32 protein-coding genes and 5 tRNA genes are annotated in these 42,130 nt (G+C 59.1%); 7 read left to right on the top strand and 30 right to left on the bottom strand.

What is annotated here, in order from left to right; genetic code table 11:
* The 16 genes from CRI94_RS13315 to CRI94_RS13240 all read right to left on the bottom strand — a co-directional run.
* The coding region (locus CRI94_RS13315; RefSeq protein WP_179862217.1) for a GTP-binding protein at positions 1–379 on the bottom strand (379 nt) is incomplete at its 3' end.
* Between the two features lie 207 nt (positions 380–586).
* A tRNA-Thr gene (locus tag CRI94_RS13310) sits at positions 587–658 on the bottom strand.
* Positions 659–709: 51 nt separating this feature from the next.
* A tRNA-Gly gene (locus tag CRI94_RS13305) sits at positions 710–782 on the bottom strand.
* Between the two features lie 131 nt (positions 783–913).
* Positions 914–995 (bottom strand) — tRNA-Tyr (locus CRI94_RS13300).
* Between the two features lie 387 nt (positions 996–1,382).
* A complete protein-coding gene (locus tag CRI94_RS13295; protein ID WP_098076572.1) occupies positions 1,383–2,177 on the bottom strand; it encodes a hypothetical protein in 795 nt (264 codons plus the stop codon).
* A gap of 161 nt (positions 2,178–2,338) precedes the next feature.
* Positions 2,339–2,411, bottom strand: a tRNA-Thr gene (locus CRI94_RS13290).
* 122 nt (positions 2,412–2,533) lie between these two features.
* The gene (locus tag CRI94_RS13285; protein WP_098076569.1) at positions 2,534–3,220 is read right to left on the bottom strand and encodes a DedA family protein; all 687 of its coding nucleotides are present in this window, start codon (positions 3,218–3,220) and stop codon (positions 2,534–2,536) included.
* A gap of 43 nt (positions 3,221–3,263) precedes the next feature.
* Positions 3,264–3,740 carry a 2-C-methyl-D-erythritol 2,4-cyclodiphosphate synthase gene (ispF, locus tag CRI94_RS13280; RefSeq protein ID WP_098076566.1) on the bottom strand — a complete coding sequence of 159 codons (477 nt, stop codon included), beginning with the start codon at positions 3,738–3,740 and terminating at the stop codon, positions 3,264–3,266.
* Positions 3,741–3,782: 42 nt separating this feature from the next.
* The gene (gene ispD, locus CRI94_RS13275) at positions 3,783–4,667 is read right to left on the bottom strand and encodes a 2-C-methyl-D-erythritol 4-phosphate cytidylyltransferase (protein ID WP_245846193.1); all 885 of its coding nucleotides are present in this window, start codon (positions 4,665–4,667) and stop codon (positions 3,783–3,785) included.
* A gap of 132 nt (positions 4,668–4,799) precedes the next feature.
* A complete protein-coding gene (gene queA, locus CRI94_RS13270) occupies positions 4,800–5,846 on the bottom strand; it encodes a tRNA preQ1(34) S-adenosylmethionine ribosyltransferase-isomerase QueA (protein WP_098076668.1) in 1,047 nt (348 codons plus the stop codon).
* A gap of 300 nt (positions 5,847–6,146) precedes the next feature.
* Positions 6,147–7,106 carry a cobalamin-binding protein gene (locus CRI94_RS13265; protein ID WP_098076563.1) on the bottom strand — a complete coding sequence of 320 codons (960 nt, stop codon included), beginning with the start codon at positions 7,104–7,106 and terminating at the stop codon, positions 6,147–6,149.
* Between the two features lie 70 nt (positions 7,107–7,176).
* Complete coding sequence (locus CRI94_RS13260; protein WP_245846192.1) at positions 7,177–8,946, bottom strand: amidase; 1,770 nt, start codon at positions 8,944–8,946, stop codon at positions 7,177–7,179.
* 113 nt (positions 8,947–9,059) lie between these two features.
* Positions 9,060–10,430, bottom strand: a complete 1,371-nt coding sequence (locus CRI94_RS13255; RefSeq protein WP_098076560.1) for a M28 family peptidase — start codon at positions 10,428–10,430, stop codon at positions 9,060–9,062.
* A 123-nt stretch (positions 10,431–10,553) separates the two neighbouring features.
* Entirely contained in the window at positions 10,554–15,566 is a 5,013-nt protein-coding gene (locus CRI94_RS13250; RefSeq protein WP_098076557.1) for a T9SS type A sorting domain-containing protein, read from the bottom strand.
* A gap of 1,287 nt (positions 15,567–16,853) precedes the next feature.
* Positions 16,854–18,458 (bottom strand): peptide chain release factor 3, encoded by a 1,605-nt coding sequence (locus tag CRI94_RS13245; protein ID WP_218919399.1) that lies wholly within the window; start codon positions 18,456–18,458, stop codon positions 16,854–16,856.
* 293 nt (positions 18,459–18,751) lie between these two features.
* Complete coding sequence (locus CRI94_RS13240; RefSeq protein ID WP_098076554.1) at positions 18,752–19,234, bottom strand: hypothetical protein; 483 nt, start codon at positions 19,232–19,234, stop codon at positions 18,752–18,754.
* 324 nt (positions 19,235–19,558) lie between these two features.
* Between CRI94_RS13240 and CRI94_RS13235 the strand changes: the two genes are divergently transcribed.
* Both CRI94_RS13235 and CRI94_RS13230 read left to right on the top strand, forming a co-directional pair.
* Positions 19,559–20,422 (top strand): esterase/lipase family protein, encoded by an 864-nt coding sequence (locus tag CRI94_RS13235; RefSeq protein ID WP_098076551.1) that lies wholly within the window; start codon positions 19,559–19,561, stop codon positions 20,420–20,422.
* Between the two features lie 102 nt (positions 20,423–20,524).
* Positions 20,525–21,838 carry an HD domain-containing protein gene (locus tag CRI94_RS13230; protein ID WP_098076548.1) on the top strand — a complete coding sequence of 438 codons (1,314 nt, stop codon included), beginning with the start codon at positions 20,525–20,527 and terminating at the stop codon, positions 21,836–21,838.
* A gap of 73 nt (positions 21,839–21,911) precedes the next feature.
* Here the strand turns inward: CRI94_RS13230 and CRI94_RS13225 are convergent, their stop codons facing one another.
* Both CRI94_RS13225 and CRI94_RS13220 read right to left on the bottom strand, forming a co-directional pair.
* Positions 21,912–24,371 carry a GumC family protein gene (locus CRI94_RS13225; protein WP_179862305.1) on the bottom strand — a complete coding sequence of 820 codons (2,460 nt, stop codon included), beginning with the start codon at positions 24,369–24,371 and terminating at the stop codon, positions 21,912–21,914.
* A 122-nt stretch (positions 24,372–24,493) separates the two neighbouring features.
* Complete coding sequence (locus CRI94_RS13220) at positions 24,494–25,438, bottom strand: nucleoside-diphosphate sugar epimerase/dehydratase (protein ID WP_098076542.1); 945 nt, start codon at positions 25,436–25,438, stop codon at positions 24,494–24,496.
* A 1,006-nt stretch (positions 25,439–26,444) separates the two neighbouring features.
* Here CRI94_RS13220 and CRI94_RS13215 point away from each other — a divergent pair.
* The 4 genes from CRI94_RS13215 to CRI94_RS13200 all read left to right on the top strand — a co-directional run bounded on the left by CRI94_RS13215 (position 26,445) and on the right by CRI94_RS13200 (position 30,123).
* Positions 26,445–26,960 (top strand): RNA polymerase sigma factor, encoded by a 516-nt coding sequence (locus CRI94_RS13215; RefSeq protein WP_098076539.1) that lies wholly within the window; start codon positions 26,445–26,447, stop codon positions 26,958–26,960.
* Positions 26,947–27,687, top strand: a complete 741-nt coding sequence (locus CRI94_RS13210) for an anti-sigma factor (protein ID WP_143815403.1) — start codon at positions 26,947–26,949, stop codon at positions 27,685–27,687. Before CRI94_RS13215 ends, CRI94_RS13210 begins: the two co-directional genes overlap by 14 nt.
* Before the next feature lie 46 nt (positions 27,688–27,733).
* Positions 27,734–28,327 (top strand): DUF4252 domain-containing protein, encoded by a 594-nt coding sequence (locus CRI94_RS13205; protein WP_098076534.1) that lies wholly within the window; start codon positions 27,734–27,736, stop codon positions 28,325–28,327.
* A 428-nt stretch (positions 28,328–28,755) separates the two neighbouring features.
* A complete protein-coding gene (locus CRI94_RS13200) occupies positions 28,756–30,123 on the top strand; it encodes a tryptophanase (RefSeq protein ID WP_098076531.1) in 1,368 nt (455 codons plus the stop codon).
* A gap of 83 nt (positions 30,124–30,206) precedes the next feature.
* Here the strand turns inward: CRI94_RS13200 and ansA are convergent, their stop codons facing one another.
* The 10 genes from ansA to CRI94_RS13150 form a co-directional block, all read right to left on the bottom strand.
* A complete protein-coding gene (gene ansA, locus CRI94_RS13195) occupies positions 30,207–31,295 on the bottom strand; it encodes an asparaginase (RefSeq protein ID WP_098076528.1) in 1,089 nt (362 codons plus the stop codon).
* Positions 31,296–31,348: 53 nt separating this feature from the next.
* A complete protein-coding gene (locus CRI94_RS13190) occupies positions 31,349–31,876 on the bottom strand; it encodes an NUDIX hydrolase (protein ID WP_098076525.1) in 528 nt (175 codons plus the stop codon).
* 130 nt (positions 31,877–32,006) lie between these two features.
* A complete protein-coding gene (locus tag CRI94_RS13185; protein WP_098076522.1) occupies positions 32,007–32,657 on the bottom strand; it encodes a hypothetical protein in 651 nt (216 codons plus the stop codon).
* A 206-nt stretch (positions 32,658–32,863) separates the two neighbouring features.
* Positions 32,864–33,451 carry a hypoxanthine phosphoribosyltransferase gene (hpt, locus tag CRI94_RS13180; RefSeq protein ID WP_098076519.1) on the bottom strand — a complete coding sequence of 196 codons (588 nt, stop codon included), beginning with the start codon at positions 33,449–33,451 and terminating at the stop codon, positions 32,864–32,866.
* A gap of 177 nt (positions 33,452–33,628) precedes the next feature.
* Positions 33,629–35,038 carry a tRNA lysidine(34) synthetase TilS gene (gene tilS / locus CRI94_RS13175; protein ID WP_098076516.1) on the bottom strand — a complete coding sequence of 470 codons (1,410 nt, stop codon included), beginning with the start codon at positions 35,036–35,038 and terminating at the stop codon, positions 33,629–33,631.
* Between the two features lie 19 nt (positions 35,039–35,057).
* Positions 35,058–37,115 (bottom strand): DNA mismatch repair endonuclease MutL, encoded by a 2,058-nt coding sequence (mutL, locus tag CRI94_RS13170; protein WP_245846190.1) that lies wholly within the window; start codon positions 37,113–37,115, stop codon positions 35,058–35,060.
* Between the two features lie 104 nt (positions 37,116–37,219).
* On the bottom strand, positions 37,220–37,465 hold the full coding sequence (locus CRI94_RS13165; RefSeq protein WP_245846189.1) for a hypothetical protein: 246 nt from the start codon (positions 37,463–37,465) through the stop codon (positions 37,220–37,222).
* Positions 37,466–37,567: 102 nt separating this feature from the next.
* The gene (locus CRI94_RS13160) at positions 37,568–38,392 is read right to left on the bottom strand and encodes a phosphatidate cytidylyltransferase (RefSeq protein WP_098076513.1); all 825 of its coding nucleotides are present in this window, start codon (positions 38,390–38,392) and stop codon (positions 37,568–37,570) included.
* 64 nt (positions 38,393–38,456) lie between these two features.
* Positions 38,457–38,810 carry a putative signal transducing protein gene (locus tag CRI94_RS13155; RefSeq protein WP_098076654.1) on the bottom strand — a complete coding sequence of 118 codons (354 nt, stop codon included), beginning with the start codon at positions 38,808–38,810 and terminating at the stop codon, positions 38,457–38,459.
* Positions 38,811–38,947: 137 nt separating this feature from the next.
* On the bottom strand, positions 38,948–39,961 hold the full coding sequence (locus CRI94_RS13150; RefSeq protein WP_179862304.1) for a type II CAAX endopeptidase family protein: 1,014 nt from the start codon (positions 39,959–39,961) through the stop codon (positions 38,948–38,950).
* A 245-nt stretch (positions 39,962–40,206) separates the two neighbouring features.
* Between CRI94_RS13150 and CRI94_RS13145 the strand changes: the two genes are divergently transcribed.
* Positions 40,207–40,280, top strand: a tRNA-Arg gene (locus tag CRI94_RS13145).
* A 288-nt stretch (positions 40,281–40,568) separates the two neighbouring features.
* On the opposite strand, the gene CRI94_RS13140 is transcribed toward CRI94_RS13145, so the two are convergent.
* Positions 40,569–41,249 carry a porin family protein gene (locus tag CRI94_RS13140; RefSeq protein WP_179862303.1) on the bottom strand — a complete coding sequence of 227 codons (681 nt, stop codon included), beginning with the start codon at positions 41,247–41,249 and terminating at the stop codon, positions 40,569–40,571.
* Between the two features lie 200 nt (positions 41,250–41,449).
* Positions 41,450–42,064, bottom strand: coding sequence for a hypothetical protein (locus CRI94_RS13135; RefSeq protein WP_098076504.1), 615 nt, complete (start codon positions 42,062–42,064; stop codon positions 41,450–41,452).
* Positions 42,065–42,130: the final 66 nt, after the last annotated feature.

The raw sequence follows: 42,130 nt of genomic DNA, 5'->3' as shown, positions 1-42,130 counted from the left end.
CCTGACGGGCAAGCAGGATGTGCTCGCGCGTCTGCGGCATCGGGCCGTCGGTGGAGGCGACCACGAGAATGGCGCCGTCCATCTGCGCCGCGCCCGTCACCATGTTCTTGACGTAGTCGGCGTGGCCGGGGCAGTCCACGTGAGCGTAGTGACGGTTAGCCGTCTCGTACTCGACGTGCGAGGTCGCGATCGTAATGCCGCGCTCCTTCTCTTCCGGGGCCTTGTCAATCTGGTCGAAGGCCGTCTCCTTTTCGGTGAAGCCGCGTCGGGCTAGCGTAATCGTGATCGCCGCCGTGAGCGTCGTCTTCCCGTGGTCGACGTGCCCAATCGTTCCAATGTTGACGTGCGGCTTGCTTCGGTCAAATGCCTGCTTCGCCATAACTACCTCTAAGCTCGGTCGTGTCTACAGTGCGAGTGGAGGCCCGGGGGCACGCCGAGCCCGGCCAAAGCCGATCGGTGTGGTGCCATCCGGAGCGTGCTACGTGGTGATGCGCTTGCCCTACGTGCCGCAGATCGCGGCCCTGCATGGCAGACGGCGAATCGGCACGTGGCCGGTCCGCCTGTTGCTAGCAGCAAAGGACAACGGAGCCGCTTCCGGGAGTCGAACCCGGGACCCCTTCCTTACCATGGAAGTGCTCTACCTCTGAGCTAAAGCGGCAACGAATGAATGCAGACCGCGACGAATCAACGCACGACCTGCATTCGAATGAGCGGGAGACGGGATTCGAACCCGCGACCCTCAGCTTGGAAGGCTGATGCTCTACCAGTTGAGCTACTCCCGCTTGTGAACCACCAGACAGCCTGATAACAATGCATCGCCCGTCGTTAACGAACAATTCCGAGCACAGAATGCAATGCTCTGCCATTCAGCGCTCGGAAGGGAAATACCGCTGATGCTATCAGCACTACTGAGTGGGCCGGGGAGGATTCGAACCTCCGAAGTCTAAGACGCCAGATTTACAGTCTGGTGCGTTTGGCCGCTTCGCTACCGACCCAGTATGTCGTCGTCAACCCGAGAAGCCGACGGCGTTGTTTTCAGTTTACGTTATAGTACGCAACTAAAAAAAGGTGCCGCGCCGGGGTCGAAATTCAAATGAAGAGAACGCTCGTTGGCGCGATTTTTTGCGCCGCGCTTCCTGCTCCCTTCGAAGCCCTTTGATTGTATCAAAGCGCCCCCGTGATAGCAAGCAAAGTGTTTGCGCTGTGCATGAAGAAAACAAACACTCCGAATGAACGCTGCGCGGGATTCTCACAACCCGCACTGAGCGGTCGATCCATCAACGGGATACCGATGGTACGGAGCGGCAAGCGCTTTCGCAAGGGCAATGCGAGACCGCACCGACGAACCTACTATGAAGTCGTTCGCACGTTGACTGCAACGGTCACCTGGACGCCCCCATGTATCGCTCGAGCACCTCCTGAGCTGTCCGAACATCAATCTGCCCCACCGATCCATCCGGGTTGCGTCCAAAGGGTTGATACTTCATCGCGGCGGCGCGTACGTCCTCCATCGTTTTATTCCTCCGACTGCGCAACTCTCGCTTCGCCTGCTCCATGGCTGCACTCCACGCCACGGTAAGCCGAGCGTGCGCCCAGACAGCAAGTGCGGCAATCTGATCTTTATGCGAAGGGTCATCCAGCGAGTCAAACGCGCGACTCAACACATACGTATCCATCCCCCGACTCTTGACGTGCATGTCAGCAAAATGCAGGACGGTAGAGTCTGCAATCGTGGAAGCAGCCTCAGGCGATGGAGACAGATATACGAAGTCGAGCATTCGGGCACTGATCCACGTGCGCACCACATCCTCCTCGGGCCGCCCCTCTACCCGCGCCAACAATCTTCCCACAAGGATCTCCATGTCTCGAATGCCTTCTGCGGACACCTTACTGTCACGTGTCGGCCGATGCTCTTTCAACCGGTCGATGAAGATGTCGTACACCTCTCGCTCGATTGACTCACTTGCCCCACGAAAATAACGACCGACCTGCTCCTCCTCAACCCGTTCGATTTGTTGAACGAGAAGGACGTAGTCCCGCGGATACGTATCGAACGAAGCATCCTGCGAATACACGAATTCGGGCGTGGCGGTCCATATCGCGATGAGTACGATCAAGATCGACGCACAGGCACCGATTTCCGATTGACTGGCAAACCCTAAAGGGCGATGGGTCATGACTCGACGGTTTAAATACGACACGTGGATATTTGCCCACCATACCAAAAACCGAACACGGGGGCATAAAGTAGTCAGCGCCAGCTAAAAACATACAAATAGAAAAGACCCCGCTTCCATCGTGGAAACGGGGTCGCTTGTACGGAAGGTCGCTACGCTTGAGCTGACGAGCGGACTTGAACCGCTAACCTGCTCATTACAAGTGAGCTGCTCTACCAGTTGAGCTACGTCAGCATGTCAAAAGGCGCTGTTTCGCCTCTGGAAGATTGCCATACCCGAGCGGCCCGACCTTGATCCGTGGAGAACGTGTTCAGAACGCCCGTTTGCAGATACTTTAACTGCGCGCACGCCCGGATTCAAGAGGTTGATGAGGCGTCCGATGAATGATCGCTCTGCGTCGAGCCTGGCCCCTCCTCCGAGGCATCCCGGTTCCGAGTGAGGTACCAGCGAATCAAGAGAATGACAGCTATGGTCGTGAGCAAGATCAGCATCCCGCGCCCATAGGCCCGCACGTATTCCACGACCATTCGCCAGTTGTCGCCTACGAAGTATCCGCCCGTCGAAATGAGTCCACACCAGACGGCCGCACTGAATGTGGACCAGCCGAGCGTAGGCATCGGGCGCATTTGCGCCGCGCCCACGGTGAGAGAAATCACTGAACGGGCTCCGCTCAGAAAGCGGTTCGCGGCCACGACGCCGTACCCGTATTCGTGAAGCCACCGCTGAGCCTTCTCGATTCCTGTCCGGGGGAGCCACCGGTACTTATCCGACGTCAGGGCTCGCTGCCCGACGTAGTACCCGATCCCGTACATTGACATGAAGCCGGCCGCCCCTCCGATCGTCGAGAGCAAGATCACGAGCCAGAGATCCAGCAGGCCGACGCCGGCCATGTATCCCGCAAATACGACAACCATGTCGCCGGGAATCGGAGGCAGCACGTTTTCACCGTACGCGATGATGAATAGCGTGGCGTAGGCCCAGATCGCGGGCAACGCCTCCATCCAGTCAAAGAAGTTGGAAAACAACTCCGCAAAAATCTCCATGTCGTACGGCAGCAGGAACGAACGGCAGAATCAAAAACAACGATTACTCCGACGGCACGAGCAAGGCAACCGCATACGCCGCCGCTCCCTCTTCGACCCCGACGAAGCCCATCCCTTCGTTGGTCGTTGCTTTCACGGACACTACGTCGATTCCGCATCCGACCGCATCTGCGATCGCCTCGCGCATGTCATCAATGTGCGGGCGCAGTTTCGGCCGCTCGAGCACGACCGTTGCGTCGATATTTCCGATCCGGAAGCCCGCCTGGCGCACGGCGTCCATCGCCATCGCCAACAACTTTGTGCTGTCGGCGTCCTTCCATTCGGCATCGGTATCGGGAAAATGGGAACCGATATCGCCAAGTCCGGCTGCGCCAAGAATTGCGTCTGTAATCGCATGCAGGAGCGCATCGGCATCGGAGTGCCCCTCAAGGCCGCGGTCATGGGGAATGGTCACGCCGCCCAAAATGAGCGGCCGTCCCTCAACCAGACGGTGAACGTCATACCCAAAACCAACGCGCATGATACCAGAGAAGGATTTGCATGAATCGATACGAGGATGCTTCTACTGTGACGAGGAGGCCGCCTCTCCCTCCATTCCGCCCTCACACCAGCGCGGCCAGATTGCCGTCGCCAGTGACCAATCGGTTGGTGTCGTGATTTTGACGTTGTAGGCGCTGCCTTCGACGCTTCGGACGCTGTGTCCGAGCCGCTGTACGAGCTCGACGTCGTCCGTTGCCGGTACATCTTTCGTGCGCGCCTCGCGGTGGGCGGTTTCCAGCCAGTCGCGCCGGAACCCCTGGGGCGTCTGCATGCGATAGAGGCCGTCCCGGTCGACCGTGGCACCAAAGTTCTTCCCTTCCTGGCGCCGCAACGTGTCCACGACCGGAACCGCGAGCGAAGCCGCTCCATGCTCGCGCACCGCGTCGACAACGCCAGACACGTGATGCGCACGAATAAACGGACGAACCGCATCGTGAACCAGCACGACGTTGACCGACGATGGAACGGCACGGAGGGCATTCCGCACGCTTCCCTGCCTCGACGCTCCACCTTCCACAACGGCTGTAAGCTTTCGGAGACCCGCCTCCTGCAGACGATCACTCACGCGGCGCACATCTTCGGCCGGAGCCGCCACGATGATGTGTCCGACGGCATCGCATTGATCGAACACCCGGAGCGTGCAGACCAGCAGGGGATCGCCCCCGAGCTCACGATACTGCTTCCGCGTCCCTTCTCCCATTCGCGTGCCGGATCCTGCGGCCGGGACCAGCACGGCGACGTCTGGCTCGCCCTCCGCAGCCCCCGCGACGGCTGTCTGGCGAGAGCGGCGCTCCTGCATCGCACGGTCCATGGTCGATGGTTCAGGGGCGGGAGTCGAGGCGTCGGCGGCTGCATCCTGTGACGCGTCATTGTCGGAATGGGGGTCGTGGGAGACGGATTCAGACATGGCCCGGGATCAGGGGTGAATGGAATCGAAGATATTGGTGAACGACCGGCGCGAAGATCACTGTCATAGCGAGAGGACGCAACCCGAAGGTCACGCCCTCTCCAAGCAAGGCTCTGAACATGCCCGACGAACTTACACGATGAGCATCGCGTCGCCGAAGGAGAAGAGCTGGTAGCCCTCCTCAAACGCCTCTTCGTACGCCTCAAAGAGGAAGTCGTAGCCAGCAAATGCCGATGTCATCATCAGCAGCGTGCTTTCGGGACGATGGAAGTTCGTGATCAGCCGCTCCGTGATTTTGAATTCGAACGGCGGGTAGACGAACAGATCCGTCCATGAGTGATCCGCCTTCAGCAATTGACTGGCGGAGAGGCTGGACTCCAGCGTCCGGACGACGGTGGTACCGACGGCCGTGACGGAGTTCTCCTCGCTCTGGAGCGCCTTGTTGACCTTATCCGCGGTGTCTTTGGGAATGGTGAACTCCTCGGAGTCCATCCGGTGCTTCGTGAGGTCCTCGACACCGACCGGGCGGAACGTCCCACGGCCGACGTGCAGCGTGATATTGCAAATGTGGACGCCCTTCTCTTTGAGGCGCTCGATAAGCTCCGGCGTAAAGTGCAGCCCGGCCGTCGGTGCGGCAACGGCTCCACGCTCTTCGGCGAAAATCGTCTGGTAGCGATCCTCGTCCTCCGACTCCACGTCGCGCTTGATGTAGGGCGGGAGCGGCGTCTCGCCCAGCTCTCGGATTTTCTCGTACAGATCGTCGTTGCGCCCGTCGAAATTCAGGCGAATGGTGCGACCCCGAGATGTCGTATTGTCGATGACCTCGGCCGAGAGTTCGTCATCGAACCAGAGCTTATTACCGATCCGGATCTTACGCGCGGGATCGACCATCACGTCCCACAGACGGCTCTCCGGGTTCAGTTCCCGAAGCAAAAAGACCTCGATCTTTGCTCCGGTCTTTTTCTTCTTCCCGTAAATCCGCGCCGGATACACCTTCGTGTTGTTTACGACAATAACGTCTCCCGGATTGTAGAAGTCCGGAAGCTCGTGGAAATGATGGTGTTCGACACGCTCTTTCTCACGGTTCAGAACCATGAGCCGGCAGCTGTCGCGAGGTTCGGCGGGATACTCCGCGGTGAGCTCTTCCGGGAACTCGTAGGTGAACTCCGATCGCTTCATAAAATGTCGTGCAGTCGGTCGGCTGGATGAATTGCGGGGGCGGCGCTGCAGATCCGGGTCGACGGCCTCAAACAGAGGCATAAACCCGGGGCGCCACGACGATGCTCCGGCCTGAACGTTCAGGGTCGACGCGAAGGTCGAGACGGTGGGGCCGGCGGGCAGACGCGGGTGTGCGACGCCGGAATCGGGGCCGGTCGGAACGGCAACCGTGCGGATCGGGCACGCCTACCTTGGACCGGATCGGACGGCGCAAACGACATGTCTAAACAAGATGATCCCACCGTAATCAGGATTGTGGGCTCAGGACGCACCGTCAGGCATTTCTTCAAGCCAAATCCGCTCCCCATCACGAATCGGACGCCTCAACACGTCGTCGCGACGATGCACAACGCTCGCCAGCAACTCTGCGCTCCGCACGAGACGGGGGCCAGGACGGTTGAAGTACGCGTTACCATCCAAAATCGCCACGTTGCCGCTTCGGACGGCACGGAGATCCCTCCACGCGGAGCGCGAGGTCAGTCGCTCCATATCACCAACCGTCTGATCGACGGAGAAGCCGCAGGGCATGATCGCGATGGCGGCGGGATCCGCTTCGACGAGCGCGTCAAACTCGATGGTCGGAGAAGCGTCTCCCTTCTCGGCCAGGATGCTACGGGCGCCCGCGTGCTCAGCCAGGTCGGGCATCCAGTGCCCGGCGACCATCAGTGGATCAAGCCACTCGATGCAGGCTACCGTCTGCAGGGTCTCGGGCTCAACGCGGCGATCTACTCCAAGGGCCGATCGCAACTGCTGGAGGCGCATCTCCCCCCCGGCAATCACGCGCATTGCCTTTGAGGTTCGCCCGATCGCTCGACCAAGTCGAAGGGCGCCATCGAGAACGTCTTTGAACGTGTTCGGCTTGAGGGAGAAGATGTCGGGACCGTCTCCGCTCCCCCAGGTCGCCAGTTCTTCCCTGAGCTGCGACAGCGAGACCGCACAGACATCGCACTGATCTTGTGTAACAATGAGGTCAGGGTCCAGCGCCTTCAGGCGCTCCATGTCCACATCGTAGAGGCTTAGGCCCTGCTCAAGCGCGTCGCGTACCGCCCGGTCGATCGCTGCCGAATCGCCCGAATCATCGAACCGAGCTTCGGTGACGACCGGGATGTCCGCTATGCCAGGCGGGCCACTGCATTCGTGCGAGCACCCCACGAGGTCTTCGAGGCCGCCAAATGCGGCGATCCACTCGGTCGCGGCAGGAAGCAGGCTGACGATGCGCATAGAGAAAGCAAGTTAACAGGACAGATGCGACGACAGGCGACGGCCGAACACCGTGGGAATCCGACCCCACTCATTGAATCGGCGGGCGACGGGTGTGGAAGTCGGTTCGCTCCTGATACGCGTGAGCGAGACGCAAGACATCGGCGTCGTGATACAGCCGGCCGATGATCGTGAAACTCCTCGGTTGACGACGCGGCGAATCGGACGGGGCGTCCTCGACCGTGGCGAATTCGTTGGGCAGGCACACACACGGATGGCCCGTGAGGTTCGTGAGGCCGAGCGTGGATCCAGCGTAGGTGGGCGCGACCACAACGTCGACATTTTTCAGCGCCGCGTGCGTCCGTTTCATCAGCTCGGCCCGGTGGCGGTTCATCTGCAAAAACTCGACAGCCGGAACGAGTCGTGCCGCCCGAAACACGTGCGGCCAGGCATTGCGCTCCTGCCGCACCATCTGGTCGTCGAGCCCGTTCCGCGTGAGGTCGTCGAAGGCGGCTGCGGCCTCGACCTCCAGGGTTTTCAGGATGGGGCCGACGGGTGGCGATTCGGGCCATTCGACCGGGACCACGTCGCCCGCGAGATCGCGAATGACGGCCAATGCCTTGCGATCTGCCTCGGCCCCGTCGTAGTCTTCCTCGAAGGCCGACTTCAAAAAGCCGACGCGGAGTTCAGACACATCGCTGCTCGGGTTCATCACGAACGGCGCCTCCACGGAGAACGGATCCTCAGGGTCAATCCCTCGAATCGCATCGTAAACGAGCGCGCAATCCAGCGCCGATCGCGCCATTGGGCCCAACTTGTCCATCGTCCAGGAGAGCGCCATCGCGCCGTGCCGCGATACCGTACCGAACGTCGGACGATGCCCTGTGACGCCGTTCCGGGTGGACGGTGAAACGATCGAGCCGAGCGTTTCCGAGCCAATCGCGAACGGAACGCATCCGGCCGAAACCGCGGAGCCGGGGCCCGCGGAGGAGCCGCTCGAGCCCTGCTCTACGTTCCAGGGGTTCTTCGTCGTCCCGCCGAACCACACGTCGCCCCACGCCAGCGCACCCAGAGACAGCTTCGCGATGCAAACCGCACCGGCTTCATCCAGCTTCTGGACGACCGTCGCCGTTTCGTCGATCGTCTGCTTCTTATATGGCTCCGCGCCCCATGTCGTAGGGTAGCCTTCGATCGCGAGCAGGTCCTTCGCACCGTACGGAATGCCGTGGAGCGGTCCGCGCCAGTCTCCAGCGTCGATTTCTTCATCGGCGCGACGTGCGGCGTCCATCGCCCGCTCCTCCGTGTAGGTGATCACGGCTTCGAGCGTGTCGTCGTACTGCCGCAGGCGCGAGAGAAAGAGTTCTGTGAGTTCGACGGAGGACACTTTCTGTGCCCGAAGAAGAGAAGCGAGCTTCGCCAAGCCCGCAAACGCAAGATCCTCTTCGCTCTTGGGTCGCGGTACCGAATCCAGGCTGAGGTCAACCCCTTCCGGGTCAGGGGATGTCGGAATCTTTGCGCCACTGACTCGAGGGTCAAACATCAGTGCCGGCACCTGCGAATTCGGGAGCCCGACCTCACGAAGCGTTTCATACCCGTCCAGGGCGGACGTAAGCTCCTCCGCGATCATCGTTGACTCCTCTTTCGAGAAGTCGAGTCCGGCAATCTCCGCTGCCGCCTCCACCTGTTCGGCCGTGACTTCGACGCCTCCGTCGCTAATAGGCGAGCGGATCGGTCCGTTCTGCAACCCTTTGCCAGATCCGGCGGATGCCTCCCTCACGCTCGCATATAACGCGCCGGGAAACAGCGTGCCGGACAGTCCCAGCGTTCCACATGCCTGAAGGAATTTACGTCGATCGACCATGATGATCTGCAAACAGGATGAAGGAGGTAAACAGGACGAAGCGTGAACCTACCGGTCCGACATCACAATATCGGACGGGCAGGTCCACCGAAGATGGGTGTCGCTCGCGATGCCTATCGGAGGAGCGCCGTAGGAAACACGACCGGACTTTCGTTTCCGCTTTCACCGACGGCGGCGACGCCAAAGAGGTAGTTGTCAATGATGACGTTTTCGAGCGTGAACTCTGTCACATCACCGACAAACCGGCTGTTCTCCCATCGGGGAGCGGTGGTTTTGCGCCAGTAGATCTTGTAGCCCGCCAGGTTATCGGCTTCCACCGGCTGCCACGACAGCGTCGTCGAGGGTTGCACCGCGCCCCCGATCTTGACCGAGTCCGGCGCGGGGGGCGCGTCTGCGATGCCGGCGAGTGTGATGGCATTTGCCGCTGTGAGCTTCGCCGCATACCGGGGATAAATCTCCTCAATGGTATCGCCGTAATCGATGCCGTTTTCATTACGGATGTCCTGATGCTGCTCGGTGTAATCCTCGTGCGCCTCCATGATGCGGACGGCAGGAAAGCCTTCGTTATTGAACGGCGTGTGGTGTCCGCCCCGACCGAAGCGATCCAGCCGGTAGATAAGCATCGCGTCGAGATTCGGAATGTAGAGATCCGTCATGCGAGCAACGTACCGAGCGAGATTCCGCGACGGGCTGTCATTTTCCCCGCCGAAATACCGTTCGCTCCACCGGTCGTCATCCTGTGGGATGTTGTACTGGGAGAACACGCGGTATACGGTGTTATCGATCACGCCGTCCTGCCCTTCGATATTGCTGATCATATCGTTGTTCAGCACACCGGCGATCTGCCAGCCCTCCTCTTTAGCTACTTTCGCCATGTGCGCCCCGCCGAAGAGTCCCTGCTCCTCCCCGCTCAGTCCGGCGTAGATGATGGAGCTTCCGAACTCGTACTCTGAGAGGACGCGCGCAGCCTCGAGAGCCCCGGCCACACCGGATGCGTTGTCGTTTGCGCCGGGCGCATCGATTGAATCGTTCATAACGTCGGAGGCCCGAGAGTCGATGTCGCCCGACATGATCACATACCGATCCGGGTGCGTCGTCCCGCGCTGGACAGCGTAGACGTTGACGATCACGGTGGAGTCAGGAATTCGGTCTTCTCCCGCAACGACAAAGCGCTGCGTCTCCACCTCCAGGCAGCCGCCACACGATTCAGAGATTTGATCGAACTCTGACTCGACCCATCGCCGAGCCGCGCCAATTCCTCGCTCATCCGACGTCGTGTCGCTTAACGTATGCCGCGTCCCAAACGCCGCGAGCGTTCGAATGTCGGCTTCGATACGATCGGCAGAGACGGCGTCGACGATATCGTACATCCGCAGATCGGTCTGCGGCGGGACGGGGGTATTCTGTGCGTGGAGATCAGCAGCACCCACCGCGTAAAGGAGAACGAGGATAATGAAACCCGAGGCGCGAGACAGAGAGGCCATAAGTCGGCGTGACAATGGGAGAGATCAGTGGTCTGAACGTACGAACCGAACGGGCAATAAAAAAGCGTCGCCTCCTCGCGGAAACGACGCTCTTTTGTTACCTCTGGATGTGCCGACTCCGTGTTAGCGGACGATGGTCACCCGGCGCGTCTCCATGAACGCCTCGCCTCGGATGCGGAGGAAGTACTGACCGCTCGCGAGTCCATCTGTAGCGAGGGAGATGGTCTCGGTACGATTGGCTGGAATCGGACGATCATGCAGGACAGAGACGCGTCGGCCCAACAGGTCGTACAGCTCAATGCGAACCGGTTGTTTCTCATGAACCGTCACATCGATCGATGCGCGCGATCGCACGGGATTCGGGTACGGTTTCCCAATCGCTGCGACTTCCTGAAGCCGAACAACCACGGACCTGGCCTCAGAGTACGCGGTTTGACCTCCGGTATCGACCTGGCGCAGGCGCACTTCATGCCGCCCGTAATCGAGATCCTTCAGTTCGAAGCGATACGAGTTCTGCTGATCGGTCGTACCGTTGCCTTTGACGTATCCTGCTTCAGCCCATCCACGCTTCGATGTGCTGTCCGAGCGACTCACCCGACGGTACTCGATTCCAAACCCGTCGTTATCCACTTCTGAGGCGGTCGTCCACTCGACGACCACATTCGCCTGGTCTGGTTTGACCGAGAAGTTCGCCAACTCCACGGGGAGCGGATCCGACGATGGATACACGCGCAGCACGAACCGCGGCGAGGCCGAACTGCCGGACTTGGCGGAATTCGGGACCTTGTGCGGAGCGAGACGGCTGAACCTGGGCGGTGAAGCCTGCGGCTCCCTATCCTTGGCCGACGTCGTTTTGGAGGTTGCAGACGCGTCGATCGAGAACGTGTAAGCAGAATCGTCGCCTTGCTCCATCGTGTGCTCAACATCGTCGGTCGGATCGGCTGTGCCACGCGTGTCCACGAGCACGGCCGACCAGTCGTCCGGAACGCGGTACCAGTCATGAACGCGGATGGATGCTGTGCCGCTCACGTCGGATGTATGCAACTGCATGGGCACCTCAATCGAAGACTCTGGAATCGGCCAGCTGCGCTGTGCCCACATCTTCGTTTTACCGGATCGATCCGGGCCCTCAATTCCGAGAAGAGCGTATCGACCGGTCATCGGCGTCAGCTTCGAGGCATCGAACTGATCCTCTTCGAGAGTTGCACCATCTCGAAAGTAAACGGACGCAGCCCGGTCCATCGACTTCAACGTTCCATCATCATCCCGCACCGCCAGCTCGAGCGTAATCTTTCGTGCCCGTGGACGAGCGTCGTCCGTTCGCGAGAGGGAGCCGACGAATCCTGGCGCTTCAACGAGTCGATTTCTCGTAAACGCCTGATCGAAGGTCAGCGCATCACTGCGTCCACTACCGTTTACGTCATTCCGCTCAACGAAGAATCCTTGTCCGGGAGCAACCTCGCGATCCGGTTGAGGCTGCGCTACGTCGCTCGTCTTCGTGACGTAGAAGCCGACCGCATTGTCCGTCGGCTCGTTCACCCCGGATGTTGCCGTCGCATCAAATACTTGAACGACGGCCTTGAAGTCAGCGATCCCGTCGTTATCACCATCGGCGTTCGTATTAAGTCCGTCCAGGTCGTACGGAACAGGGTACGAGTTGGCAAGGAAGTGAAACTCGGATCCAAGGTTCAGATTATCTACGACAATATCATCGTCAATCGAAACCGGATCGAGCGCGTCCAGGAAGTGAATTGAGAGGGACGGATCGACGGCATACGTCGGATCATCGAGCACGTACAAGAGCGCGCCGCGTCCGGGCGGCAGCGGGGTCGAAGGTGACGCGGCCTCCCACCACCCTTCCTGCGTACCACTCTGGGTCGGATCGTCAATCATTTCGTTCCAGGTGTAGAAAATTGTCCCCTGCGGCGCAGGAAACTGCAGGAAGTAGGAGTTATCTGCAAACGTCAGCGACGAAGCGGTCGCATTTTCGACCAGGGAGCCGATGAACCGATATCCTCGGTCCGGCCCAATCCTGCCCGTTGACGCGGTGCCGGCCGTTCCGTTGATCACGATCGCGGGCTCGTTGATTGGACTGATCACGCGGTTGGTCGTCGCCAGCGTGTATTCGCGTCCGTCAATCAAGCTCACAGCAGCAAACGACACGTCTGCTCCTGTTACCGTAGCGGAGGTTCCGTCGACCGTCCACTGGGTACCTGGAGCGCTCCCTGCCGGACGGTGAATGAGCCGGTAGCCGGACGGGTCTCCCGGCATTGCGTTCACATCGCTCTCTTGAAGATTGAACGTGACGTCCGTCGTGAGGTCGCTCGTCGAGGGTTCTGTTCGACTGACGTAGTAGCTTCGAAGCATGCGGGCCACGACGGCACCCCCGGTAACAGCGTCCGCTGTGGAGACGCCGTTCTGCCGAGTATCATGCCCCAAAAGCAGGTAATCTCCGTCGTCGAGGCCGCCGGTTGAGACGAGCTGCAACCCATCGCGCTGTGCAGAGGTGTGCTGTGCGGTCGCGGTCTCGCGCCCCACGCCGAGAACGCCGATGTTGTGACCGGTCGCCTCCCCGTCGTAGCGGTCGTCAGCCGACGCAATGTTCGCGCTGTACTGTGCACCGAGCGCGTTGTGCAGAATGCGTCGTTGTGCCTCGTTGAGGTTCACGTCGGAGAAAACGACATCGCCGATTCGTCCTTCGAAGAAATCGTCGGTCGAGTGTACGCTACTCCGAGCTCTGTAGTTGTCTGGAGACGCGCCCAGCCCAATCCCTCCGCCATGTGCATACAATCGCCCCACGCCGGGTGCACTCCCGACGACCGAGCCGTTCACGATGAGATCCAACTGCGCGTCCACGAAGTCAATCGCGATTGTCGCAACGTAGGTTTGACCCGTCGCGATGGGCGTCGTGACGTACACAATGCCATCTCCGCCAGAGGCAGCTTCCCAAGGTGTCGTTGCATCGTCGCCGCCGTCCACCAGAGCGTCATTCGGTCTATTCCATGCCGTAGCCACGAGGTCGCCATTGTCGATCACCAGGCTGATCCCGCGAGCACCACCGCCCTCTTCATAAATCACCTGGCGGTCGCTAACATTGTCCGGCTCAACGACAAAGGTTTGGGAGCGCTGAAGATCGACATCGCCTGTATTGATGCTCGTCGAGTTGGAGATGTCAAGACGATCGTCCACGAACTCGACCGCCGGAAGCCCACTGATCGGCCCGTCGTACTGAGCATATGTGGGCTGACGATTTCCAGTCGACTGCGTAGCGTCGTTCCCATACGTCCTCCCGTCTGTCCAGGCGGATACGGGATCGTCGTCCTGCAAGTCGATCAGTGATAGTGCATCGAGACGAAGTAGTGTTGTCGCGTCATCTCCAATGCCGCCAGGCCCGTCCACCCCTATGGACGACGCCTTCACGACGGTTCGAGCCTGACCTCCTGCGCCGGCCTGGGCGTCTACAATAATCTCCACGGAGACGGTGCCGTCTTGCGGCAAGACACCGGATAGCGTGCCGTTCGCCGAAAGGCTGAGACCGGTTCCGGACAGGTCGCTCTGAATCGTTCCAAAGGCAGAGACCCGACCCACACTGTAGCTGTAATTGGCACCGGGGATGTTATCGGATTCCGGACGATCCACCGAGAGCGTCAGGGTTTCACCCGTGGTCGCCGTCTGGCTTGGGTCATCGTACGTTAGCGCAACTTCAGCGACCGCGAGTGTGAAGTACGAGTCATCCGGAATGCTACCATTAACTTGTGCTGCATCGATCGTATAGGTTTCCTCGACCGGGTCGTAAGCCCCTCCGACCAGCCTCGACGTGCCGCTCTGGAAGGTCCCGTCCCCCGCATCCGTTTCCTGTAAGAGACGGAACACCTGATCGCTGTCGAGAGCGATACCCGAGACATCGAAGACGAGATCTGTCTGCGGTCGAGCCGAAGCATCCTGGAGGCGCCAAACACGCTCCAGCCGACCTTCCACACTGGGGACATCCGTCTCTGAGATGATGGAGGGCGCACCACCATTATGGCCGACGAAGAGAGCTCCCGTCGCATTTGTCGTCGCGTCGAGGGTTAAACCTTCGCTGCCGGCCAATTCGTGCGTTACTGGAATGCCAAAGAACCTGCCTGGCTCTCGACCGACGCCAGCGACACGAGTGCTGTAGTCTGAGAAGTCGTAGAGTTGAACGTCGTCGAGAGACAGCCCGTACTTAGCCGCTAACGACGTCATCACGATTCGGTGACGAATGAGCGAGAGAGCATTTTGACGAAAGAGCGAGAGATCATTTTGGAAATGAGCAAAATCGCCGATCCATCCCTCAAATCCATTTCCTCCGGGCCCGGTGTAGTTCGATCCAGCAAATTGAGTCCCGCCTGCGACATTACCGAGGCCAACCTCGTTGTTTCCCGCGGCAATACTCCCTAGGTCTCTCACCTCATCTTGGTCCCTGGCACTCGCAGTCCGGTTGACATAAAGCTGAAGTTCTGTAAAGAGACCTGAGAAACGGACAATACGCGAGAATTCAACAGAGACCACGTAGACTGAATTGGTCGTCACGCCGTATGTCGCTTGTAGCGCCCGAGATCCCGAATCTCCCCAAGCGCCCGCGATCAACTCTCCTCCTTCGATGTATAAATTTAAACCACTACTGGTGGAACCCTGATCGTACAGGACCTGCCGACTCATCACGTCATTCCCGGTCCGAAAAACGAGATAGAACTGCTGACTATCAAATTGTCCACTTGAGAATGGAGCTAGATTTTCCAGACGTAAAGCATCATCATCGCTTCGATCGAATCGAAGGCCGGGACGGTTGTTGAATCCCGACACGGTCGCGTCCAGCGTAGGTGCACCAAGACCACCTGGGACATCCGCCGTGGTCTGGCCTCCGCCCTCGGTGTAGTCGCTCTGGCTCGCCCAGCACCGCACCTCGTCGCCTGCCGAAGCGACCGTCGAGCACCCGCCGTTTGTGAACGCGTCCCGATCGGCCTCCAGCCACAGACTGTTGATGGGCTGCCCGGCCGATCCATCGTCATTCCCGACGCCTCCAGGCCCGTCCTGGGCCACGACGTTCCCTACGCCGAACGAGAACAGGACGAGGCCGAAAGATAAAAGAAAGAGTATGTATCGTTGGCTCATAGCGATCACTAATGATTTCTAGTCGCAGGATTTGATGCCCGGCCGGCTGCGACCGGATGCGTTACAGTCTGGGCGGACGTGCGCCGCAGCGATAGAATCCGAGAACGCCTCAATCTAGAGACCTAGACGCGGGACCGTCCTCGGATGTCGCACTCGGATGATTCCGGAGGCGCCGGAACGCCAGGGAAGCCCCGGCCACAGCGAGAACCGCGAGGCCCGTACCCGAAATCGGAACCGACTCAGGACCATCTGGAAGTCCCGGCCCATCTGCCGGACGGTTGTCTCCTCTGTCTCTAGCAGTGGCCGGCCCCGACGGTGATCGTGGAGATGACCGGGCCCATGACGGAAGGCTGACGGGATCTCGACCGGTCCTCTCAGTAGACGAACCGTACCGCGGAGTCGCATCCCACGATGACCCTGAAGAGTTGAGCCCTCCTGTTGGCGACTGCGCTCTCGCACCCGGTCCGACGATTAGAAGCGACAGAAGAATTGCCGTCATCGCAACTATGCGGATACAACGTCGAGACCGTCGCCCGGGCCGAAGTCGACTCCTCCTCTGACGCCGACGACTGTCGGCCGACAAAAAGAGGTTAACACGTGCTAGAATAGACACCATTTGATCGCGAAGCAGTGGCAGAAAGCTCTTGGACCTGCAAGGGAGTTGCTAACAATGATCTTGCTTGCAGTGAATTGGCAGGCGAAGTAGAACGAAAACGGACTCGCCCCACTCCGATACCACGCTCACGGTCACACCATTGCCACGAGAAACCGAATCTTTGAGCCGATACTCATGCGTCAGCTTCAATGCTTACGACTGCTTTGACTCAATACTTATTAGTGCGTAATCCATAAGCGCATATATTATATACGCCAGACGTTTCCAAACGTCAACAATGTGATAAATGAATCTACTGTACATGAGAGTATCCTCATGGGATCAATCAAATTGATGGCTTTCATCGCTTACATCGCCCTAAACTACTCTTTAGCAATATTTCCAAAAGGAAAACAAAAGTTGCCCGACGTGGCCATAACGTACCTTACTGGGAGATCTCTTCGTTTTACAGCCCCTCCCCCAGAAGAATCACTCTTTGAGATACCTCGCATCCTGGGCGTGTCAACGAGCGTCCGTTGTTCGATATGCACATACTCCGATAGGATCTTTTAACCATCAGAAGCCCAAAACAGAAAACCACGGGGACCGCCATAAGACGGTGCCACCGTGGTCTAAAATCATCAAATATGTCGAAAAACGGGCCTCTTGTGTAATGTAGACCCGCGCCGGAATCAGATGTCGTTTTCCTCTCCAGTATGCTCTTTCGTCTTCTCGAAGCTCAGCTCCGGCCAGTCGTCGATCGTCCGGTCCAGGCGGAATTGACTGAGGCCGAGATAGGCAAGGTTGCCTTCGGCGTCGCGGAACAGATTGTCGATGTTCTTCGCCTCGAAGTCGTCCAGCACGTCCGCCGGGCCACTCACCCATCGGCAACACGTGTACCGCACGCCAGAGAGGTGGGCATCGACGTTGTATTCATCATCGAGGCGGGCGACAGTCACATCGAACTGCAGTGCGCCGACCGCACCGAGAATGTACGCGTTGCCGCGAAGGGGCCGGAAGACCTGGATGGCGCCTTCTTCGCTGAGCTGAGTCAATCCTTTGTTGAGATGCTTTGCCCGGAAGGGGTCGTCTAGGTGCACCTTTCGGAAGTGCTCCGGCGCAAAACTCGGCACTCCGGTGAAGTGGAGCTCTTCCCCATCGGTAAAGGTATCGCCAATCTTGATCGTGCCGTGGTTCATGATGCCGATGATGTCGCCCGGGTACGCGGTATCGACGCCCGCGCGGTCCTGCGCCATGAACGTGGTCGCGTTTTGAAGACGCGTTTCGTCTCCGGTACGCTGGTGCACGACCTTCATCCCCCGCTTGAAGCGTCCAGAGCAGACGCGCACAAACGCCATCCGGTCACGGTGCTTCGGGTCCATGTTCGCTTGAATCTTGAACACGACGCCGGAGAAATTTGCCTCCTCCGGCTGAACGGTTCGCGTGGTCGTTGGTCGCGGGCGCGGCGTCGGAGCAAGCTCCACGAAGGAATCCAGCATGTCGCCCACCCCGAAGTTCGATAGGGCGCTTCCGAAGAAGACCGGCGTCTGGCGGCCATCAAGGTACGCTTGCTTGTCGAGGTCATTTCCGGCCTCGCGCATTAGCTCGACATCGAAGCGGAGGTCTTCAGCCTGGTCCCCGAGCACGTCGTCGAGGCGGCTATCATCGATTGACTCGATCGGGAGACGCTCGTGATTGCCCTCCATGTCCGCGTGCGAAAACAGGTGCAACTCATCGCGGTGGAGGTTATACGTCCCCCGGAACCGATCCCCCTGACCGATCGGCCAGGAAAGCGGGACGGTTTCCAGATCGAGCGACTCTTCGATGTTTTGCAGCAGGTCGAGTGGCGGTAAGCCGTGACGGTCCATCTTGTTGATGAACGTGATCACCGGCATATCGCGCATGCGACAGACTTCCATGAGCTTGCGCGTCTGCTGCTCAACCCCCTTTGCGTTATCAAGCACCATGATGACGCTGTCAGCGGCGGTGAGCACCCGATAGGTGTCCTCCGAGAAATCACGGTGCCCCGGCGTGTCGAGGAGGTTCATCTCCAACTCCTTGTACCGGAACTGCATGACGGACGAGGTCACAGAAATGCCCCTCTCCTGCTCCATCGACATCCAGTCACTTCTGGCGTGCCGGTCTGCCTTGCGCGCCTTGATTTCGCCCGCCTCACGGATCGCTCCTCCCATGTAGAGAAGCTTTTCCGTCAGGGTCGTCTTACCGGCATCCGGGTGCGAAATGATCGCAAACGTACGCCGACGATTGATCTCCCGGCGCAGCTCCTTGTCGCCGATCGGAATGCCATCCGCGGTCACCCCAGGTGCAGAATCGGAAGCGGGTTGACCATCGCCTGACGGCGCATCAACCTGCGGAGCATCGGTTGTGGAAGAAGAAGTAGTCACGAGGGAAAAGTCGGTTGATCATGGCACATCGGCATGATCACGGAGTGGATTTCCGTGATGCATCATGTCAATACGACAAAGCCTCCAATCGGTTTTGTGGGATCACGAAGTTTACACCTCCTCCGTATGCCAGGTCGTCTCGCCTCCTCCTCGTCTATATCTCGATATTCCCCCTACGACGGATTTCAACCAGGTGGAGGCGCGATGCGCTCGACATCCACGCCTCGGAGCCCAACCTCCCCGATGCTCTGTCCCCCTGTAAACGGAATCCAGTACAGATCGTCGTTATCACCGGTCTTCATTTCGTACGGCGCAAGCGTGGTTGCAAACCGATCCGACACTTCACCGTCGGGTGAACGAAAGATGATTGTGAACGCCACTCTCACGGATATACCGCTCGTATTCTGAAGCCGAACGACGATGCCATCATCCAATTCGTTGGCTTCGGCATAATAAATGTAGGAGATTTGAACCCCGTTGACGGCTACGATCTGATTCCACGCTGCGTCATGCCACGGCCGACCACCGGAGTTCTGATTCGCTTCCGTGCTGTCCGTCGTATCTCGAGCCACCTGGTCACGGTCACCGATTGAGGGCACGGTCAGAGTGAGAAACCCCGAGATCAGAAGGCCAAGCGATACGACCAGCGCCGGGACCACGCACAGCATCCGGGATCGAGAATTGAATTGTGAAACGCGGTCGCCCATAACGACTCGGGTCGTAGACGTTTTTAACGTTGTGACAGCTTGCTGAACCGGAGGCGACGGAGCGCAAGGCCACGTGTCTTACGATGAACCGGACGGCTCGTATCGTTGCTTCACGATGCATCGGCGCAAACGGTCAAATCGACACCAGATTGGGCTTCATCGCACTTGACGTAGCTCGGGGCTCCGCGCGTCGAACCCTACCATGGGCTGTAGAAGTACGACGAGCGACAGTAACCGGTTCGAGCATTCCTGTCCTCCTCATCTGAAACTGCCGAAGTACCGTTCATGCCAAAGCAACTCACCGCGACTGCGCTCCAACGCATCGCCGGGCTCGAAGCCTTTCCTCAACCATCGATCATTCCGCTCAGTACACCTGTCGTGCTCATGCACGGGTTCGGCATGGGCGCAACCTTCCGCCGCGGCGGCCACCTACATGAGGAGGCCATGTACCTACGCACGCGTGGCATCCGCGCATATGCTCCGAACGTCGCCGCATACAACACCGTCGATGCACGATCGTCGATGTGGCTTCGGCGAATCGCCCCAATTCTAGATGAGACCCGGTCCGACCGTATTATCATCATCGCCCACTCGATGGGGGGACTGGACGCGCGGCACCTGATCCACAACGAAGGACTCCACGAGGTCGTCGACGTACTCATCACCGTATCCACCCCGCATCGCGGGTCGTCGATAGCGAACCTGGTCCTCGAGCAGCCGAGTGTCGTACGCAATTGGATGATGGAGATGGCTGACTGGCTGGGCAAGCATGCGCTTGAGGACGCTACAGCAAACGCCCTACAGGCTATCACCCAGTTGACTCCTTCCTATCTAAACTCGTCATTCAATCCGGAAACTCCCGACCACCCCGACGTGGAGTACTGGTCGTTCGCCGGTCACGCAGGAAAGGGAACGGAGATCACCATGGATCCGGTGCTCCGATTTTTGAACGCCTATCTATACGACCGCGAGGGACCGAATGACGGCTTTGTTTCCGTCGACAGCGCACGCTGGGGCACCTTTTGCGGAACGGTTGAAGCGGATCACGCACGGCAGGTCGGATTTCAGTCGAAACTCGGTGGGGCAACGTTCGACTCAAACGGATTCTACGCGACAATCGCAGATAAACTCTACAACGCCGGCTACTAGCGACTGTGCTCCGGTCGGTCGCACATCGGTTTCAGGTGCAGAAGCGAACGCGGACCGGCGCCTTCTCCCCCTTCCCACTCCTCAACTTCTCTACTCAGACTTTTGTCCGAGACCCGCTTTAAGCTTTTCTCCGACCCGGTTCACGGGTTCATTTCCGTCCCAAAAAACTTGATCCTCGATCTCGTTCAGACGCCGGAGGTACAGCGACTTCGGCGCATCCGGCAGATGGGCGTGGCCCACCTCGTCTTCCCCGGAGCAGAGCATACACGCTTCGTCCATGCGCTGGGCGCAATGGCGCTGATGCAGGACGCGCTGAAGAACTTAAACGAGAAAGGGACGGAGATTTCCTCGCATGAATATACGGCCGCCCTCGCTGCCGCCCTTCTTCACGACATCGGACATGGCGCCTTTTCCCACACGTTGGAGCACGAGCTCGTCAGGGATTTTGAGCACGAGGATATGAGCCGCCTCCTTCTAGGAGACCTGAACGAGCGATTCGACGGTGCGCTCGATCTCGCCATCGAGATGTTTGACGACACATATGAGCGACCCTTTTTCCATGAGCTCGTGGCGAGCCAACTTGACATGGATCGGCTCGACTACTTGCGTCGGGACTCGTTTTACACAGGCGTGGCCGAGGGCGAGGTGGGCGTCCAACGGATCATCAAAACGATGCGCGTGCATCCATTGGACGGAGGATCCGACTCCCATATCGCGATCGAGGGAAAAGGTATTTACGCGGTCGAGAATTTTCTTCTCTCGCGCCGGCTCATGTACTGGCAAGTTTACCTGCATAAAACGGTTCTCGCGGGCGACCAGCTCCTCCGGGCCATTCTCAAGCGTGTTCGCTGGCATGCAGAGCGCAACCAGCACCTGGACACACTGGAGCGTGGCTCAGATGCCCTTCTCTACTTCCTCCGCCGAGACGTGCACGCGGACGACCTCCGCGACCCGGCCGTCAGACAGCGCTACTGCGATATCGACGACACCGATATCCTGTTCAGCCTCAAGCAGTGGATGCGTGCCGACGACCCCGTGCTGGCAGATCTGTCGCGTCGTTTCATCAACCGTGACTTCTTCCGCGTGACGTTTCTGCCATCTCACCCGAACGCTCCACAAATCGAATCCTGGAGGGAGCGCGTTGCCGACTGGCTCATCGCGAACGACATCTCAGACGCGAACTCGGCAGAACGTGATGCGCGACTATACATCACCATCGACCGCTCTGGACACACGGCCTACGAAAGTTCGCGCGAGATGATCACGATTATCGACCGTGAGGGCCGAACCCACGAACTTACAGAACGAACCGACAGCCCGGCGCTGTCGAGCCTATCCGGCTCCGTCGTCAAACCGTACGTTTGCTATCCGAAGCCGGTCGATCTGCCGCTAGACGCAGTCACCGATCCCATTTAGGCATAACCGACTATTCCGATCGAATCCTCGTGCTGCCATTGCATCGCTGGCGTCATCACACGGACGACGATCGTCAACCTTTGATGAGGGTGCGAAGGCGGCGCCGCAGTCGTGCTGTCACGGGCGGAGTCTCCGGGCCGCGTCCGTACGCGCTGTACGCAGCCGACTGTCCGCCGTAGGCATACGTTTGCCCATACCCATAGAAGGGGCTCGCAGATGCAGAATACCGGTTCAGTACGCCGACAACCACGTCGGAACCAAGCGTGTGGAACCGATCCTTCACATCGGAAAATGCCCGCGCTGACGTTTGGTCTGCCGAAGCAACCAGTAGGACGACATCAGCCGAATTGGAAATGCGGTGGGCGTCATCAAAGAGACGCGCGGGTGGCGTGTCAATGATGACCAAATCCCAATCGTTCTCGACCCGATCGACAAGCTTGCGGATACGCTGTTCGTGAAGGAGGAGACCCGGCTGTGGAACCGTATTGCCCGCAGTTACGAGACCAAGTCGACCGGGGTAGGCATCGCCGGTAGAGGCCCCATCCCCTGCGGAGAAATCATCTACGGACGGGCCCTCCTCCGACATCTCATTCCACGTCCCGGGGTCCCGTAGACCGGTCACATCCGTGATCTCCAATTCTCGTCCACGTCCCAGAAAATCCGTCACCCCGGGCTTGACGTTTTCGCCGAAGGCCCGATGTAGAGAGGGCTTTCGTAGGTCGAGATCAATCAACAGCGTTCGGCAACCGGCTTCGCTGAACGCCGGACCGAGATTCGCTGTCATCGTCGTCTTCCCGTCGCCGGGCCCTGGGCTCGTGACGACGATCGTCTGCACCGATGACGGAAGCCCCAGGCGGATGTTGGTCGCGACGTGACGGTACGCTTCCGAGGCCACGCAATAGGGCGATACAATCCCCGGTCTCTTCTTGTGTCGACCGTTCGAACGAGCCCCATTCAATGACGGCGCATCCTCAACTTCGGCCACACCCTGAATGATGAAATCAGAATCCCATTCTGGAACGGTGCCAAAGAGTTTCTCATCCGACCGCTCGACATCCTCAGGACGCTCGATCACGTCATCAATCTTGTCGTAAACGAGAACGAGGCCGAACGAGAGAATCAGGCCAAGACAGAGCGCAAGGCCGACGTTTCGTGATACGTCAGGACGGATCGGCTGGAGAACGGGCGATGCCCACCGAATGACCTGAGCCTGCTCGGGACTCGAATTCTCCGCAACCTGCGCTTTCTGGAGGCTTTTTGACAGCGTGAGGAAGAGCTCTTGCAGCGTCTCCTTGCGGCGCTCGAGACGGGTAAGCGTTCGATCCGGCCCGAGACTGCTCAGCGTACGCTTTCGCTCAGCGATCTTCCCCTCCAACTTCGACGTGCGGGCACGGAGTTGAGAAAGACGCGTTTCACGGGTCATGATCTGGCGCTGCAGATCCACCATACCCGTCAGCTCGCCGCCCTCTCCCGATGACTCAACGACATCCGTCTCGAGGGATTCCCGTACGTACCGGTCAGCCAGGCGTTTGGCCTTGGCCTCAAGATTCGCGAGCCGCGTCCGGCCTTCGCGAAGATGCTTTTGTACGGTCGCACTCTGCGCATCATTGTTCTCCTCAACCATCTCTAGCCGGTTACGAAGATTGAGGATCGCCTCCTGCGTTTGCTCCAACTCCGAAGAGGTTGTCGACGCCGCTCGGTCCGCCACATCGGGTCGTAGGCGTTTGTACCGAGACCGTGCAGAGTCGAGAAGCGCTTGCTCCATGTTAATCTTGAGCTCAAGCTCCCCACGCTGTTCTTCAAGGCTTGAGATCTCCTCGGAAATCCGACTCATGTTGCCCATAAACGCCGAACTTTCCTCCGTCTCCGTCGCCAACTTCTCAGGGCCTCTCTCGCGGATGTGTTCACTCAGCGAGTCTTCTACGAGTTGAAGCTCGCGTTCAAGTTCGCCCCGCTGCTGCTCCAGGAATTGCCGGGTCGCCCGAGCACGGGCACTCTGTGTTCGCTGAAGATGATCGAAATACGTTTCTACGAGGGTATTCGCCAACACCACCGCCTCGTCTGGACTCCCGCCCGTGGCCACCACCCGGATCGACTCCACGTCGCGGCTTCCCTGAGTAACGCGAATTCGGCTACGTAGTCGGCTCGCAAGCTCCGCCAGTGACGTCCCGCCCGATGTCGACCATCCCGATAGCACGAGACTCGAGTCAGGGTCGTCTGCCTGATCGCGGATCCGTTCCGCCACATGACGCAGGAAGACGTCCGACTCGTTCAGATAGTAAATCTCGCGCTCCACGTCTTGCCCATCTTCGGCCATCAGATTGATCTCTTCCGATAACGTTTTTGCGTTCTCCTGCCGAAGCAGAAAGACGGCACTGGAACGGTATACCTTGTCAAGACGGCCATAGTAGGCGTAGGTAGACACAGCGACCAGCATGGTGAGTCCCAGAATGACCCACTTCCCGCGCCAGGCGAGGCGCACGAAGCGGAAGATCTGGTCGGAAGCCTGACGAGGTTTGGTGGAAGACTGCATCGGGTATAGTGAATCCGATCGTTCGGCACCAGAGGTGTTGTTCGGGGGCATACCGTAGGGTTTCATAAAGACCGAGCGCTACGTGAGGTACGCGAGGACGGGGAGGAACGCACCGTCAGACGTCAGACCGGTGGCTTCGCGGTCGCTTCCCGCGTTATCGTCTGGGCCTCCTGATTGTCCGTCACACCGGAAGCCGAGGACACATCGACGGCAAACCGGACGACCGATACGTCCATAGCTTCCGGCTTAGAAACCACCTGCTGTACCGATTCCGATCGATCGCGGGAAGCCGTAGACGGGACGATGATTTCGTCGATAGATAGATCGACAACGGCCTCCCGAACGTTTTCTTCGCCTCCAATCACGGGCAAGCCCTGCATTAGATAGCCATGATCCTCCGCTTCACCGATAAAGCCTCGGACGACACGCCCGGACTTCGCCTTCTGACGCAGCGCGCGCAGTGCAAACTCACTCTCCGCGCCCAGGCCGACGATAAGCACCGAGACAGCCTCTGACGTGTCCGTATGCGTTGATACGACCCGGTAGCCTGCACGAACGCATACGCGCGTTACCACCATCGCCCCGGCGATAATAATGGCGTCCGTGAGAACGACGAGCAAGATCGCGTCGACCGAGACCGTGGGATAACCAGCCACGACGACCATTGACAGCCAACCTCCAGCGGCAGCGGCACCAAGCACAACAGCCCCCAAGAGACGCGTGATGTCTGGTGTGCCAGCGTATCGCCAGAGGGTATGATGCAGACCCATCAGTCGAAATATTCCCGTTTTCCCTGATGCCACGACCGGCGCCCAGGCCACCAAGGGAATGGCCCATACTCCAGACGGAAGAGCGACCAGACCATGCAGATACAGTGCCGCCCCGAACGAAGCTGTGCCAATGATGAGGTCGAGAACGGCAACATGAGCCGTGGAAGAGAGAACGCGCTCGGCCCATTGCACAAAATTGATGATTTGCCCCGTTCCACCGACCTTTCCGCGCGCAATAGATGACGGCCGATGCATGCGCTGATCCTCTGGTACCGAACGGTCTTTAGACTGCTCCATGAACGGGGCCGAGGCTGCTTAATTTGATGACCGACATTGAAGATCGGGCTCTACACCCAACTTTACTTAAGCTTATGTAAGGCCTATTCCATCGCAATCACAAACACAAGTTGAACTATTTTCTCATTCGTAATGATAAATTTGTATGCCACATAACGATGAAACCACATGCCGCTACTCTCACATAGTCTCGCCGCAAGCGGTCATATCCAGTCACGAAAACTCATCCGCACCGTGCTGACACCGAGAAGTCAGCACGTGACCTTAAGGAATCGAGCGAGGGATCGCTTGCGGCGGACACTACGCTCCATATCATCCTACCGATGATTTCGTGGTCATCACGGTCTTAATAGCACTCGAACGGCTGCTTCCCTATTATTAGGACACGTCGGGTCGCTCCTACGGGCCGTTGTCCTTCCAGCGGGGCGCGCGATGAATGCAGATGCGAAACCGTAGAGTGAATTGGTCAGCCCCTTTTGAGCGGGCAGCCTTGGGCCATCCAAACGTACGGACCTCTTGACGGTCGGCCCTCACTATGCTCGCAATACCAGGCTTGCGTCATGTCTCGCACCGTGTCTACTGCATCATTATGAACGGATCACCGTCGTGCCTATCACAGGCATGAACGACTGCGCTTACGTTTTCACGATCCATCCGCCAAACCGGGTATCAATGATTCACTTTTCGCTATCGCGGCTGCCTCCGGCACTGCGTCATTCGCCCGATTTAATCAGATCAATGTCGTGACGGCTCGACGATGCGGATGGCAGCACTGGTGCGAACGCCCCCGCATATTCACTCAGAGCACCGAACTGAAGGTCATAACGCGCGATTCATCTTTCTTTTACACCACGCCCGCTCAGGCTGTAACACTTTCGGATCACTCATCGTGAAGTGGGTGAGATCGCGAAGGCGGACCGTATTCGATACCCGGTTTGACCGGATATCCAAGCGCGCGTCCCCTCACCCAGCCTTCGGCGGCGCCTCATTCATTCCTTAGAGACCTGTGGACTCCTTCGAACAACAGGTGCACCAGTACCAGGATCGCGTCTACGGCTTTGCCTGCTATTTCCTTAAGAACGAGACAGCAGCCAAAGATGTCACCCAGGACGTGTTCATCAAGTACTGGGAACACTACGACGACATCGACCAGGATCGGGCGATCGGATGGCTTTTACGAGTCACCAAGAATGCCTGCATCGACGTGATCCGAAAGCGCAAAACGCGCCGCAAGTCGGTCACGGTCGACAGCGAGAGCCTCGACCGGGCTGAGTCGATTACTCCGTCCCCACATGCTGAAGCAGAGTCCTCCGATTTCCAGGAGCACCTGGACCGGGCACTCGATGAAGTAGATGAACCGTATCGCAGTGTAGTAATTCTGCGCGAGATCCAGAATCTGAAGTATAAGGAGATCGCGGAGGCACTGGACATGCCGATTAATACGGTGAAGGTCTACATCCACCGTGGACGGAAGAAACTTCGCAAACAACTCGCAGAGGTACTTGATCATGAGACAGCCTGACGTTCCCTCACGGGATGACTGGATGGACGAGCGGGTAGAGGCCTTCGTCGACGGTGACCTTACCGGAGATGAATACGCTACCTTTACGTCCATCCTAGAAGATGACACGTACTGGCAGACGCAGGTTCGCCAGGCTGAGCGCATCCGGGAGAGGCTGCACGAGCTTCCTGAAAAGCCGTGCCCATCGGATGTTACCCACGCCATCTTCGAGCGCACCTCGCGGGCGCACGCCTCGCACGTTGCCCTTCCGTGGTGGAAGGACCTGCTACGTCAAGCCATGCAGGCGTGGCGTGCTCTGATGACGGCCCACCGCCGACCGGTCGTGGACTATGCCGTCGGGGTTGCCCTTGTCGGGATCGCGGTGTTCTTCATCGTCAACCCGCTGGAGGACCCCGCTAACCAGGGCCCCACCGCTACGAATGTGTCATCCACCTTCAATACTGCCGCCCCAATCCAGGCGCCGTATTCCGAGGCGGATGTGCAACGCGCCACCCAGCGTGCGTACCGCGCATTTGATTATATTTCCAACGCGGGCAAACGGGCATCATCGGTCGTCCACGATGAGATGCAACAGGCCGCTTCTCCCGCATCACAGTCGGGGGCCTCAGCATCCAGCGACTCGGGTTCCGCATCTTCCGCGGATGGCACAGAGATGAAGATCGCCAACGAGCCGGATTCCTCCCCCGATCCCCACGAAGGCGTTCGGTCGTCAGCGACAGATCGCTGAGCCGAGCCACGCCCCCACGGACTTTTCCCTGCATACGCTTACCGATATGCGACGCCTCTCAGCTTTTTCCTGGATCCCGATTCTCGCAATTATTGCGGGTCTCGGCTTCATGCTCGACCCCGCTCAGTCTCAACCCACGTCGGACGACGACCTCGCCGCACAGGCGGGCTACGTTGACTTCTCTGGAATCGACAGCTGGTTTGACGCGGAAGCCTCCACGGAAGTCGACATTCGCGGACCACTCGTCAATCTCGTTGCGCAGGCAGCCGAGTCGTCCGACCCTGACTTTGCCAGTATGATGGGTGATGTCGTGGCGATCCAGGTTCGGGGCTACCCGCTTCCTGAAGATCGAGTCAAGGACATTCGTTCGCGCACGAACCAGCTCGCGCAGTCTCTCGAAGATAGCGGTTGGTCTCGTGTCATCTACGTTCGCGAAGAGGGCGAGCAAGTTAGCATCTACATTCAGAAATCCGGCGACCGCATTGCCGGCTTGACCCTCCTGTCGACGAAGCCCGGAAAAGAGAGTGTCTACGTGAACATCGTTGGCTCGCTCTCGCCCGATCAGATCGCCGCCCTCGGGCGCGGACTGAATGTGTCGGCGCTCGAACAGGTCGACGTCAGTCGAAATTCGCCGAACTAGCCGCCCACGCGCCAACAACGAATGGCGCCGTAGCCGCGTGCAGCCGTCCACCTCTTTCCCTGGCGGCTCTCTTTTACACTGACTCGCGCTACGCCGGGATTGTGGGTGATCCCGGACGGACCGGTCCTCCGGTCTCGTGCGCATCTCGTGAGGCAGGTGAGTCCTCACGAGCCACCGTCCTCCGACCTGTCTACAGGCTGGGGGACGGTGTTCGTTTACTCAAAGACACACACGGACGAACGCACACTCGTCTAACGGCAAGCCGACCGATGCATCGGAACGACCAAGGACTCGACATGGCCGTCCAGATTCTGCGGTGATAGCATTTGGCTGGGTCTATCGCGCATTTTCTGTTGGGCCTTTCCCCCGTGCCCTGCCCTTTGTACGTTGGCGGACCGAGCGTTCTTGCGAACTCAACCGCCTGCCCCATGAAGACCATCATTGAGCCGTTTCGGATCAAAGCCGTCGAGCCTATCCGGATGACCACCCGGGCTCAGCGACAGGAACTAATCGAAGCCGCTCATTACAACCTGTTCTCGCTGAAGTCAGAGGATGTCATCATCGACCTGCTGACGGATTCCGGCACCTCTGCGATGAGCGCGGCACAGTGGGCAGGAATCATGCAAGGGGACGAAAGCTATGCGGGCTCCCCGTCCTTTCACCGATTCGAGGCCGCGGTGAAAGAGTTGATGCCCTTCAAGCACGTCATCCCGACGCACCAGGGTCGGGCAGCCGAGCGGATTCTCATGGAGGTCGTGGCGTCGGAGGGCCATGTCATCCCTTCGAACACGCACTTCGACACCACACGCGCTAACGTGGAGTCCACGGGCGCGGAAGCGCTCGATCTCGTCATTTCGGAGGGACGCGACCCGGAACTGGAGCATCCCTTCAAGGGAAACATCGACACCAAGCGCCTCAACGCACTTCTTTCGGAACGTGGAGACGACGTCCCGCTGGTTATGCTGACCATCACGAACAACTCCGGCGGGGGGCAGCCGGTCTCCATGGCGAATATTCGTGAGGCCAAAGCCGTCTGTGCGGAACACGACACGCCGCTTTTTCTCGACGCCTGCCGCTTTGCGGAGAACGCCTACTTCATCAAGCAGCGTGAAGACGGATACGGCGACAAAAGCATCCCGGACATCGTCCGCGAGATGTTCTCGCATGCCGACGGCATGACCATGAGTGCCAAGAAAGATGCCCTGGTCAACATTGGCGGGTGGTTGGCTCTCAACGACGACACATGGGCCATGCACGCACGCAACCAGCTCATTTTGACCGAAGGGTTTCCGACGTACGGGGGCCTCGCCGGACGCGATCTGGAAGCCATCGCCATTGGGCTGAAAGAGATCGTCGAGGAGGATTATCTCGAATACAGAATGGCCTCCACGCGGTACCTCGGTCGCGCGCTGACGGAGATGGGCGTGCCGATTGTTCGACCCGTTGGCGGTCACGCCGTTTATATCGACGCGAAGTCACTGCTGCCTCATATCCCTCCCCTGGAGTATCCTGGACAGGCGCTCGCCGTGGCTCTCTACCTTACCGGCGGCATCCGGGGATGTGAAATCGGATCGGTCATGTTCGGCCGGCAGGCAGACGGCAGTGAAGAGCCGGCCGCGATGGAGCTTGTTCGGCTTGCTATCCCACGGCGCGTCTACACGCAGAGCCACGTCGACTACGTGATCGAGGTATTTGAAGACGTCTACGACCGGCGAGACGAACTTAGCGGCTACACCATCACAGAAGAACCGCCGCAACTCCGCCACTTCACCTGCCACTTCGAACCGAAAGGCTAACCAGCCCGGCGAGCAACGGTGGCGTGCATGAGCCAGCCGGGTCCTGTGCGCGGAATCGCTGCTCGGCAACGGCTGAAGCACCGCTACCTGTACCCGGCGAGACGACGTCGCGTCTTTCCGAGAGCCGCGGGCGTTTCTTCCGGTGGGGTGAGCTCCCCGCGAAGATTCTCCTGCATGAGATCGCGGACCTCGTCTTCCGGAAGGCCCTGCTCGAAGAGGTAGTAGAGCTTCGCGAGGGCTGCTTCGGTTGTAATGTCGAAGCCGCTCACGACGCCCGCGTCCTGCAGCGCCCGCCCCGTTGCGTACAGGTTGAGGTCTGCCGTGCCCCGTAGCGGCTGCGTGACGGCCACGATCACCACGCCGCGTTCGGTCGCGTCTCGGAGCGTCTTTAGGAACGCCTCATTCTGATCAGGCGCGTTCCCCGATCCGAAGCACTCAAGGACGACGCCCTGCACTGGCGGGGACAGGAGGTTGCGAAGAGAGTCGGGATCGAGACCTGGAAAGATGCGGAACGCGGTCACCGACGCCGTTCCGAGCTCAACCACGGAAGGCACGGGGGCCGGTCCTCCAGCATCCGGCACGAGCCCCCAGTCGATTTCGACATTGATGCCGACGCGTCCAACCGGTGGGAAGTTTGGACTGTCGAAAGCCGCGAATGCATCCGCGTTCACCTTCGTGGTGCGGTTTCCGCGATACAGGTGATCGTCGAAGAAGAGATACACGCCCGGCAACCGGTCGCTGTAGGCGCCGAGCAAAAGAAGCGACGTGAGCAGGTTGCCCTGCGCGTCGTTTCGCGTTTCCGAGAGCGGGATTTGCGAGCCGGTCAAGACGACCGGTTTGTCGAGAGGATCCAGCATGAACGACAGAGCGCTCGCGGTGAACGACATCGTGTCGGTGCCGTGCACCACCAGGAAGCCGTCGTAGTCATCCCAGTTCGCCTGGATCACCTCGGCAATCTCCAGCCAGTGCGAAGGCGTCATGTTCGAGCTGTCGAGCAGCGGGTCGAACTCATAGACGTCGTAGTCCGGGACGGCGTCTTCCTGAAACAGCGGAAGCTGCTGCATGCGGCGCTGCAGGTATTCCGAAGCCGGTGCGTATCCCCCACTCGCCGTTCTGCGCATCCCAATGGTTCCACCGGTGTAGGCGATAAAGATGCGCGGAGATCGATTCATACCGTAGTTGGGTCAGGGGAAGGAGGAAAACCGCAAGGGGAAGCGTGACGACGTCAATCAGCCGGCTCTGCACGCAGTGAACCGCCGATCCGTCCCCGCACGACAGTATCGTCCGGGTCGAGAGCAAGCGGGATAAGCCAGCGTAGATTCGGAAGACACTGCGACCGGACGGTGCCGGGGCGTAGCACGTCGCCTAGCGCTATCCGCCGTATGGGTTCCGTCTCGACGGTGCGCACGTCGCGAACCGCTACGTCGGAAATCGCACGAAAGAAGACAACCTGGCCCGCTCCGTCCCCCGGCCCCTCTCCTTCGCCCCAGCCGAGAATGCAAAACGGTATCCAGACGTCGGGGCCGTCACCGGTTGCCGGTAGCTCGACACCGGCTTCCTCGTAGAACTCGCGTCTCATCGCCTCGCTAGCGGTTTCACCGGGCTCCACCTTTCCCCCCACCCCGTTGTAGCGACCCGCCTGCCAGTCCGGCTTGCTCTTCTCGATGAGAATTACGGTCTGGCGATCGGAGTCGAAGCAGAACCCACAGACATACGCTTGTTCGTGGCCTGACACGGAGAGCTCGATCGACATGACAATGGATTTGAGAATACGAGATCGTGGTGAGTCCCATAGAGAGCGCCACCCGTACCGCTATGAGTGTTTAGCGATCTCGGGTGGCGCACAGGTACAACTGTAAACGGTGCAACACGGCACGACCCGTTTAACGAGCACGGGCCGTAGCATCGCTGCCGCGATATATGAATTCCAAGGGCTGACCCTCGCCGTCCGCGACAAAAACGAGCCCGGATACTGTAGCGCCCGACGGAACAGTGACGCCGTACAGCGACTCCTCTTCGAAGTCACTTTCGAGTTTCGCGTTCGCCGTCGCACCCCGAATGATGTTGAAAACGCTGATCACTGGTCCGACCGGAATGTATGTTGTTTTGCCACTGGAACTGGTATAGTAGACATTCAGCAGTCCCCATAGAACGTGCCAGCCATACGCTTGACCGAGGTCGTCAGCAGCTTTCTGGGGCGGGACGAGGTATGGACGGGCGCCATCAGATGTCACGTCCAGGAGGTCGCGATGAAGCGTAACTGGATCGCTACTATTGTTCGTGACGCGAAGAGGAATGGGCGCAACATTTTTCTTACGAGACTTATCGGCATAACCACCGTTGCCAGATGCTTCGAGCACATTCAGCCGATACTCAAACGTCAATGGGCCGCTGTCGCTGGGCGAGCCGTACTGAGCCGTTTGAATAGGAATGCCAGTATACCCGTGTGCACAACCGGATACGAGTACAGCAAAAACAAGCAGGAAAAGTGGAAGACTCCGGCCCGATAGAGCCGATGATGACGTTGAATACATCTTAAGACGTAAAGACAGGGATAAAAGGGGTGAAAACGAGCATTTGACCCATGACAGATAGCCACTTTCTTTATGCTCGCATCCCAAGTATACCTTGCTCTTAAGTCAAATAAAAGAACACACTTCAACCCTACCGACTAAAAGCCAAAATACACTCCGTCAAGGCGTCACCAAAAAGCATTCTGTCATCATGATATTTACTGCGGTCATTTTTCGTCAAGAATGTAGATATCCGGCAGATTCCTCGCGATTTGGCCGTAATCCAGGCCGTAGCCGATCACGAAAAGGTCCGGGATTTCGAAGCCGACGTAATCAAGCGTGAGATCAGGCTCTGTGGAGGCCGGCTTGTGAAGGAGTGAAGCGACACGCACTGACTTCGGGTTATAATCGGCCAGCCGGTTCATCATGAACTGCATCGACAAACCGGTGTCGACGATGTCCTCGATAACGATGACATCCCGTCCCTCAAGATTTGCGTCGACACTCTTGAGTTCGTGAACCTGGCCGGAACTCACCTTCTCATCTCCGTAGGACGACAGCTTGATGAAGTCCACCTCGCAGTCGATGTCGATGGTCCGCATCAGATCAGCGGTAAACATGAACGCGCCGTTGAGCACGCTAATGAGGATCGGCGTTTTTCCTTCGTACTCGTTACTGATCTGGCGGCCGATCTCCGCGATACGCTTCTGGATTCGATCGCTGTCGAGATAAAGACGGAACCGCTCACCGCGACAGGTGATGGTCTGTTCATGCGTCTGGGCAGGCGCCTCGGTAAGGTCACGCGTAGTGGACATGGACGACTCGTGGGTTGAGGGCAAAAGCGAGGACGATGAGGGACGGTCGTACCAGCAAGCAGCGAAAGCCGTACCATCACGCTCGAATGTTTAAAAACGTATTACGGCGCATGGAAAAATGAGAGGCATGCGCTCGATTTTCACGTCGAAAACCGATTCGGGTGCTGATACGCAGGGTTACTCACGACGGTTGCCGGGGACGAAGCGCAAGCGGGCGCATCGTGTCGTCCGATCGCGTACGCGGAACGCGTGGTGAATCCGATGCCCGACCACCCAGACGATATGCTCAGGCACGGTGACGACGAGCGTACGCGCTCGCTCATGAGGTGGAACCCGAGCATCCGTCATAACATCTGCTACACCCTTACTCCCCTTCATGCCCAGCGGCTGAATCCGGTCCCCATCTTCCCAGCTCCGAACGACCACGTTTTCTCCAAGGGCGTCAGCATCCATAACGGCTTCCCTGGCCGACTCACCGATGAGATCGTCAATGTCTGTTTCTGGTAGGCGCTCCTCGACCGACATCGTGATTCGTCCGAACGGCGTCGTCACGGGAGATCCGGGCGAGAGCGACATCGGCGAAACGCGCTCAGCTCGGCTCGCTACGATGCGTAAACCGCCGCGATCGCGCCAGACCGTTCCTTGCCCCAACTCCACACGACTCCCAACCTGAGAGTCTAACAAACTTCTCACCTCTCGTGCTACAGCAGCTGTCCGTGGAGCCCCCGGGATGGTCGATCGCAACACATCGAGAATAACTCGATCAGCCCAGACCTCCGGTGCCGAATGCAGGGCCGATTCGCAAAGCACGATCGTCCCTCCCCGCTCTTCCGTGATCGCTTCCACCCAGCGCTGTCGTTCAGGCTCAAGCGTCGCGTCTGAGATTTGGCGGAGGAGCGTCCCCGCATGAGCGATGCGGTCCGTTGCACCCGGAAATGCTTCTTCGATCGACGGTAGGATGGTCGTCCTGAGCTTCGCTCGGGCGTATGGACCTTCCATGTTCGTCGGATCCTCGCGCCAGGGCACCGAATGCTCAGTCGCGTACGCTCGGATCTCGGCTGGTGAGGTGTCGAGCAACGGACGCGCGAGTTGGACCGTGGCGTCGTCGCGCAACGGTCGGAGCCACTTCATCCCTGCAAGCGCCTCAGGTCCTGCGCCCCGAAACAGCCGAAGCAGCACCGTCTCAGCCTGATCCTGACGATGGTGCGCTACGACGACCGTCGCAGCATCCCGTTCATTCGCGACACGTCGGAAAAGATCATACCTCACGTCTCGAGCTACCCGCTGCAGCGACCCCTCGTGGGCCGCGGATGACATATCGGGATGGAACGCGATGAAGTCGACCGAGGACCCGAACGTCTGACAACGATTTCGCACCAGCTCCTCGTCCCGCGAGGCTCCATCTCGCAGCCCATAGTTGACGTGTACCACGACGAGTCGGCGACTGGGCACGAGCACGTCGTTCAGCACGTCGAGAAGAACCATCGAGTCGACGCCACCGCTAACCCCGACGACCACAGACGAATCCCCGGGCCATAAATTGTGCTCGGCCGCAACCTTCCGAACGGTATTTCGCAGATCAGTCATCGCGCAAGTATCAACCGGCTTACTGGCGGAATCGTTGCTCGATTTCCTCCATCGACACGTCGAGCGTCGTGGGCGTTCCGCTCGGATCGGCGTACGGCATCTCGCACGACATCAAGCGTCGGATCAGCGACCGCCGCTCCTCCCGGCTCAGCTCTTGCCCTCGCTGAACGGCACTCTGGTGCGCAAGGGTTTTCGCAATATGCTCCTTTCGCTCCTCCGCGGGTAGCGACGTGCCCTCCCGCAGCTGGTCCATGACGGTCTGCAGAATGGTCGACTCGTCCTCACCCCGAACGTGAACGGGCACCCCGCGCACCTGAACCGTTCGACCACTCAGCCTTTCGAGGTCAAACCCGAGCGCTTTCAGTTCCGGCATCCAGTCGTCGATCATAGCATCCTCGACCGAGTCAAGTTCGACCGTCTGCGGAAAGAGAAGCTGCTGCGACTCTCCGGAGCCGTCGGACCGTAGCTGGCCTAAAGCCTGCTCGTACAGGACGCGCACGTGCGCCGCCCGCTGGTCGATCATGAGCAAGCCGTGCTCGGTCGGTGTAATCAAATACTGGCCGTGGAGCGACCACACGGGCCCGATGGAGGCCTCGCCGTCTTCCGGCTGGCGGTATAACTCGTGCGTCAACTCCCCCGCCTGAGCGTCCGACGCGTCCCGACTCGGTGACGATCGGGTGTGATCGGTCGACGGAGACCCGCCCGGTGATCGACGCCTCGTCCCTGATCCACTCGGCCCTCCTTCCGACCCGGACGATGCCTCATCGAGGCTGTCTGCGGACCGGAACGTCTTCCTGCGCCTCGAACGGGATTCCCCGGAAGCTCCGCCCCCGCCGCTTCGTGGCTGAAACGACGTGGGCGTGCCACGGAAGCGGGGACGGCTGGACTCGTCATCAGATGTGTCCGAATCGGGGGCCGACGACGGCGACGAGGTCCCGCCAGATCGCGATGCAGACTCATCAGACGATCGGCTTGCGCTGGACAAGTCCGTCCTGCCAGATTGAAAACGCGGTGTGTGATTCGCCGTCGCGAGCGCCTGACGCACGGCCGACTTCAGAAAGCCGTAGATCCCACTCTCATCCTCGAACTTGACCTCGGCCTTCGTCGGATGCACGTTCACATCGACGCGGCGCGGATCCATCTCGAGGAACAGCGCGAAGAATGGAAACGCCTTTTCGGGGAGGAGATCTCCGTAGGCCTTGCGGACCGCATGACTCAGGTAGCGATCTTCGACGTACCGCTCGTTCACGAAGAGGAACTGATCTCCCTTCTTCTTCCTTCGTCCTGCGGTCGGATCGATCACGAGACCGCGTACGGACACCTGGCTTGCCTCATCCTCGACATTCAGGAGTGACCGGTCGTCGTCCAGCTCCATGAGGTCGACAACGCGTTGACGCAACGCCGCCAACGGCCCACCATCCGTCGAGATCGACGGCAGGTCGTACAGGGACCGGTCCTTGTGCTCCATCCGAAACGCTATGCCCGGATGTGCCAGACTGAGGAACCGAAAGGTGTCGGTCAGATGCTTCAGTTCCGTCGCTGGCGTTTTGAGGAAGTTGCGCCGCGCGGGGACGTTGTAAAACAGGTTGCGAACGGCGATGGACGTGCCGTTCGGCGCCGCACAGGGTTGGACGTGCACGACATCGCCGCCTTCGACACGAACGTCCGTGCCCACATCATCCTCAACGCGTTTCGTCTTCAGGTCAACCTGCGAGATGGACGCGATGGAAGCGAGCGCCTCGCCCCGAAAACCGAGCGTACGGATCCGGTCGAGGTCTTCGATCGAGCGAATCTTGCTCGTTGCATGGCGATCGAAGCAGCGACGCGCGTCGGCCCGGCTCATTCCGCAGCCGTCATCGATGACCTGGACGAGCGTGCTTCCCGCATCCTTGATGATCAGGTCGATCGAAGACGCCCCGGCGTCGACCGCGTTCTCAATCAACTCTTTTGCCACAGAGGCCGGGCGCTGGACAACCTCACCGGCCGCGATCTTATTCGCCAGCGTGTCCGACATCTGGCGAATGATTCCGTCCGACTCCGAAGAGGTGGCGGCACGCGAAGACGATTCGTCACTCACAGAAAGAAGTGTTCAGTACGTACGTATCGGACAGAGGACCACAGAAACGCGGCTATGCACCGAGTTGCCCCAATTCACACCGCATCGGTACGCCGCTCGACCCACTACCCGAGCGAGTACATGACGAAGATAGCGAACGACAGCAGCCCGATGAGATAGAGAATGCTGAGCGGGCTGCGCTGCCTCTTTTTCCTGCGCTTCACGCGCATCCGACGTTTGATATCTTCCTCTTTGTCGGGATTGTAGAAGCGCGGCTCGTACGTAAAGCGCTTCGGTTTTTTACGGCGTGACGGTGTAAACAGGCCCATGGCAACGTAGAATTCGGGGGAGAAGACCGAGTCTTTACACATTTGCGGCCCGCCGTGCGTTCCGATCACAGAGCCGGACGCGGCCGAGTCTTCCAGCTTCACGTTTCCCCCTTTGCATACACCGTTAGGCTAACCGTATCAGGGTTAGATGATGAACACTTTCGCAACGTACACGAGGTAGAGATATGCGAGCGGCGCGGCAACAACCATCGAGTCGAATCGGTCGAAGAGCCCGCCGTGTCCGGGTAGGATCGAGCTGGCATCCTTCACCCCAGCCGAGCGCTTGATCTGGCTTTCTGCGAGGTCGCCGGCCTGACTCACGACGCCGCAGATCACGACCATAGCAGCCAGATGCACCCACGCGAGATCAACGGCTCCCGTAAGCTTGAAGCCGATCGCGACGAGCCCAGCCGCCAAGACACCGCCGACGGATCCCTCCCACGTTTTGTTCGGGGAAATCGATGGAGCGAGCTTCGTACGACCGATGGCTTTTCCAGTGTACAGCGCAAAAATATCGGTCGCCCACACGAGGAAGAAGATGAGCATCACGACGAAGAAGGCGCCGAGGTCATCGATGAGCGGACCGCGTCCTTCCCGGATCGTCACGAGCGCGGCGAGGAGCCCCGTAGGATAAAGAGCCGACGCCAGCGTCACCATCACATTCGCCAGAAAGCCCCCCCGCTCCACCAGAAATGGGGCCAGAGAGATGAAGCCCACGATGACGGCGATTGCGACGGCCCAGAGCTCCGGAATCATCACGCCGGCCACGATCAACGCCCCGAGCAGGTACCCGATCGGGGCATAGGGCTCCACTCCCGAGGAGCGAGCGATGTCGAAGATCTCGGACTGCGCAACCATCCCGATCCCAGCGATCAGAACAGCGAATGGCCAACCACCCAGGTACGCGAGGCCGAGAACAACGGGAGCGGCCACGAGGGCCGTCAACACTCTTCGGAGGGAGTCGGACATACGGTGTAGTTTAAAAAACAGACGGGGCGGAAAACAGTCGAATGCGGGGTGGTACTCGTCCCCGTCACGATTGGTCGTCCGGGGCGCTGAAGTCGACGCGGTCGTGTCCCGAGTCGAGGCGAGACTGTTCTTCCGGCGTATGAGCGTCCGGCGCATTCGGGTCCGCGCTCATAGCGGCCTTCTCGAGTTCCTCGTCCGTGAGGCGCTGCTGCATTACCTCGCGCGCTTCATCCACGTTCTCCGGAGGAACGAGGACGATTACATTCGCAAGATCACCGACATTCAGGTTAAAGGCGTGATCCCGCTTGGTCAGCACGACTGCTGGAAGTCCAGCGTCGTCGAGTCGGTCGCGCACCATATCAGCTTCGTAGTCGGTTCCCGTCGAAAAGACTGGAACCCAGTTCTCGTACTTGCTCATCGTCGTAGCGGAGTCTATTGGAACGCCGAGGAATGTGAGCACGCAAGCCATGACACAACCGACATGAATCCGTTCGGTTGATGGCACATTCTGCACCGCTTACACACGGCACCGTTCCCGCGAAAAACAATCATCCTTCAGGCAGAGAGGGACAAGTCGTCTTCATCGCCATCCGGCGGGTGAATGTAGGTTTCAAACGCGTAAATGACGCCGGCAAACCCGACGATTCCGAGGACGATCGCGTACCACGGAATCGTGACATCCTGGGCAACGGTTGCCGAGACGTCGTCTTCTCCTCCCATGTATCGCGATCCGACGACGATCATCGCGTTGTTTGCGAAGTGCGCTATGACAGCAGGCCAGAGGCTTCCCGTGCGCCAGGTGAGATACGCGAGATAGATACCGATCGCAGCGAGCGGCAGAAATTGGGTCAATCGTAGATGATAGAACCCGAACAAAAGGCCCGACGCCAGGATGGCCATGAGAGGAGGCATCGCTCGCTCGAACTGACGTTGCGCATAGCCGCGGAAGATCAGTTCCTCGCATATGGCAGGCGTCACAGCCATCACAAGCAGTCCGAACACCAGGCTAAAATCGCTAGCGAGGGCCTGCTCGACGAGTTTCATGCTCTGCTCGTCGAGAACGCGGAAAAACTCAGGCAATGGAAGCTGCTGATTGATCTGCGCTAGCCACTGCGCTACAGGGAGAAGTGCGACCATTCCCGCAAGAGAAAGTCCGAGCGTTCCGGGCGCCGGTGTACGTACGCGCAGAAACGCAGCGATTTTCTGTGCGTGCAGACGGGCAAGGAGCAGCGTTAGCGCTCCAAAGGACACCCACTGGGCGAGTGCATTTGTCAGGAGCAGTTCCTGTGCGTATCCAGAGAGCAGCCGTTCCTGGTTGGTCAAGATCGACATGGCGCCTGGGCCCTCCACGAACGCGAGAATACCGACGAGAATCACCGGCGATACGATCACCTGAAACAGAATGAACCCACCGATAATAGCCAGAAAGCCCGTCATTGAGCCAAACAGGGTTTCGTTCGCAGCGGGTTCGAGCGGGCCGTCCAGAGTAATCCGTCGCCCCGGTGCCCACGGATCGGGGAGCGTCGGGCGGGTTTGCGAACAATTGGATGGGGAAGATGAATCCGACATAAATCGGGAGAAAGTCGGTGATCGATCGACGGGGAGGCGCCAGTTGAACTTCAGGAATCGAACTCCGCCTGACGCATCGGAAAGCATAGAGGGTGAACGACTCATGAGGAAGCGGTTCCCGGATTCTTCGCAGGAACAATAGGATAGCATGGCCAATACATGCGGGTGTCCGAACGGGACGGCGCACCCCGCCATCCTTGCTATGCGATTCTGCGACACCATCGGACGAGCGACTATGACCCCATGCGCTTGTAGCTCAGTTGGATAGAGCGTTGGATTCCGGTTCCAAAGGTCGGGGGTTCGAATCCTCCCAAGCGCACGACAAAGAAGCCCACCTGGCAGTTGCCGGGCGGGCTTTTTCTTTTCCGTATGATTTCGGCTTTTCCACAGCTATGGGGACACACGTTTACCGTCCCCCTCCCCCGCATCGACGTCGCCGAACGAGTCCAGTCGTGACCCGAACTCGAGCAGAACATGATTTCGACCGGGCCTAGGCCAATAAAGAAGGACCTGCGCGATTTGACCGCACAGGCCCTTCGTCAAAATGACGCATCAAGTAGCGACCTGAAGCGTCGGTTTCGCATCGTTGTGCCAGAACAGCGTATTGCTACAGGCGCATGCCGACGACGATGGACCACTCATCATTTCGAACGTCAGGTGCGACGGTGAACCCGTCATTCTCGTCGTCCGCGACACCGTCTTTTACGATATCGGCGATCCCGAGGTCGTACCGGACACCAAGTGTCGCCATGCGGCGAGCCATCTGGAATCCGAGATCTGCACCGAAGACCGCGCCGTAATCCCACCGCTTAAAGGCGTCGTCCCCGTCGATCGAGACGTCCAGTCCACCCATATCGAAATTGGCTTCCCGTCGTGTGGCGAAACCAACGTACGGGCCCGCGTACAGCATCGGCACGTAGCGACTCTGCATCGGGATCGTGTACGAGACAGCCACCGGTAGTTCGACGTAGTCTACGTTGAACGCAACGTCAACATCCGTCATCGCTGCACCGCCGATGGACTCCTCGAACGATAGAGCGCCTCCTTTCTGCGAGTACATCACTTCCGGCTGGAGAGCGAAGCCCGAGCCGAGTGGAACGGCCTTGTAGAGGCTAACCGTGAAGCCGTAATTTCGATCAGTGGAGTTGTCCGTTATTCCGACATTGTCTCCGCGAAGGAGCGCGCCACTTGCACCCGCCCGAACACCAACACCGGACCAGAACTGGGCGAAGGCCGGCGCGACACTGGCGACGAGGACAATCAGCGTAAGGCCAATGAACTTTTTCATGAGATCCCCGCCACGCAGGCGAGGCATTAGGGAAACGTGCCAGACCAGGATGATCCAGCACCGATTTCGCGACGTTTCACCGCACCATTTTCTGGCAGTTCCAGATGGTGGTCAGCTCTTTTAAAAGTTACACCTGTAACCCGGGGCGATGGATCTCTATCGACAGATCAAGACGACAGAAGATAGGCGATACTCTTTTTTCAGTCTCGCTGTCGACGAAATGAAGAAAAGGCATGTCCTCCGTTTGCGTAAACCGGCATGCGCTCCGGCAGCAGCAGAATATTACTGTATCGAACGTGCTGGAAATAGTCGTGCGGCCGCTCCGCTCCCAGATCGGTCAGAACATCCCCAGCGAGCTCGGGCATCGCAAAAAACACAAACTCTCCGAGTCCCAGAACCAGCCAGCCCCAGAAGCGGTCTCCCCAGTACGGATTCGGGACGCCGTCATCGAATTGCTCTCGGAAGTGACTTTTGTTCTCCTCAGTCCAGTCGTAAAACCTCAGCAGCTCTTCGGGGGGCGAATGGATGAATGACTCGACCGTCGGTAGCCATTCATCCACGACGGCCTTTAAGGGAAGGCGAGCTTGAGGTGCTGAGCTCTCGGCTGTAGATGACAGTGCGTCGTACAGGAAATGAGCCACGGCCTGCCGCGGACTGCCCAGAACCAGTGCCGGATGCTCCCCACTTCCCCCTCCGATGACGATGTGCCGAGCATCGCAGACAAAATCACCTCGGATCTCTTCTAACGGATGATACACCGGCAGACCGGCCAGGTATCCAACGAATTCGTGCTCGAACGAGTCAATATGGCTCATCTGTTCACTTGAAATGGTGGTGCTGTTTGAAGGTTATCGGTCGTAAATAACGTCCCTACCGGGCAC

It is taken from the genome of Longibacter salinarum, from assembly GCF_002554795.1.
Taxonomy (GTDB): domain Bacteria; phylum Bacteroidota; class Rhodothermia; order Rhodothermales; family Salinibacteraceae; genus Longibacter; species Longibacter salinarum.
Note: the sequence above shows the minus strand (reverse complement) of the source record. Positions and strands in the feature narration are given on the sequence as shown.

Excerpts from the sequence above, each read along its gene's own strand:
- CRI94_RS13165 (WP_245846189.1), bottom strand. The coding sequence starts at position 37,465 with ATGTGTAAAGACTCGGTCTTCTCCCCCGAATTCTACGTTGCCATGGGC.
- tilS (WP_098076516.1), bottom strand. The coding sequence starts at position 35,038 with ATGACTGATCTGCGAAATACCGTTCGGAAGGTTGCGGCCGAGCACAAT.
- CRI94_RS13235 (WP_098076551.1), top strand. The coding sequence starts at position 19,559 with ATGCCAAAGCAACTCACCGCGACTGCGCTCCAACGCATCGCCGGGCTC.
- CRI94_RS13210 (WP_143815403.1), top strand. The coding sequence starts at position 26,947 with ATGAGACAGCCTGACGTTCCCTCACGGGATGACTGGATGGACGAGCGG.
- CRI94_RS13205 (WP_098076534.1), top strand. The coding sequence starts at position 27,734 with ATGCGACGCCTCTCAGCTTTTTCCTGGATCCCGATTCTCGCAATTATT.
- CRI94_RS13140 (WP_179862303.1), bottom strand. The coding sequence starts at position 41,249 with ATGAAAAAGTTCATTGGCCTTACGCTGATTGTCCTCGTCGCCAGTGTC.
- CRI94_RS13285 (WP_098076569.1), bottom strand. The coding sequence starts at position 3,220 with ATGGAGATTTTTGCGGAGTTGTTTTCCAACTTCTTTGACTGGATGGAG.
- CRI94_RS13150 (WP_179862304.1), bottom strand. The coding sequence starts at position 39,961 with ATGTCGGATTCATCTTCCCCATCCAATTGTTCGCAAACCCGCCCGACG.
- CRI94_RS13220 (WP_098076542.1), bottom strand. The coding sequence starts at position 25,438 with ATGGAGCAGTCTAAAGACCGTTCGGTACCAGAGGATCAGCGCATGCAT.
- CRI94_RS13185 (WP_098076522.1), bottom strand. The coding sequence starts at position 32,657 with ATGTATTCAACGTCATCATCGGCTCTATCGGGCCGGAGTCTTCCACTT.
- CRI94_RS13225 (WP_179862305.1), bottom strand. The coding sequence starts at position 24,371 with ATGCAGTCTTCCACCAAACCTCGTCAGGCTTCCGACCAGATCTTCCGC.
- CRI94_RS13155 (WP_098076654.1), bottom strand. The coding sequence starts at position 38,810 with ATGAGCAAGTACGAGAACTGGGTTCCAGTCTTTTCGACGGGAACCGAC.
- CRI94_RS13200 (WP_098076531.1), top strand. The coding sequence starts at position 28,756 with ATGAAGACCATCATTGAGCCGTTTCGGATCAAAGCCGTCGAGCCTATC.
- ansA (WP_098076528.1), bottom strand. The coding sequence starts at position 31,295 with ATGAATCGATCTCCGCGCATCTTTATCGCCTACACCGGTGGAACCATT.
- hpt (WP_098076519.1), bottom strand. The coding sequence starts at position 33,451 with ATGTCCACTACGCGTGACCTTACCGAGGCGCCTGCCCAGACGCATGAA.
- CRI94_RS13135 (WP_098076504.1), bottom strand. The coding sequence starts at position 42,064 with ATGAGCCATATTGACTCGTTCGAGCACGAATTCGTTGGATACCTGGCC.
- CRI94_RS13160 (WP_098076513.1), bottom strand. The coding sequence starts at position 38,392 with ATGTCCGACTCCCTCCGAAGAGTGTTGACGGCCCTCGTGGCCGCTCCC.
- ispD (WP_245846193.1), bottom strand. The coding sequence starts at position 4,667 with ATGTCTGAATCCGTCTCCCACGACCCCCATTCCGACAATGACGCGTCA.
- CRI94_RS13190 (WP_098076525.1), bottom strand. The coding sequence starts at position 31,876 with ATGTCGATCGAGCTCTCCGTGTCAGGCCACGAACAAGCGTATGTCTGT.
- CRI94_RS13255 (WP_098076560.1), bottom strand. The coding sequence starts at position 10,430 with ATGGCCTCTCTGTCTCGCGCCTCGGGTTTCATTATCCTCGTTCTCCTT.
- CRI94_RS13240 (WP_098076554.1), bottom strand. The coding sequence starts at position 19,234 with ATGCTGTGCGTGGTCCCGGCGCTGGTCGTATCGCTTGGCCTTCTGATC.
- CRI94_RS13260 (WP_245846192.1), bottom strand. The coding sequence starts at position 8,946 with ATGGTCGATCGACGTAAATTCCTTCAGGCATGTGGAACGCTGGGACTG.
- CRI94_RS13250 (WP_098076557.1), bottom strand. The coding sequence starts at position 15,566 with ATGAGCCAACGATACATACTCTTTCTTTTATCTTTCGGCCTCGTCCTG.
- ispF (WP_098076566.1), bottom strand. The coding sequence starts at position 3,740 with ATGCGCGTTGGTTTTGGGTATGACGTTCACCGTCTGGTTGAGGGACGG.
- queA (WP_098076668.1), bottom strand. The coding sequence starts at position 5,846 with ATGAAGCGATCGGAGTTCACCTACGAGTTCCCGGAAGAGCTCACCGCG.
- CRI94_RS13265 (WP_098076563.1), bottom strand. The coding sequence starts at position 7,106 with ATGCGCATCGTCAGCCTGCTTCCTGCCGCGACCGAGTGGATCGCCGCA.
- CRI94_RS13295 (WP_098076572.1), bottom strand. The coding sequence starts at position 2,177 with ATGACCCATCGCCCTTTAGGGTTTGCCAGTCAATCGGAAATCGGTGCC.